This window comes from Algibacter agarivorans, from assembly GCF_039543245.1.
In the GTDB taxonomy this organism is placed as follows: Bacteria; Bacteroidota; Bacteroidia; order Flavobacteriales; family Flavobacteriaceae; genus Algibacter_G; species Algibacter_G agarivorans.
In genome coordinates this window covers 115343-173013 of sequence record NZ_BAABJJ010000001.1, presented here as the reverse complement: position 1 = coordinate 173013, position 57671 = coordinate 115343, and the positions used below count along the sequence as shown (strand labels likewise).

45 protein-coding genes, 1 pseudogene and 1 riboswitch (2 of these 47 running past the window's edge) are annotated in these 57671 nt (G+C 33.8%); of the genes and pseudogenes, 32 read left to right on the top strand and 14 right to left on the bottom strand.

The annotated features are described in order from the left end of the window. From ABD935_RS00815 to ABD935_RS00805, 3 genes are all read left to right on the top strand, one after another. Window positions 1-53, top strand: the 3' end of a protein-coding gene (locus tag ABD935_RS00815) for a hypothetical protein (protein ID WP_345189562.1). The gene continues 130 nt to the left of window position 1, outside the view; only the last 53 of its 183 coding nucleotides appear in the window; the start codon falls outside the window, past its left edge; the stop codon is at window positions 51-53. A 115-nt stretch (window positions 54-168) separates the two neighbouring features. Beyond that, the gene (locus ABD935_RS00810; protein WP_345189561.1) at window positions 169-987 is read left to right on the top strand and encodes a hypothetical protein; all 819 of its coding nucleotides are present in this window, start codon (window positions 169-171) and stop codon (window positions 985-987) included. A gap of 775 nt (window positions 988-1762) precedes the next feature. Continuing rightward, entirely contained in the window at window positions 1763-2146 is a 384-nt protein-coding gene (locus ABD935_RS00805) for a hypothetical protein (protein WP_345189560.1), read from the top strand. On the opposite strand, the gene ABD935_RS00800 is transcribed toward ABD935_RS00805, so the two are convergent. The 3 genes from ABD935_RS00800 to ABD935_RS00790 all read right to left on the bottom strand — a co-directional run bounded on the left by ABD935_RS00800 (window position 2119) and on the right by ABD935_RS00790 (window position 3885). Further along, window positions 2119-2508, bottom strand: coding sequence for a hypothetical protein (locus ABD935_RS00800; protein WP_345189559.1), 390 nt, complete (start codon window positions 2506-2508; stop codon window positions 2119-2121). The two genes, ABD935_RS00805 and ABD935_RS00800, sit on opposite strands and share 28 nt — an antisense overlap. Window positions 2509-2562: 54 nt before the next feature. Further along, window positions 2563-2652: riboswitch (SAM-I-IV-variant riboswitch) on the bottom strand. 52 nt (window positions 2653-2704) lie between these two features. Continuing rightward, window positions 2705-3613, bottom strand: coding sequence for a hypothetical protein (locus ABD935_RS00795; protein WP_345189558.1), 909 nt, complete (start codon window positions 3611-3613; stop codon window positions 2705-2707). 5 nt (window positions 3614-3618) lie between these two features. Then, complete coding sequence (locus ABD935_RS00790) at window positions 3619-3885, bottom strand: helix-turn-helix domain-containing protein (RefSeq protein ID WP_345189557.1); 267 nt, start codon at window positions 3883-3885, stop codon at window positions 3619-3621. A 469-nt stretch (window positions 3886-4354) separates the two neighbouring features. On the opposite strand from ABD935_RS00790, the gene ABD935_RS00785 reads away from it, so the two are divergent. The 11 genes from ABD935_RS00785 to ABD935_RS00735 all read left to right on the top strand — a co-directional run bounded on the left by ABD935_RS00785 (window position 4355) and on the right by ABD935_RS00735 (window position 14799). Continuing rightward, on the top strand, window positions 4355-4783 hold the full coding sequence (locus ABD935_RS00785; RefSeq protein ID WP_345189556.1) for a hypothetical protein: 429 nt from the start codon (window positions 4355-4357) through the stop codon (window positions 4781-4783). Window positions 4784-4786: 3 nt separating this feature from the next. Next, window positions 4787-5125: a hypothetical protein gene (locus ABD935_RS00780; protein ID WP_345189555.1), complete on the top strand. Its 339-nt coding sequence runs from the start codon at window positions 4787-4789 to the stop codon at window positions 5123-5125. A 7-nt stretch (window positions 5126-5132) separates the two neighbouring features. Next, entirely contained in the window at window positions 5133-6410 is a 1278-nt protein-coding gene (locus tag ABD935_RS00775; RefSeq protein ID WP_345189554.1) for a hypothetical protein, read from the top strand. Window positions 6411-6487: 77 nt separating this feature from the next. Beyond that, window positions 6488-8095, top strand: coding sequence for a type I restriction-modification system subunit M (locus ABD935_RS00770; protein WP_345189553.1), 1608 nt, complete (start codon window positions 6488-6490; stop codon window positions 8093-8095). Continuing rightward, complete coding sequence (locus ABD935_RS00765) at window positions 8092-9357, top strand: restriction endonuclease subunit S (RefSeq protein WP_345189552.1); 1266 nt, start codon at window positions 8092-8094, stop codon at window positions 9355-9357. The genes ABD935_RS00770 and ABD935_RS00765 overlap by 4 nt, the downstream gene beginning before the upstream one ends. After that, window positions 9354-9773 carry a hypothetical protein gene (locus tag ABD935_RS00760; RefSeq protein ID WP_345189551.1) on the top strand — a complete coding sequence of 140 codons (420 nt, stop codon included), beginning with the start codon at window positions 9354-9356 and terminating at the stop codon, window positions 9771-9773. The genes ABD935_RS00765 and ABD935_RS00760 overlap by 4 nt, the downstream gene beginning before the upstream one ends. Then, window positions 9770-12964, top strand: coding sequence for a type I restriction endonuclease subunit R (locus ABD935_RS00755; RefSeq protein ID WP_345189550.1), 3195 nt, complete (start codon window positions 9770-9772; stop codon window positions 12962-12964). Before ABD935_RS00760 ends, ABD935_RS00755 begins: the two co-directional genes overlap by 4 nt. A 189-nt stretch (window positions 12965-13153) precedes the next feature. Continuing rightward, window positions 13154-13300 carry a hypothetical protein gene (locus ABD935_RS00750; protein WP_345189549.1) on the top strand — a complete coding sequence of 49 codons (147 nt, stop codon included), beginning with the start codon at window positions 13154-13156 and terminating at the stop codon, window positions 13298-13300. Between the two features lie 100 nt (window positions 13301-13400). Beyond that, a complete protein-coding gene (locus ABD935_RS00745; RefSeq protein ID WP_345189548.1) occupies window positions 13401-13922 on the top strand; it encodes a hypothetical protein in 522 nt (173 codons plus the stop codon). A gap of 18 nt (window positions 13923-13940) precedes the next feature. After that, on the top strand, window positions 13941-14357 hold the full coding sequence (locus ABD935_RS00740) for a helix-turn-helix domain-containing protein (RefSeq protein ID WP_345189547.1): 417 nt from the start codon (window positions 13941-13943) through the stop codon (window positions 14355-14357). Continuing rightward, window positions 14347-14799 (top strand): hypothetical protein, encoded by a 453-nt coding sequence (locus tag ABD935_RS00735; protein ID WP_345189546.1) that lies wholly within the window; start codon window positions 14347-14349, stop codon window positions 14797-14799. The genes ABD935_RS00740 and ABD935_RS00735 overlap by 11 nt, the downstream gene beginning before the upstream one ends. A 9-nt stretch (window positions 14800-14808) precedes the next feature. Here the strand turns inward: ABD935_RS00735 and ABD935_RS00730 are convergent, their stop codons facing one another. After that, window positions 14809-16122: a site-specific integrase gene (locus tag ABD935_RS00730; RefSeq protein ID WP_345189545.1), complete on the bottom strand. Its 1314-nt coding sequence runs from the start codon at window positions 16120-16122 to the stop codon at window positions 14809-14811. A 520-nt stretch (window positions 16123-16642) separates the two neighbouring features. Here ABD935_RS00730 and ABD935_RS00725 point away from each other — a divergent pair. Together ABD935_RS00725 and ABD935_RS00720 are read left to right on the top strand one after the other, a co-directional pair. Then, window positions 16643-17062 (top strand): CBS domain-containing protein, encoded by a 420-nt coding sequence (locus ABD935_RS00725; protein WP_345189544.1) that lies wholly within the window; start codon window positions 16643-16645, stop codon window positions 17060-17062. 113 nt (window positions 17063-17175) lie between these two features. Next, entirely contained in the window at window positions 17176-17595 is a 420-nt protein-coding gene (locus ABD935_RS00720; protein ID WP_345189543.1) for a CBS domain-containing protein, read from the top strand. On the opposite strand, the gene rpe is transcribed toward ABD935_RS00720, so the two are convergent. Both rpe and ABD935_RS00710 read right to left on the bottom strand, forming a co-directional pair. Further along, on the bottom strand, window positions 17592-18254 hold the full coding sequence (gene rpe / locus ABD935_RS00715; protein ID WP_345189542.1) for a ribulose-phosphate 3-epimerase: 663 nt from the start codon (window positions 18252-18254) through the stop codon (window positions 17592-17594). The genes ABD935_RS00720 and rpe overlap by 4 nt on opposite strands. 53 nt (window positions 18255-18307) lie before the next feature. Beyond that, on the bottom strand, window positions 18308-18715 hold the full coding sequence (locus ABD935_RS00710; protein WP_345189541.1) for a BLUF domain-containing protein: 408 nt from the start codon (window positions 18713-18715) through the stop codon (window positions 18308-18310). Between the two features lie 433 nt (window positions 18716-19148). Between ABD935_RS00710 and ABD935_RS00705 the strand changes: the two genes are divergently transcribed. The 9 genes and pseudogenes from ABD935_RS00705 (at window position 19149) to fsa (ending at window position 31105) form a co-directional block, all read left to right on the top strand. Next, entirely contained in the window at window positions 19149-20474 is a 1326-nt protein-coding gene (locus ABD935_RS00705; protein ID WP_345189540.1) for a Gfo/Idh/MocA family protein, read from the top strand. A 382-nt stretch (window positions 20475-20856) separates the two neighbouring features. Further along, window positions 20857-21555: pseudogene (locus tag ABD935_RS00700) on the top strand (DUF2264 domain-containing protein). A 247-nt stretch (window positions 21556-21802) separates the two neighbouring features. After that, the gene (locus ABD935_RS00695) at window positions 21803-22714 is read left to right on the top strand and encodes a 3-keto-disaccharide hydrolase (RefSeq protein WP_345189539.1); all 912 of its coding nucleotides are present in this window, start codon (window positions 21803-21805) and stop codon (window positions 22712-22714) included. A gap of 149 nt (window positions 22715-22863) precedes the next feature. Continuing rightward, window positions 22864-23886 (top strand): GntR family transcriptional regulator, encoded by a 1023-nt coding sequence (locus ABD935_RS00690; protein ID WP_345189538.1) that lies wholly within the window; start codon window positions 22864-22866, stop codon window positions 23884-23886. Then, window positions 23886-25376, top strand: coding sequence for a xylulokinase (locus ABD935_RS00685; RefSeq protein ID WP_345189536.1), 1491 nt, complete (start codon window positions 23886-23888; stop codon window positions 25374-25376). The genes ABD935_RS00690 and ABD935_RS00685 overlap by 1 nt, the downstream gene beginning before the upstream one ends. Before the next feature lie 21 nt (window positions 25377-25397). Then, window positions 25398-26723, top strand: a complete 1326-nt coding sequence (xylA, locus tag ABD935_RS00680) for a xylose isomerase (protein ID WP_345189535.1) — start codon at window positions 25398-25400, stop codon at window positions 26721-26723. 73 nt (window positions 26724-26796) lie between these two features. After that, window positions 26797-28215, top strand: a complete 1419-nt coding sequence (gene xylE / locus ABD935_RS00675) for a D-xylose transporter XylE (protein ID WP_345189534.1) — start codon at window positions 26797-26799, stop codon at window positions 28213-28215. Window positions 28216-28385: 170 nt separating this feature from the next. Continuing rightward, window positions 28386-30431: a transketolase family protein gene (locus tag ABD935_RS00670; protein ID WP_345189532.1), complete on the top strand. Its 2046-nt coding sequence runs from the start codon at window positions 28386-28388 to the stop codon at window positions 30429-30431. A gap of 20 nt (window positions 30432-30451) precedes the next feature. Further along, window positions 30452-31105 (top strand): fructose-6-phosphate aldolase, encoded by a 654-nt coding sequence (gene fsa, locus ABD935_RS00665; RefSeq protein WP_345189531.1) that lies wholly within the window; start codon window positions 30452-30454, stop codon window positions 31103-31105. A gap of 1032 nt (window positions 31106-32137) precedes the next feature. Here fsa and ABD935_RS00660 read toward each other — a convergent pair. The 8 genes from ABD935_RS00660 to ABD935_RS00625 form a co-directional block, all read right to left on the bottom strand. After that, window positions 32138-33799, bottom strand: coding sequence for an alpha-amylase family glycosyl hydrolase (locus ABD935_RS00660; protein ID WP_345189530.1), 1662 nt, complete (start codon window positions 33797-33799; stop codon window positions 32138-32140). 4 nt (window positions 33800-33803) lie between these two features. After that, entirely contained in the window at window positions 33804-35687 is a 1884-nt protein-coding gene (locus ABD935_RS00655) for an alpha-amylase family protein (protein WP_345189529.1), read from the bottom strand. 262 nt (window positions 35688-35949) lie between these two features. Further along, the gene (locus tag ABD935_RS00650) at window positions 35950-37896 is read right to left on the bottom strand and encodes a glycoside hydrolase family 13 protein (RefSeq protein ID WP_345189528.1); all 1947 of its coding nucleotides are present in this window, start codon (window positions 37894-37896) and stop codon (window positions 35950-35952) included. A gap of 68 nt (window positions 37897-37964) precedes the next feature. Continuing rightward, complete coding sequence (locus ABD935_RS00645; protein ID WP_345189527.1) at window positions 37965-40082, bottom strand: glycoside hydrolase family 97 protein; 2118 nt, start codon at window positions 40080-40082, stop codon at window positions 37965-37967. 39 nt (window positions 40083-40121) lie between these two features. Continuing rightward, window positions 40122-42431, bottom strand: coding sequence for a glycoside hydrolase family 65 protein (locus ABD935_RS00640; RefSeq protein WP_345189526.1), 2310 nt, complete (start codon window positions 42429-42431; stop codon window positions 40122-40124). A 156-nt stretch (window positions 42432-42587) separates the two neighbouring features. Further along, a complete protein-coding gene (pgmB, locus tag ABD935_RS00635) occupies window positions 42588-43241 on the bottom strand; it encodes a beta-phosphoglucomutase (protein ID WP_345189525.1) in 654 nt (217 codons plus the stop codon). Between the two features lie 5 nt (window positions 43242-43246). Next, window positions 43247-44608, bottom strand: a complete 1362-nt coding sequence (locus ABD935_RS00630; protein WP_345189524.1) for an MFS transporter — start codon at window positions 44606-44608, stop codon at window positions 43247-43249. Between the two features lie 199 nt (window positions 44609-44807). Continuing rightward, complete coding sequence (locus ABD935_RS00625; protein WP_345189523.1) at window positions 44808-45881, bottom strand: LacI family DNA-binding transcriptional regulator; 1074 nt, start codon at window positions 45879-45881, stop codon at window positions 44808-44810. A 344-nt stretch (window positions 45882-46225) separates the two neighbouring features. Between ABD935_RS00625 and ABD935_RS00620 the strand changes: the two genes are divergently transcribed. The 7 genes from ABD935_RS00620 to ABD935_RS00590 all read left to right on the top strand — a co-directional run. Continuing rightward, a complete protein-coding gene (locus tag ABD935_RS00620) occupies window positions 46226-49273 on the top strand; it encodes a SusC/RagA family TonB-linked outer membrane protein (RefSeq protein ID WP_345189522.1) in 3048 nt (1015 codons plus the stop codon). Window positions 49274-49283: 10 nt separating this feature from the next. Beyond that, complete coding sequence (locus tag ABD935_RS00615) at window positions 49284-50729, top strand: RagB/SusD family nutrient uptake outer membrane protein (RefSeq protein ID WP_345189521.1); 1446 nt, start codon at window positions 49284-49286, stop codon at window positions 50727-50729. Window positions 50730-50742: 13 nt separating this feature from the next. After that, window positions 50743-51291 (top strand): hypothetical protein, encoded by a 549-nt coding sequence (locus ABD935_RS00610; RefSeq protein ID WP_345189520.1) that lies wholly within the window; start codon window positions 50743-50745, stop codon window positions 51289-51291. Between the two features lie 10 nt (window positions 51292-51301). Further along, window positions 51302-52093, top strand: coding sequence for a hypothetical protein (locus tag ABD935_RS00605; RefSeq protein ID WP_345189518.1), 792 nt, complete (start codon window positions 51302-51304; stop codon window positions 52091-52093). A 13-nt stretch (window positions 52094-52106) separates the two neighbouring features. Further along, a complete protein-coding gene (locus tag ABD935_RS00600; RefSeq protein WP_345189517.1) occupies window positions 52107-54071 on the top strand; it encodes a SusF/SusE family carbohydrate-binding protein in 1965 nt (654 codons plus the stop codon). A 69-nt stretch (window positions 54072-54140) separates the two neighbouring features. Next, window positions 54141-56930, top strand: a complete 2790-nt coding sequence (locus ABD935_RS00595; protein WP_345189515.1) for an alpha-amylase family glycosyl hydrolase — start codon at window positions 54141-54143, stop codon at window positions 56928-56930. A 375-nt stretch (window positions 56931-57305) separates the two neighbouring features. Beyond that, window positions 57306-57671 carry the 5' end (the start) of a protein-disulfide reductase DsbD family protein gene (locus ABD935_RS00590; RefSeq protein ID WP_345189514.1) on the top strand. The gene runs 1638 nt beyond the window's last position, so only the first 366 of its 2004 coding nucleotides appear in the window; its start codon is at window positions 57306-57308; the stop codon falls past the right edge of the window.

The following is a 57671-nucleotide window of genomic DNA, read 5'->3' as shown; positions in this document are numbered from 1 at the left end:
CTGGGCTAATTGTTATTATAGCTTTAATTTATTTTGCCACCAAATCTGATTAGAAGTGTTGCTGATTCATTGAGATAAATATTATACTCTGCTTAATTCCACTAGTATTCTGGTGCGAAATTTAAGCAAAGATTCACAGTCTATATAGAATTAAATAATAATTGCAATATGCTTAATAAAACCGATATTCAGACTAAAACCTCAACTGTTTTCCATGAACTTGAAAAGGAAATTGACAGCACCCAAAAAGAAGCCACCAAAGTTCTACGTATACACCATGGTAAGTTTAGGTTTCACATGAATGAAGGAACTATGGACAGCGAAGATTACCTTAAAAGTGAAAAGGCTTGGGATAATATAGACCAAAAGCTAAAAACGCTTAAACATATAAAGTTGATTCTGGAAAAATACAGAAACGTTTCTGGAGTTGTTGAAGAGTCGGAAGCACTGGATAAAGAATTGTTGAACTATTCGAATATAGCAACACAAAAAGAGCTTCATAATATTGCTGAATTATTTACAGATTACAGGACTCGATTCGCAATAGAAAATTCCGATGTTGATGAACTCATAAAGCTTAAAATCAAGTCAAAGACCAATTCTCAATTCATAAAAGAGACCTTCATAAAAGCATGCCAGAATTTGGATGCATCCATATTTGAACCTCTTATTGATGAAGACCAGTATTTTGAAGAACTGGATAAGTACAGGTTTCTACAATCTATGAAGACTCAATTCGATTATCTAAAAGGAGAAGGGATAAAAGAGGTGAAATTAGTTATGGGCAAATGCGAAATGTGTTTTATAGGAGCTAAAGTCCATGAGTTCTATGTTAAGCCTAATATTGGAAAGCCTGCTTTTTCATACAACATTCAAGAGGAAAATGGTGAAATTAAAGACATATTCAGATGTAATTTAAGCAGTGGGTATGGAAGAGCAGCACGAGAAGATAGAGACCCAGACATTACCTATATTAATTATGATTAAAGCATAGCATAAACTATTAGTTTACCCCATTATGTAATATTTAATGCTCCTTTGTCTCAAAACTATAATAATGTGAAGCGGTTCTTTTTGTATACCTCAATATTAATGCTGCCGTTTTTAATAATGGTTATAGTCAATGAATCAGTAAGACCAAGTCTCCAGGATAAGCCGTATCAGTTAAATGGTGTTAAAGCCATGAATTCAAGTAAGGTGCAAAAGGATAAATGCTCCTGGTACTGTTATATTGAGACAACTAGCCATTGCAAAGTTAATCATGTCAAATATGCCAAGCCCTTTTTTAAATACATAGACCCTGTGTATTTTGGTATGATAAAATCATTGCATTCGGGTAATAATTACCAGTTTATGAATGTCGTATTCTTAGTGTTTCTAATTCCTTTATTGATGTTCTATTTATTGGTAAAGTCAATAGGAATGGGCTATAGAATTAAAGCTTTAAAACCATAGCCATGAATGATATAGTGAATGAAATATTTGTATACTGTGGAGATTTTATAATAAATTTAGCTAATCTATTAGGGATGTCCTACTACGAGGTAAATGCAGTCATTTTTTGTGTTCTATATCCAGTTTTGGTATTAATATTTTTGATAATTTATATTAAAAAAAGAATGGAGCTAAAACAAGCCATTAAAGGAAAAATGTAATACCTACATAATGAGCATAAAATTGGGCTTTTTGATGGTGTGAAAACGGGCTTTTTTTTGGGTTTGAGGTAAGGGTCTTCGCCAGGGACATATAAATAAAATATTAAATGAACATAAATAAAGTAACTGTTCCAACTTTAAAGGCGGAAATAACTATAGGACTTAATAAGGGGTATTCTGAAGAGTTTTGGAGTGTAATTGAGCTTAAAAATAAATTAGCAGCAGCGCAACAAAAGCTAAAACAAAGAGACGGTATTTTATTAAGTACTAAGGTTACTTTAAGCTTTATTAATTACCCTAAATTTCCAATTGAAAAAGAGTCGTTTAAAAATGGAGTAAGTTTTATTGCAAAAGAACTTATGAATGAGCTTTCACAAAACAGAATTGTAGTTGTTTTTAATGATGAAACCATCATGTTAGAGGACTTACCTGAAATAGATGGTTCCATTAATATTGAATCATTTTATCTCATTCTATTTTTGAATATATAAGGAGTGTGTTTGTAATTTCGTAATCTGTCATAAATACTAGTTTGGGTTGATTTTAGGTTTAATCCCTTTCGCTTTTTTGCTCTTTTGTCTTTTCTGATTTTTTTAATCTCCGCTTCAGTTTTATTAATCTTATGATTTTCTGGATTGATTTCATCTAATCTTTCTAAGATGAAATGAGCTAAGAGATTAAAATGACTATCAGTTAACTTTTTAATTGTTCTAGGGTTGGTGTTTCTTTTCTCAAAAAAATTAAATAGTTCGTTTGGTGAAATTTGTAATGCTTTAGCCATTTTTGTGAGGTTAAAGTTGAGTGTTTCTTTTCTGAAGTTTATAAGAATTTCATTTTGATTATTGTTTTCCATAACTGATTTATTAGTTTTTGTAGAATTAAAATCACACCAGGAACACGAATAGGGGAAGAGTCATTTTTTTGACGAAGTCCGCATTCTAAACCACCTTTGCTTTTGTGCTAGGTTGGTACGCTAAAAGCGTTCCTGATGCAATAAGATTATAGTTTACTTAATTGTAGTATGTCTTATAATTGACATTTTAATATAATTACTCATTTTGTAATGATTTTATATTCATAAGAAGGTAATATTTCTTAATGATATCATCTCTTAAAACAGAATGGATTTTATTCTGGTTATACTTCTTAATTAGTTTTATAAAATCTCTGAGGGTTTCTTTTTTTTCTTCACTTTTAATATTGCTCCAATGATTCGGATTGATGCAATTTTTGAACAAAAATATTTGGTCTTCTCTAACGCCCTCTGGTGCTTTAAGTGAATCAACAATCATTATTTTATTGAAGTGATTTAAAAACGCACTGAACAAGCTCTTAAAAGCATAATTGCCCAATTGATTGAGGTTAATTATGCCCATTTTATGTAAGTATCTAGAGCCTGTAATTTTCAGCTCTACTCTCAATAGGTTTTTATCAATAACTAAGTATTGCTTTCCCTTATCATAGAGCTTTAAACTATAATCTGTTTTTTCAAATTCTTTATAACTTCCCTTCCCTCTATAGTTAAGTTTTCTATTATGGTCTTTGAGGTCATACATGAGTATGTGTTTATTAATTAAAATCTTAGGGTCTTTGTTGACTGTAATATTAAAGCCGAATTCTAAATTGGTAATTATAGTTTCCTCTTTATTTATTTGAAGCGTGTCACAAAGATTGTTTATAGCAAACTCACATTGTTTAAAACTAAAATCGCTATGGTTTTGGTTTCCAGCTCCTGTTATTAGATTATAGTATTTATGTATACTGCCCTTAACGATTGCTTGATTCTGAGTAATCCTTATTTCTAGATTCTCCAATTTTCCAACTTTGGGGTAATCACTAGCTTCTCCTGTAAATCTATCGAATGGTGATTTTAAGCTTATGAGGTCATTATTTTCAATACCACTTTCAAACCTTAATTTGTCAGCGTCTGTTATTCTGAATTTTATATTATCTATCATAATTTTTACTCTTTTAAATTGGTAATAATTTCCGATTTCTTATAGTACACTCTTCTACCAAGGTATCGAGATGTTAATACACCTGCCTTTGTCCAATTGTTTAGAGTGGGCAAGCTTATTTTAAGCATTTCAGCTGTTTCTTGTCTGGTTAAAAGTGCTTCTGGTTCTTGTTTGTCTGTTTGCTTTGAACTCTCTATTATTTCGCTAATTTTTGAGCAAAGCTGTCCTATAAGCTCGTCTGAAGACAAGCCTTCAAAAAGTATTCTTTTCATTTTATATGTATTTAATAATTCAACTTTTGTTCAGGATTTTATATGCCTGAATCTTTTGGGATAAGTTGAATGCGCACTCAAATCTTATACTCTAAAGATAAAACAATAAAACGCTCAAAAAACACGTCTTAAAGTACTGAAATTGAATTAGTTAATGTGAATTTGGATTAGCTAATGTAAAACGTAATTATCACATAATCAATATGTTAATAAAATGAGTTTTTTGTCTTAGTTAATATGAAAATGAGTTTAACTTAATTTTAACATTGCATGCTATAAAAATGACCTGTTTTGGGTGTTTTTTAGGTTAAAAAAAAGTGCTTTTTTAGCCTAATTCTTCTGGTTTTCAGTTTTGGGTCACAAAAACTTGTAAATATTGGACGATATTTTTATTTTATTTTACGCTTTCCCATGTTTAATTTCTGACACCTTTTTGTATATTGGCTGCACTTAAGGTTAATTTTCAAATATGGCATCAAATATTTTTACAACAATAAAAAAAATAATCAATCGAGTAGTTGATGTTGTTCTTCAAGGAAACCTTGATAGAGTTAGAATTTTAGGTGAATTTAATAGGGTTTTTGAATACGCATTTTTAACTTCTGAAATTAACAGAAAATGTAGTGTAACCACCTCTCCTGGGAAGCCTGGATTTGGTCATGCTTTAAGTACTATTTATCCTAGAAGTGGATTTAAAATAACCATATTGAATGATGATTATTTAACTGATACTGATTTGTTTGAAATATCTGGGTATGTTCTGGAGAGTCCTAGTTTTGTAAGAAAGCTTATGGCTGTTGGTTATGATACTCTAATTGTAAAGGGGGAAAATTCAACAGTAGGTCTTCAAATACCATTAAGAAAGTTTGGTAATATAGATGACTACATGATACAATAGTCAATGATAAAAAAAATTATATTAACTACAGCCTTGTTAATGGTACTTGTGCCAATTTCAGTTATACTGATTAGAAAAAGGACTAAAAGAGCTAAATTAAGACGAAAAATTCTAAATGATGGGGATGATTATAAATCCTCTGCTAAAAACATCGTTGATAGTATTAGTAAAAGTAAGACTTTATATAAAGAGTTAATTACTGCTGTCCATCCTGATAAATTTCAAGACACTGGAAAAAGGAAGAAAGCTACAGATTTGGCTTCAAGAATAACTAAGTCCAAAAAAAATTACAACGACCTGGTTCAATTAAAAGGTGAAGTTTCGGAGTTTTTAAATAACTAAGTTTAGCATGAAATATAATAACTCTAAATTTTATATTCTCAATGCGGTTTTATTTTTAGCTATTCTAATTTCAATCTCATTAACCCCTCCAGATTACTCTATTGGGTTAAGAAAGTTTCTGCAACATGAAGACTCCAGGAATATAGATGAAATTCTAAACTCATATTCCTATCCTGTAAAGACTTATTGGAATCAAAAAAACGTAAGTAGGTATGATTTAGAAAAATCATATAAAAAGGCTTGGGAGAAAGTTGAATATTCACGAAATTATTTATTAGAGACAAAGAGGTTAAATAACTTTAATTTTATTTTAACAACCCAGTTTGTTTATAAATTGAAGAATGAAAGTTATACATCAACTGTACGTTCAAAACTTAATGTTAAATTAAACAATGACGGCAAAATTGTTAGCATTGATAATATTGAATTACTTAAGTCATCTGGTACAGATTTACTTAAGAATATAGAAAATCAAGAAAATCAAGAAAATGAAGAAGAACAAATCTTTAATGCTTTAGTAAGAACCTATAGATATACTTTGGTATTTGGGTTTTTTATAATCGTTTTGAATGTCTGGTGGTTTATTTCGTATCGGGATTTTGAAACAAAACGAATAGAACAAGGATTAATAGACCAAGAAAAGGAGAGATTAGCAAAGATTGAAGAAGAAAAACAATGGTTAATTAAAGCAATAGGTATTGAAAAGATTTATGAAGAAAAGGAAGAAAGCATAAAAGCATTAATCGAAAGATTAAAATCCTTGAATTTTAAAGAAAATGTTAGTTCTATATATAAAGAAAGTGAATCCAAGCGGTTGATAGAATTAATAAGAAAAAAATATTTTGATGAGCAAAAGAAGAGATTCGATAAAATTGAGAAAGATAGAATTGCAAAACTTGAGAAAGACAGACTTGAAGCAATAGAAAGAGAAAGACTTGCAAAAATAGAAGAAGAACATCAGAAGGAAAAAAGAAGGCTTTTAAAAATTCAAAGAGAAAAGGAACGTAAAAAACTAGAAAAAACTCGAAAAGAGAAAGAGAAGCGAGAGAAAGAAAGACTAGAAAAAGAAAGGCTAGAAGCAGAGAAACTATCCAAGATTAAACGAGAACACGAGGAAGAAAAGAGAAGGGTGTTGGGAAATAAAGGGGGTGTCATCAAGAAATCTTCTTCATCGGATTTAAGCCAATACTTGGGAAATATTGATGAAGATATATTAAATCATGAGAAAAATCAAAATAACAAAAATGGTGATTTAGGAGAGTATCTAACAGATTTTAAAAAATAAAAAAAGGGAGTCACTTAGACACCATGTATTAAACTGATTTAGTTTAAATTTATACAATAAATTACAACCTACAATAAATGACAGGAGAACAACTCAAAGCTTTAGAAGGCAGATTATGGAAAGCAGCAGATGACCTAAGAGCTAATAGTAAACTTACCGCCACCGAATACAGTTTCCCAGTTTTGGGAATCATTTTTTTAAGACACGCACATAACCGCTTTGTTATTGCTAAGGAAGAAATAGAGAAAACGCTCCCCGTGCATCCTACAAGAGGAGTAAGGACTATGACTAAAAATGACTTTTTAGATGCTAAAGCCATCTTCTTACCTGAAGATTCCAGGTGGGATACTATTGTAGATTTACCAGACAGTAGCGATTTAGGAGAATACCTAAATGAAGCCATGCGTAATATTGAAGCGGAGTATGAAGACTTGCTTGGGGTTTTGCCAAAGAGTTACAATCTTTTTGAAAAAGAACTTCTGCAACGCCTCATTAGAATATTTAACGACGAAGCATTAGACCATATGCCTGGAGATGCCTTCGGGCAGATATACGAATACTTCCTGAACAAGTTCGCCATGAGTGGTGCCCAAGAAGGAGGGGAGTTTTTCACGCCTCCATCTTTGGTTAAAACCATTGTAAATATTATTGAGCCAGACCATGGTACGGTGTTCGACCCTGCTGTGGGTAGCGCAGGTATGTTTGTACAAACAGCTCATTTTATTGAAGAAGAAGGATTTGAAGCTGCTAATAAGGTCACTTTTTATGGGCAGGAGAAAACGGATACCAATACCAAGTTGGCTAAAATGAATATGGCAGTACATGGGCTAGATGCAACCATAGTGCAAGGCAATACCTTTTATGAAGATAAACATGAGTTGGTTGGTAAATGCGATTTTGTAATGGCAAATCCACCGTTTAATGTCGATGGTGTAGATAAAAGCAAAGAGAGCGTAAAAAATGATGCCCGATTACCTTTTGGATTACCCAATAACGACAATGCCAATTATTTATGGATACAATACTTCTATAGCTATTTAAATGAAACTGGTCGAGCAGGTTTTGTTATGGCATCCTCTGCATCTGATGCAGGACATAGCGAAAAACTCATCCGTAAAGACATAGTAGATACAGGAGCAGTAGATGTAATGGTGTCAATAGGAACTAAGTTCTTTTATAGTTTGTCATTACCATGTACATTATGGTTTTTTGATAGAGCCAAGGAGAAAGATACTTTAAAAGCAGACAAGACTTTAATGTTAGATTTGCGAAATGTGTACAGAAAAGTGAGTGCTGCCATACACGATTTTACCGAAGAGCACTTACAAAACATACACGCTATTGTGAGCTTGTATAGAGGTGATAATACACTCTACAATAGTTTAGTTGACAACTATAAAGCCAATGGTAGTGAAGCCGAATTAGAATGGCTTATAAGTCGTTTTCCTGACGGGGAATATGTAGATGTATTAGGGCTATGTAAAGTAGTGAATAGGGCTGAAATTGAAGCCAATGATTATTGCTTAACACCTGGGCGTTACGTGGGTGTTGAAGACCAAATAGACCTCGATTTTGATTATGAAACCGAAATGGGCATTATTAAAGAAGAGCTAAAAGAGTTGAATGCGAACGCCAATGTGTTAGCTGCCCAAATACAATCCAATTTAGAAGAATTAGGCTTATGAGTTGGGTAGAAACTAAATTAGGTGAATGTATTGAGTTTTCAAATGGATATGCTTTTAAAAGTAAATTCTTTACTGAAAATGAAAATGATATCCCTCTAATTAAAGGAGAAAATTTAGGTAAGGGCGAGGTGTTATGGGAGAAATCTAAGTACTGGAAAGTTGAGAACCTTAATGGGCTGGAAAGATTTCTATTAAATGCGGGAGATATTGTTTTGGCGATGGATAGACCTTATGTTGGTGGTAGCTTGAAATATGCTATGATAAAAACTTCCGACCCAAAATCCCTACAAGTTCAAAGAATTGGAAGATTAGTAGCAAAACAGAGCGTTATCAATGAGAAGTTTTTAAGGTGTGTAATCTCATCAGATAGTTTTAAAAATTACGTCAAAAACATTCAGGGGGGTGTCGGTGTCCCTCATATTAGCCCATCTCAAATAAAAAATTATGAATTTGAAATTCCTCCTCTCTCAACCCAAAAACGCTTAGCCGATATTTTAAGTGTCTATGATGATTTAATAGAAAACAACCTAAAACGTATCACTCTATTAGAACAAGCAGCTCAAAACATTTACAAAGAGTGGTTTGTAAAACTGCGTTTCCCTGGTCATGAAAACACGCCTATAAATGAGGAAACTGGGCTTCCTGTGGGGTGGAGTATGAAAAGATTGGATGAAATATATGAGTTCAAAAATGGATTTGCTTTCTATACAAAAGGATATTCAGAAGAAGAAACGCCTTATGTTGTGGTAGATTTAGGAAATATTAGTGAAAGTGGAGATTTTGTATTATCAGGTAAGGAAAAATATATTAGTGAGAGTTTATATCAAGAAAAAGAAGGATACTACTTAAAAAAATATGATATTGTTGTAGCTATGACTGATATGACAGCAAGGTTAGGCATATTAGCAAAAGTTGGAATAATTGACGAGAATGATAAATATGTTCTTAATCAAAGAGTTGGGCGACTTAGGTCTAAAGTTGAATATATTGATTATTGTTATATCAACGCCTCTTTATCTGATGAACGATTTATTAGTGAAATGCATCAAAGAAGTAAAGGAGCTGTTCAAAAATATTTCAACACCAAAGATATAGTACAGTATATGGTAACTACACCAACAAAGTCTATTGTTGAACAATTCAATTTAATTTATAGACCAATAATTGAAAATAGAATTGTATTAAAATTTCAAAACCAAAAACTAAAAGCAGCAAGAAGTATCTTATTGCCCCGTTTAATGAATAGAACTATAGAACTATGATGGAGTCCTTAAAATATAACACATCATTTGAGAAAATAGAGATTTCAGAATTACCCGAAAATTTGAATATTGAAGGAACTCAAATAAACAGATGTACAGATAATGCTAGATTAATTGTTGCTAATAATCCTGAAAGAGATATTAAATACATTGAAGGGTTTATGATGATTTTACAAGATAACAGATATCGTGCAGTTGCTCATGCTTGGAACACTTTAGATGGGAGTCATTTCGATGTGTCGAGTAAGCTGTTTTCCGAAAAGCATCCTGATGTTAGTGCAGAATGGGTTGGTTATTTTCCTTGTGGAGAAGTTGGTTTTAAATGCATTCCAAAACAAATAAGAAATATAACCCCGTTCACAGAACAATTTGCACCCATTGTGAAATTTATGAATAAACATTATCCTGTAAAATGATTAAAGACTATTCAGAAGACCAATTGATAGAACAACCTTGTATGGATATTTTCCAGGAATTAACTTGGGAAGTAGCTAATGTGTATGAAGGGGAAACATTTGGAGAACATGGAACTCTGGGCAGAGATAGCGAAGCAGATGTTATTTTAAGAACTCGGTTTTATTCAGCCATAAAAGCACTTAACCCAAACCTGCCCCAACAAGCTTATGATTTAGCGTATGAAACTATTAATAGTGATGAAGCAGCCAAAGGTCTGGTAGAAATTAACTTTGATAAATACAACTTTTTAAAAGATGGTATTTCTGTAACGTATAAGGACGCTAAAGGAGAGATTGTCCGCAATAAAAAAATTAAGGTCTTCGATTTTGAAACTCCTGAAAACAATAACTTCATAGCGGTACAACAATTATGGATGGAGGGTAAATCTAAACGAAAAAAACGTCCTGATGTTGTTGGTTTTGTTAATGGGTTGCCGTTGGTGTTCATTGAGCTAAAAGGTATCAATGTAAAGCTTAGGGCAGCTTATGAAAAGAATTTAAAAGACTATAAAAATACTATTCCTAAAATATTTCATTGCAATGCTTTCGTAATTATAAGTAATGGTATAGAAAGCAAAGTAGGTTCTATCAGTTCTAAATATGAGCATTTTAATGATTGGAAGCGTATTTCAGAAGAAGATGAAGGCGTTGTAAGCTTAGATATTATCATTAAAGGCACCTGTGAAAAGAGCAGATTGTTAGACCTTTTTGAGAATTTCATCCTGTTTGATACTTCTATAGGTTCAATTACTAAGCTAGTAGCACGTAACCATCAATTTATAGGAGTAAATAAGGCTATTAACCATTTCCAGGAAACAAGACAAAAGGCTAAAGATGGGATTATCTCCATAAAAGATGCACAAAAACTGGGTGTCTTTTGGCACAGTCAAGGCAGTGGGAAATCATATTCCATGGTGTTTTTGTGTCAGAAGATATTAAGAGTGTTAGGTGGTGGTTATACCTTTCTACTGGTTACAGATAGGAATGAGCTAGATAAGCAGATATACGGCACATTTGCAGGGGTTGGAGCGGTGAAAGATAAAACAGCCAGGGCAACGAGTGGAACACATTTAAAAGAGTTACTACAAACAGATAGACGCTTCCTTTTTTCTATAATACATAAGTTTAACTTTGATGAGCAGATAACCGATAGAGATAATATCATTGTTTTGTCGGATGAGGCACATAGGACGAATGGAGGTTCTTTAGCTATGAATTTAAGGAAGGCATTGCCTAATGCTTCCTTCATCGGGTTTACAGGAACACCTCTTTTTAAGGATGATGAATTAACAAAGCGGATATTTGGGGATTATGTGTCTAAATATGATTTTAAACGTTCCATTGAAGATGGTGCAACGGTTCCCTTGTATTATGAAAACCGAGGAGAGAAACTAAAGCTTGATAATCCGCAAATAAACCAAGAGATACGAGAGGCTATTGAGGCACAAGACCTGGATAGTAACCAGGAAGATAAGCTTAAAAGATTGTTCGCCAGAGAATACCCAATTCTTACATCAGAAAAACGATTACGGGCTATAGCTAAAGATATAGTTGAGCATTTTAATACAAGAGGTTACAAAGGTAAAGCCATGTTAGTTGCTTTAGATAAAGTGACTGCCGTTAAGATGTATGATTATATTACTGAAGCCTGGAGTGAATATTTAGAGCAGCAGCAAGAGGAGATACAAAAAATACAGGATGAGCAGGAGCAAATAAATAGGCAGCAGCAGTGGAACTGGTCTAAAGAAACTGAGATTGCTGTGGTGGTAAGTCATGAGCAAAACGAAATAGAGAAATTTGAAGCCTGGGGATTGGATATTGAGCCGCACCGATTGAAATTGAATACTTCAGACCTGGAGAAAGACTTTAAAGATGAAGACCATCCGTTTAGATTTGCCATAGTTTGTGCCATGTGGATAACAGGATTTGATGTTAAGAGTTTGTCTACTATGTATATTGATAAGCCTTTGAAGTCGCATACATTAATGCAAACTATTGCTAGAGCAAATAGGGTGCATAAGGATAAGAATAACGGGCTTATTGTAGACTATATAGAGACGTATAAAGCCCTGTTGGAAGCTTTGGCAATATATGGGGATAGTGATAATAAAGGTGGTTCTGAAGGAGCTGAGGATGCGCCAGTGAAACCCCTAGAGGAATTAGTTGCGGAGCTTGAAGAAGCCGTAAAGACAACAGAATTATTCTTGAAGGATGAGTGTAAGTTCAAATTATCTAAAATAGTGGAGGCGAAGGATAATCTCCACAGAATAAAGCACATGCAAGAAGGGTATAATGCCATTTGTGTGACTGATGAAGCCAAAGCCAAATTTGGAGTTCTAGCTAGAGAGTTATTTAAGAAGTATAAAGCCTTAATGCCAGATAAAGCTATTTATGAGTTCCAGGAGAAACGGGATGCTATAAATGCTTTGTACACCATGATAAATGCCAAAATAGAAGAGGCAGATGTGACTCATATTGTGAAGCAAGTTCAGGATGTGGTAAACAAATCCATTGAAAGCTTGAATTTGGAGTTGGAGAAGATTGAAGGCTATGGGCAAAAAATTGATATTAGTAGTCTTGACTTTAAGAAGATTGAAGAAGAGTTTTTGAAAGTAAAGGGAAATCAGAATATAGCGGTTCAGTCTTTAAAGGATAAAGTAAGTAAGAAGCTTAGTCGGTTACTCGACCAGAACCCACTACGGATTGATTTTTATGAGCGGTACCAGGAGATAATTGATGATTATAATCGGGGTAAAGAATACAGGTCAATAAAAGAGATATTCGATGAGTTAGTAGTGCTTTTAGGAGATTTATCTGAAGAAGGTCAACGAGCCCAAAAAGAAGGTCTTGAAGAAGATGAGCTGATGGTGTTTGATATGCTTATTGCAGATAAAAAAATATCCGACAAGGAGAAGGCAAAAGTAAAAGATGCAGCCAGGAAACTATTGGAACGATTAAAGGACAATGAGTTTAAGGTTGATAAATGGGCAGAGAAAACCCAAACAGCATCGGCAGTAAGAAAGGTAATTGAAGATTATCTTTATGTAGAATTGCCTTCGCCATCTTATGATGATGATTTCTCTATTAAAGCGGAGTTATTGTTTCATGAATTTAAAACTCGATATGCTAAGTTTGGGGGAGAGGCGGCTTAAATGCAATCAGTTTTAATAGGGATGTTTGGTAGTGAACAGTATTTACATTCGTCTTAATATTAAGCTATGAATAAAGAAAGTAAGTATGCAGAAATAATTGTAGAAAGTTATATCCCTGAAGTAAACAGGAGGTTTCATGGTGAGATACATATAAAACCAGTTGCAGGTCAAGAGCCGTAAACAGAAGATATGCACGTAAGATGCTCAAAAGAATTATCTACATATTACCTTGTAGGAACCAAGTTTAGAATAAAAGCAAAAATCACTTCAAAGGAAGGTGGTAAATTATTCGCTCATAGCCATTACACATGGTCTTATGAGGTGCTAAAAGACTGAATTGTCATTGAAATTTGTTAATAATTGTTGATAACATTTAAAATTACTAAATCATAAAATTCACTTAAAAGTGTATTTTTGTTTGCAAATTAACTTATAAGTGAATATATTTGAACTGAAAATATGGGATGATGAATCTGAAAAATGTACATTTTATACTGTGCAGGCTGATGGTTCTTTAGAAAATGAAACCGATATTTTCTTTGATAAATACGACAAAACACCAGAGTTAAAAGAACAAACGCAGGAATTATTATCCTTTGTGTTAAATGCAATAGGAGACAATCATGGAGCAATCGATGAGATTTTTAACAGACACGAAAACGAAGTTGATGGTTTGCCTACGCAAGGTCAACTTCAACTTGGAGAGTTTGATTACTACTTTCCAAACTTCCCTCTTAGACTATATGCCCTCAAGGTCACGGAAAACATCGTTATTTTATTTGGCGGAGGAATAAAAGATGGTTCTACCAATCAGAACAGTAGCCTACACTTTAAATGGATAGAAGCATGCAATTATGCAAAACGTATTATAGAAGGATTAAATGATGGCTCAATCATAGTCAATCATAGAACCAGAACATTAACATCTTTTGATGGGACTGATGAAATTATATTATAAACAGAATTACTACTAAACATGAGAAGCAAAATCGCAAAACGTATTCTTGCAGAAACACCTGAAGAAACAAAGATATTTGTAAATCTTTACGCAGACATCGTAGTACGAGTTAATCAAATTATGAAAGCAAAAGGATTAACTCAAAAGGAACTGGCTAAAAGGATAGATAAAAGACCTTCAGAAATTAATAGATGGTTAAAGGGGGAGCACAATTTCACTCTTAAATCGATATCAAAGTTACAAGCGGAATTAGACTGTCCGATAGTAGTTATACCGAAAGGCGGTGGGTTTCTTAACTTCGATGGACATGGGGTGAAAAAAGGTTTCTCTGTCGTGCATCCGCATAAATCAGGTGTTAGTAAATTAGAATTTAAAGAGGCTAATGTTATTAAGAGAACTCAACCCCAATTTCAACCTTTAGCAAATGTCGGATAGAAAACTCATTCCAGAAAAAATAGAAATATTTGATTTTAAAATCATTAAAGGTCAAATAGAAAGCCCTTTTGAATTCGATAATTCTTTAGTAAAAGGACATGACTTTAACTTGAGTTTTGAAACTGCTATGAATATTGAGGAAAAAATGGTCAAGGCTGATTTTATAGTTTCTATAAAAACACAATCTGAGAAAAATAGTACTGAAGAGGCGCAAGGGAATTTTCACTTTGTTTTTATATTTCACGTTGAGAATATGGAAGATTTAGTTGAGAAAAATGGTAAGAATAATCCAGACGATTTTAAAGTCGATGGAGCTTTAGGGAATGCACTTGCCTCTATTACATATTCCACTTCCAGAGGGATTTTAATGACACGTTTTCAGGGTACTTCGCTTGAGAACTTTATCCTGCCAGTAATAAATCCAAATGATTTGCTTGAGTAGTTTTTAAAACTAATTAAAAAACTTATGTTCCCCAATTTTTATAGCTTTTTGCAAATCATTAACTTTAATATAATTGTAGAAGACCTTCTCGGTTGAGTGTCCACTAATTGCCATTATGTCTATTGTAGGCATTTCAGAAAGGTAAGCATTGGAACAAAAACTGCGTCTACCACAATGATTTGTGATAAGTTCATATTTAAATTTAGTATCACTTGTTTTAACTCCTCCAATGGTACGCTCTATAGTTTCTTTCGAATTTATTTCTGCCAAAAAACCTATTCTTTTAAGAGCATAATTTATGTGCTGCTCTGGCATGCTATCTGGTGGATTTCCATCTCTTTTATCCAGAATGCTTTTTACCATGGAATTAATAGGTATGGTGACAGGTTTTTGCATTTTCTCTGTAATGATTTTGATGTATTGTTTTCCATCAATTTTGATGATGTTCTTAGGCTTTAATCTATTGAAGTCGCTTACACGTAAACCAGTATTTGCTGAAATTAAGAATAGGTCTCTGGCTAAGTCTAGCTTTTTTGCTGTAAGATAGAGTGGTTTTTTTCCAACTTTATAGGTCTCAGCATTACTTAAATCAAGGTTGAAAATTTTGTTGAGTTCTTCTTGGTTTAGGTAAATGTTGTTGACTTCTTCGCTAGGCTTTTTAAAATATTTTCTTTTATGCTCCAGGGTATTATGGTACCCTAGTTCTATTCCTGCGTTTAGTATGGTTTTGAGTATCTTTATTTGTGTTCCTATATAATTAGTAGAGTAGTCATTTTCATGGAGCCATTTAAAAAATTTATTATAGAACTTAATATTGATGGTGTCATAGTTTACCCGATATACATCATCATTAAATCGCTTTAATAAGTTGTATGCATTATTATATGTTTTTGCTGTACCTGCTTTTAACGGTTTACCTGTAGACATAAGAGGCTTAACTTTGTAGTCTTCAATAAACTTGATAAAGAAGGGGAGTAAATCTAATTGCTGCTGTTCTTCGTTTGCTTTTTTCTTATCAAAGAAGATGTCGCATAGTTCAGTTAGCATCTCATTATTGACTTTTGCTCGTTCATCCAGAGATAGTCCGAAATAAAAATCAACTATATGGTCTTCTAGCTTGTCTAATTTTTTATTAACAGGATTCCAGTCTAGTTCCTCAATTACTTGCTTAATCCGCATTTTACCAGAATCCCAATTCTTTACATTTTGAATTCTATATCCAGTTGAATATCTAAACCGTTTTTTAGTGCCGTAACTAAAGTGTAGTTGAATGGTCGCACTTTTGTCGCTTGCTTTTCTTAATTTAAACTTGGCTTCAGGCATAGTGATTACATTAGACTACAAAGATACTTAATAAAGTGACACGTTTGGATACTTTGTGTCACTAATTGTGTCACTTTTTGTTTTACTAACGGTTGTTTTTTATAAAGGTAGAATATGGAGTGTGTGAAGTAATGTTACTATTATTAGGCTTTAAATGGTGTTCTGAGATAAAATGAGATAAAACAAGGAGTTGTTTAAATAAAAGATTTGACATCCCTTCGCAGTCACAAGAATTACATTTAATTCATTACCCCATGGTTTTAGTAACTGTGGGGTTTTTGTTTTCAGTTGAATTCGTTAAAATTCGTCTAATATCGGATCATTCCACTATTATTTTTACAAAAAAGGTAAAAACAACTGAAAGACATTAAAGTTTTGCATCAACAAATCAAAAAGGAGCAAACAAGTACTTAATTTCCATTTTTAAGTGTTAATGATTGATCTTGCTATGACTTTTATCATGCTTTTTTAGTTTTTAGTTTAATAATTTTATTGGTAATTAAACTAAAGATTAAATGTTATGATACGAAAAGCACCGATTTCAATGATAATGACCGAAAATGTCATCACATTAAAAAAGAATGATAATCTTGAAAAAGCAGAACACCTATTTAAAAAACATCATATTAGGCATATTCCAGTAGTTTCGGGTAATGTTGTAGTGGGTATGTTGAGTTATTCCGATTTGTTAAGGCTAAGTTTTGCTGATGTAACTGATAATAAAGATGAAAATGTTGATGCACTTGTCTATAATATGTTTACTATTAAACAAGTCATGAAAAATAATATTGTTACTGTTTCCTCCTCTAACTCTATAAAAGAAGTAGCAGAAATTTTAGCAACAAGGGAATTTCATGCTTTGCCTGTGGTTGATAATAATATATTAGTTGGTATCGTAACCACTACAGATCTTATAAAATATTTATTAAAGCAGTTTTAGTACATTTTTTAATCTTAAAGAATCAGTATTCAAATATTTGCATTAGGGGATTTATTTCATAAAATATTTTCTTATTCTGAACTAATTTTACTTTAGAATTTAAATCGAAAGCTATGAGACCGCAAACACCAGTTTCAACTATAATGTCCAAAAATATTATAGCACTAACACTATCAGATGATTTAGAAAGAGCAGAAGTCCTTTTTAACAGGCATAAAATAAAGCATATACCAGTAGTTTCTGGCGAAGTTATTATAGGTATGTTGAGTTATACAGATTTAATGCGAATTAGTTTTGCTGAAAGTGCAGATGAAGAAAATGATTCTGTTGATTCAGTGGTTTATAATATGTTTACCATAGAACAGGTTATGGTTAAAAATGTGGTTACTGTAAATAGTGAAACAACTATAAAAGAAGTTGCACAAATTTTAGCAGAACGAGAATTTCATGCCTTACCAGTTGTAGATGACGGGGTTTTAGTTGGTATCGTTACAACAACAGATTTGTTAAACTATTTTATAAAACAGTTTTAAGAATTAGCATACCGTTTTAAATCAATTATTGTTTTGTGAGGGTCATTACTTTTAAAAACATGACTTCCAGCTACTAAAACATCAGCTCCGGCTTCTACCAGTTTTTTAGCGTTTTTATCGGTAACACCTCCATCAATTTCAATTTTTGTAGAAGCACCTTTACGGATAATTAAATCTTTTAGCTGCTTTACTTTGTTATATGTGTTTTCGATAAAACTTTGTCCGCCAAAACCAGGGTTAACACTCATTAGGCAAACTAGATCAATATTATTAATAGTGTCTTCTAAAACATTAATATTGGTATGTGGATTTAAGGCAACACCTGCTTTCATGCCTTCATTCTTAATGGCCTGAAGCGTACGATGTAAATGTGTACAGGCTTCATAATGAACAGTGAGTATATTACTTCCTAAATCGGCAAACGTTTTAATATATCTATCAGGGTCAATAATCATTAAATGTACATCAATAGTCTTTTTAGCATGTTTTGCTATAGCTTGTAAAACAGGCATTCCAAACGAAATATTTGGAACAAAAACGCCATCCATAATATCAATATGAAACCAGTCTGCTTCACTTTTATTAATCATTTCTATATCACGTTGAAGGTTAGCAAAATCTGCTGCTAGAATTGAAGGGGCGATTAATTTGGAACTCATATTGATTTGTTGTTTTTATTTGTCGCAAAAATAATGGTTTTGCTCAAGTTTTATTATTTGCTCTCAATAAAGTTTTCAACCATTGTTATAACTTTATTGGCTAATTCGTTTTCTGCACCTCGTAACCAATTTAAATAGTCATGAAGATTGTTTAAACCACGTTCATTATCAATAATGGTAAATCCAAAGTTATAGTCTTCAAAAATGCGTTCGTCGATTGAAGTGTTTATAACTTTAAAAATATTTTTGTGTCTAGAATCGGATTTAATTCTATTAAAAGTTTCATCAACTTTTATTTCTTCACCTTCAAGAACTTGCAAGAAGTTTTGGTTTTTGTAAATAAGTATTCCCGTTATATTGTGTTTAAGATTATTCGCTTTGGCTTTTAGGTACATTGCTTTTAATTTATCTAAGCATTCATGTTCTAAAGAATCACTTATATAACAAATAGTTTTAATCATATTAAATAATGGTTGGTTTTGGTTAGGTTGTGCTAAATTAATTAAAAGAACCCATTTAAACTTTTATAATCTCCTAAAAAAAATCGGCCTTTTATACCCGTTTTTTGGTCTTTTTTTTGTTCCTTAATCCCGATAGCTATCGGAACTATGCAACTCAAAAAAGGAGATCAATATTTATATTCGTCTTGCATGAAAAATTATAAACAATTAGCCTTATCATAAAGGTGTCAAATCGAAAGCTTATTACAAGCAGGTTTAAGTCAAACTGTAATAACTTCAAAATATAAATAGAGGCAGACATGGGTCTCAAGCCATTGTTTATAAAAATAAAGTTTATATTGTAGCAGGAAGCGGGAATAGAGGAGGTAAACCAGAATTGTCGTCTTTAGAGGTATTTAAATTTACCAAAAAGTAATTTAAACTAAGCAATATTATGAAAAAAGAAGGTGCTAAATCGACTAAAGTTCAAGAACAAAATTCACAAGTAGTATCCCGAAGAAAGTTTATTGTAAATACCTCCTTGGCTTTTGGGGCAATTGCAATAATCCCCAGACATGTTATGGGCAAAGGTTTCATTGCTCCTAGCGATAGAATAAATCTAGGTGTTATTGGTTTAGGAAAGCAGGGTAATATATTGTCTAACAAATTTCTTTTAAATACTGAAGTACAAATTGTTGCTGGAAGTGATGTTTGGGATTCTAAAAGAGATTTTTTCAAAAATAATGTCGAGCAGTTATATGCTAAACACAGAAATGTTGAAAGTTACAAAGGTGTCAGTACTTATTTAGATTACAAAGAACTCGTCAATAGAACTGATATTGATGCAGTTATTGTTGCTACCCCAGATCATTGGCATGCATTACAATCTATAGATGCTATGAAGGCTGGTAAAGATGTTTTTTGTGAAAAGCCTTTAACAAATACCATAGCAGATGGAAGGGCAATTGCAGACACCGTTAAAAGAACAAAATCTGTATTTCAAACGGGCAGCATGCAACGTTCTTGGGCTAAGTTTATAACCGCTAAAGATATTGTAAGTTCGGGTAAATTAGGAGAAATAAAAAAGGTATTGGTAAGCGTGGGCGATCCTGCAAGACCTTATGATTTACCTGCTGAACCATTACCCGAAGGGATAGATTGGAACAGATGGTGTGGTCCAGCGCCTTTATTAGGCTACAACGATAAAATTGCACCAAAAATAGTCAAAACGTATCCAGATTGGAGAGATTACAAAGAAATTGGAGGAGGGATTTTAGCTGATTGGGGAGCGCATATGTTTGATATTGTGCAATGGTGTTTGAATATGGATCATTCCGGGCCTGTGAAATTTATACCGCCATCCAACCCAAATGCAAAGCGCGGGTTACAGATGTTTTATGAAAACGGCATTGAGATGGTGCATGAAGATTTTGGAAGAGGCTGGGGGGTTAGGTTTATTGGTTCTGAAGGTACTATGGATGTGAGCCGTAGCTACTTAGAGACCGCTCCAGAAACAATCTTGCTTTCCAATGTAAATGTTGGTAAAGAGGGTATAATGAAAGCACAAGGCAATCATTATCAAAATTGGCTAGATGGCATTAAAACCAGAACCCAACCTATATGCGATGCAGAGATTGGACATAGAACAGCTTCAGTCTGTAATGTGGCGAATATAGCTTATGAGTTAGGGGAAACACTTAACTGGAATCCTGAAAAGGAAAAATTCAAGGGGAATAGACAGGCCAACAAAATGCGCCAGCGAAAGCATAGAAAATTTTAATTAATACAATATAATTTATGAAATTAAAATTTTAATCCCACTTTATGTTTTTTTATGTTATGTAAACCAAGGACATTCCCAAACAAATAACGGAGATCGTCAATTTTATATGGATGCGATGTTAAAAAATTCACATCCTGTTTTAAAGGCATTAAGCAAAAATGAACTAAAAAAAACGATGCCAGTTGAAGTATCTACAAAGGCGGTATACGATAGGTCGAAATTTACTTAACTGGAAGCTTTTGGTAGAACCCTATCGGGGATTGCTCCATGGTTAGAACTGGGTCCAGATGATTAGAAAGAAGGCAAACTAAGATAAAAACACATTCAATTAACGCTAAAATCTTAAAAAAATGCCACAAAACCTAATGCGGCAGATTATATGAATTTTAGTGAAGGAAGCCAACCTCTTGTTGATGCTACTTTTTTAGCACAAGGATTATTAAGAGCGCCAAATCAATTATAGGGAAGGTTAGATGATGAAACTCAACAACATGTTCTAATCGCTTTGAAGAAAACCAGAAAATTATCGCCTGGTTATAACAACTGGCTATTATTTACTGCAATGGTAGAAGCTGCCATTTTAAAGTTTGAAGGTGAAGCAGATATGGTTCGTATTCAATATGCTTTGAATAAGCATAAAGAGTGGTGTTTAGGTGATGGTATGTATGGAGATGGTCCAAATTTTCATTGGGATTATTACAATGTTTTTGTAATTCATCCTATGCTTTTGGGTATATGGAATGTATTGATTTCTAAAAAAGAAACGCTTAAAAGCTGGCGTTATAAAGATGTAACATCAGAATACAATCAAGCTTTAAATAAAGCAAAAAGTTACGCTGGTATTCAAGAAAAATTAATTTCTCCTGAAGGAACCTATCCACCAATTGGACGTTCTTTAACGTATAGATTTGGTGCATTTCAGGCATTATCTCAAATGGCAATGTTTGAAAAATTACCTTCACAAATTGAACCTAGTCAGGTGCGTTCTGCTTTAAAGGCAGTAATCAAAAAACATTTAGAAACCAAAAACATGTTTGATGAAAATGGCTGGTTGACTATTGGTTTTTATGGACATTAACAAAACATGGCAGAACGTTATATTTCTACAGGAAGTTTGTGTTTGTGTTCAGAGATTTTTTAGTATTGGGTTTAGCTCCTGAGAATCCGTTCTGGTCTGATGCACCAAAAAATTGGAGCCAGAAGAAAATTTGGTTTAATGGCAATAATTAGTTGTTTAATTAAATCAGGACAGTGCAGTATGGCTGTTGCCATTTTAATAGTTAAACTTGTTCAATAAACCAGATAATAAAATCAAACCATTTTAAATGAATTTTAAGCAATTAGTGTTTTTAGTATTAGCATGTTCTATGCTAATGACAGTTTCAGCTCAGGTGGAAAATATAACTAGTAATGAGATTTCTAAAAAATGGACAAACTTATTTGAAGGAGACCCTCAAGAGAATTGGGAGGTTTTTATAGGTGCACCGCATGCAACAGTTAAAGGCTTAGATAATATCGACCCCAAAAGTGATGGAAAAAAATCTAAACCTCTAGGGTTAAATAACGATCCAAAACATGTTTTTGCTTTTGAAACTATTGATGGTGAGCAAGTACTTCATATTTCGGGTGAAATATACGGAGCCTTAACCTCAAAACAAGCATTTGGAAATTATCATTTAAAACTTCAATTTAAATGGGGGGAAAAGGTTTGGGAACCTAGATTATTAAGGGAAAGGGATAGTGGTATTTTATACCATTGTGTTGGTGAACATGGTTCGTTTTGGAATGTCTGGATGACCTCACAGGAATTTCAAGTACAGGAAGGTGATATGGGCGATTATTATGGGTTAGCAGGAACGCTTATTGATATTCCTTCAGTTAAAAAAGAAGGGGGAAAAGAGTTTGATTATTTAAAAGGTGGTGCACTAAATCCATATTCTAGTTTACAACGTTTACCGCCAAATCATTGTAATAAAGGTTTTGATAATGAAAATCCACATGGAGAATGGAACACACTAGAACTTATTTGTCATGAAGGAACAAGTTTGCATATTGTAAATGGTAAAGTGGTGATGGCACTGTTTAATTCAAAATATAAGAATTCTGAAGGTCAAATTGTCCCGCTTCAAAAAGGGCGTATTCAGATTCAATCTGAAGCAGCTGAAGCTTTTTATAAGAATATTGAAATTAGATCGATTCGTAAAATACCCAATAAGTACAAGAAGTATACAAAGTAGATATGTTGATTTGTCTAATCAGCATCGTTTTTAATAAATTATTGTTATTTGAATTAAATTAATAGTAATTAAAAAAAAACTACTATCTAGATATTTTTTTGAAACCAGTAAAAAAGAAAATTAAGTTTAATAAAATATTTTTACTACATTTGCATACCAGAACAGAACAGAACAGATATATGATTGATGATTTTAAGATACAAACTAATAGTGAAGTGCCAAAGTACCAGCAATTGGTAAACGCCATAAATGACGAACTTGCTAACAATAGTTTATCTAGTGGTGATGCCTTACCTTCTGTTAATCAAATGTGTAATAAGTATCAACTTTCTAGAGATACTGTTTTTAAAGCGTATTCTATTTTAAAAGAGCAATGCGTTATTGAATCTGTTCCAAACAAGGGCTATTACATTGCAAATGAAACGCGTAAAGTGCTACTTGTTCTAGATACTTTCAAAGCTTATAAAGAAGTATTATATCATTCATTTGTAAATAATCTTCCAGATAATGTGATTGCCGATGTGCAATTTCATCATTACAATATCGAAAATTTCAAAACTATTTTAAATAATAGTAAGGGGAAGTATTTCAAGTATGTAGTAATGAGTTTTGATAATAAGGAAGTCAGTAATGTGCTTGCAGATATTCCAGATAGTAAATTACTGTTAATCGATTGGAATATAAATTCCAAAGCCGATAATAATTTTGTGTTCCAAGACTTCGGAAAAGCATTTTATGATTGTTTAAAAGAGGCAACACTTGCTTTTAAGAAATATGAAAAACTAGTTTTCTTATACCCATCATTTACAAATCATTCTTTTGAAACGGTATCTTATTTTAAAAGCTATTGCGAAAATGAACACATTGATTTTGAAATTATTACTAACCCAAATGATTTTGATGTCAATAAAAATGAAGCCTACATAAGCGTAAGTGATAGAATGCTAGGAAAGTTTCTGGAGCAGTGTCGTGCCAAGAATTTAGAGCCAGGAAACGATGTTGGCTTTTTGTCTTATAACGAAACCCCCATGAAACAATTTATATACAAGGGGATTTCTGTTATTTCAACAGATTTTAATCAAATGGGAGCTAAAGCGGCAGAGTTTATCAATATGGATAAACAAATTCAATCTTACATACCAACACAATTAATATTAAGAGACTCATTATAATGAATTATTATTTAGGATTAGACATAGGGAGTTCTTCCATAAAAGTGGCTTTAGTTGAAATAGAAACTGGAAAAAGCTTGGGCGTTGTGCAAGAGCCAAAGGAAGAAATGGGCATGTTTGCCAAAAAGAATGGTTGGGCAGAACAAAAGCCAGAAGATTGGTGGACACACAGTTGTAACGCCATAAAGCGTCTGAAAAAACAGTATAATATCTCAAGAACACAAATAAAAGGTATTGGTATAGCCTACCAAATGCACGGATTGGTGCTTGTTGATAAAGAAGGAAACCCTTTAAGGAAAAGTATCATTTGGTGCGATAGTCGTGCGGTAGAAATAGGAAATAAAGCATTTGATGCTATTGGAGAAGAAGCCTGTGCAACAAACCTTTTAAACTCTCCGGCAAATTTTACAGCTTCAAAATTAAAATGGGTAAAGGACAATGAACCCGATATTTACAAAAGTATATATAAATTCATGCTACCGGGCGATTATATGGCCTACAAGTTTTCAAATGTTATAAATACGACTATTTCTGGCTTATCCGAAGGCATTTTTTGGAATTTCAAAAAAGATTCAGTAGCTGATTTTCTGTTAGAGCATTACGGGATAGATAAAGCCTTGGTTCCTGATATAGTGGAAACCTTTGGAGTACAATGCGCAGTAGATGAAAAAGGAGAGGAAGATAGTGGCATTGCCACAGGAACACCAATTTATTATAGGGCAGGGGATCAACCCAATAACGCCCTGTCATTAAACGTATTTAACCCAGGAGAAGTAGCGGCTACAGGAGGTACATCAGGAGTTGTTTACGCGGTAACTAATAGTCTTTCTGTAAAAGAAAGTGCCAGGGTCAACAATTTTGCTCATGTCAATTATAAAAAAGGAACAGACCCTAGAATAGGTAAACTGTTGTGTATTAATGGAGCAGGTATTCAATACCGGTGGCTGTTAAATAATCTAGACGTGAGTTCTTATGAAGATATGAATATTTTGGCATCAGAAATTCCAGTGGGGTCTGATGGTGTAAGTTTAATACCCTTTGGGAACGGTGCAGAGCGTATGCTAAACAACAAAGAAATAGGCACTAGAATTGCTAATTTAAATTTAAACAATCACCATAAAGGACATATATGTAGAGCAGCGTTGGAAGGCATTGCTTTTTCATTTGTTTATGGTATAGAATTGTTGAAATCTGATGGTATTAAGGCTAAAGTGATAAGAGCAGGGAACGATAATCTGTTCCGTTCAGAAATTTTCGCAAATACGGTCGCTACACTAATAGGGCAAGAAATAGAAATTTACAATACCACAGGCGCTATAGGTGCGGCACGTGCGGCAGATTTACATAAAGGTGACTTTGAGAATTTTGGCAAATCAATAATGGATAATGACCACGTGATGACTTTTATGCCATTCAAAGATAAGGAGCCTTATTTAAAAGCGTATCAAAGTTGGAAAAACGAATTAGAACTCATATTAAATAAAGAATAATTATAATTAACAAAAAATAACATGGCAGTTATAGGAAACAAAGAGTATTTTAAAGGAATCGGAGATATTAAATTTGAAGGATCAGAATCAGACAATCCATTTGCATTTAAATATTACAATCCAGATCAAGTTGTCGCAGGAAAAACAATGCGCGATCATTTTAAATTTTCAATAGCATATTGGCATACTTTCTGCGGACAAGGAGGCGATCCATTTGGACCAGGTACACAAAATTTTGCTTGGGACCAATCATCGGATGCTATTCAGGCAGCTAAAGATAAAGCGGATGCCGCTTTTGAATTCATTACAAAAATGGGGTTCGGATACTATTGTTTTCACGATTTTGATTTAATTCAAGAAGGCAAAACGTTTTCAGAATCAGAAAGCAGATTGGGAACTATTACAGATTATTTAAAAGAAAAACAAGCTGCTTCTGGAGCTAAATTATTATGGGGAACAGCTAATTGTTTTTCAAACCCACGATATATGAATGGCGCTTCAACCAATCCAGACTTTAATGTAGTTGCTAGGGCAGGAGGACAAATAAAACTGGCCTTGGATGCTACTATAGCACTAGATGGTGAGAACTATGTGTTTTGGGGTGGACGTGAAGGCTATATGTCTTTACTAAATACGGATATGGGTAGAGAGCTGGATCATATGGGGCAGTTTTTAACCATGTGTAGAGATTACGCAAGATCACAAGGCTTTAAAGGAAACTTCTTTATAGAACCAAAACCTATGGAGCCATCCAAACATCAATATGATTTTGATACGGCAACAGCTATTGGTTTCTTAAAGGAATACGGCTTGGATAAAGATTTTAAAATCAACATAGAAGTAAACCATGCTACCTTAGCGCAACATACATTTCAACATGAAATCGAAACAGCTGCAAAAGCTGGTATGTTAGGAAGTTTAGATGCCAATAGAGGCGATTATCAAAACGGATGGGATACAGATCAGTTTCCAAACAATATTCAAGAAACTACTGAAGCGATGTTAGTATTCCTAAAAGCAGGAGGACTACAAGGTGGAGGTGTTAATTTTGATGCAAAAATTAGAAGAAATTCAACTGATATGGATGATGTGTTCCATGCGCATATTGGTGGTGCTGATACGTTTGCAAGAGCCTTATTGATTGCAGATAAAATAATCACATCTTCTCCTTACGATAAACTGAGAAAAGAACGCTATAGCTCATTCGATTCTGGTAAAGGTAAAGATTTTGAAAACGGTAAACTAGATTTAAAGGATTTGTATAAAATAGCTCAAGAAAATGGTGAGCTACAATTGCAAAGTGGTAAACAAGAGCTGTTTGAGAACATTATAAACCAATACATATAAACAGAAAACCTTTCAGTCCCGAAACTTCGGGACTGAAAGGTTTTAATAATCATCAACTAACTAAAACCAAATTATGGCAACATCAAAAAATTCAGGATATTTAATTAAATTAACTTTAGTAGCCACTTTAGGAGGCTTATTATTTGGTTACGATACAGGCGTAATCTCAGGAACAGTAGGTTCTCTTGATAGTTTCTTTGTTATGCCAAAAGGCTTGTCAGAAACTGCGGCGAGTGCTTTTAAAGGTTTTTTAGTATCCAGTGCTTTAATTGGATGTATTATAGGTGGTGCTTTTGGAGGAATAATTAGTAAAAAATTAGGAAGGAAAAAGGGGTTGGTACTTGCTGCAATGTTATTTTTAATTTCAGCTTTAGGTTCTGCCATGCCAGAAATGTTTATTGCACCTATTGGTGAGTTGGATCATACGTTTTCTACAATTTTTATTTTTTACAGAATTCTTGGTGGTATAGGTGTTGGATTAGCATCTATGTTATCACCGCTTTATATCGCCGAAATTGCTCCTGCTGAGAGTAGGGGAAAATTAGTGTCTTTTAATCAATTGGCTATAGTTGGTGGTTTTATGGTTGTATATTTTGTTAACTACTTTATCTCCAGAAGTGGAGGTTCAGACGAATGGTTAAATGCTGTTGGTTGGAGATGGATGTTTGCATCAGAAGTTATTCCAGCAGGATTATTCTTGGGACTGCTGTTTTTTGTGCCTGATACGCCGCGTTCTTTAATGCTTAAGGACAAACCAGAGCAAGCTTTGGATGTTCTAACTAAAGTAAACGGAAAAGAACGTGCTCTTGTCATATTGGAGGAAATAAAGGGCTCGATGGTTCAACATTCTGGAAAGCTTTTGTCTTTTGGCTGGTTGGTCATTATTATTGGAATCACATTATCTGTTTTTCAGCAATTTGTAGGGATTAATGTCGTGCTTTACTATGCGCCAGAAATCTTTAAATCAATAGACCCAAATACAGATGGTGCTCTGTTGTTAACTATTATTGTAGGAATCGTAAACTTTTTGTTTACCATTATCGCTGTGAGAACCGTAGATAAATTTGGTAGAAAACCATTAATGATCATTGGAGCTTTAGGTATGTGTATAGCAATGCTTTCATTAGGTTTTGTGTTTTTCTCTGGAGCTACAGGTTATTTGGCATTAGCATGTATGATACTATATGTGGCGAGTTTCGCGATGAGTTGGGGACCAGTTACTTGGGTGTTGTTATCGGAAATATTTCCTAACAAAATTCGAGGACGTGCCATGGCTATAGCTGTTGCTGCACAATGGGTGTCTAATTATTTGGTGTCATTAACCTTCCCAATGATGGATGATAATTCATATCTAACGGAACAATTCAATCATGGTTTTGCATATTGGGTTTACGGCATTATGTCATTATTAGCTATGTGGTTTGTTTGGAAATATGTTCCTGAAACCAAAGGGAAAACTTTAGAAGAAATGGAAGGCCTTTGGGAGAAGTAGGTAATGTAATATTATTAATTACAAACTATTATTAGGCTCTAAATCAGAATGAAAATTTTAATAATTACAATCACTATTTTATTGGTTTTGAATGTTTTACTCGTGTTTTTTAGCGTCAATAAAGACTCTTGACAGATTAATAATTAAGTGTTAAAATAATAATTGAAACAATGAACAATAAAATAGATCAGCAAGCAGCAGATAATATACGAGCATTAGCTGTTGCCATGGTAGAAAAGGCAAATTCGGGTCACCCAGGTGGGCCTATGGGAGGTGCAGACTTTATGCATATTCTGTACTCAGAGTTTTTTAATTATGACCCATCAGATATGACATGGGCATTTAGAGATCGTTTCTTTATGGATGCGGGTCATTTATCTACCTTATTGTATGGGCAATATTACCTATTAGGGAACTATGCCAAAGAAGATGTTGCCAATTTCAGACAATGGGGTTCGATTACTCCAGGTCATCCAGAAGTGGATGTGAAAAGAGGCATTGAAAATACATCAGGTCCACTAGGACAAGGTCATACAATGGGTGTTGGAGCGGCGATAGCAGCTAAGTTTTTACAAGCAAGGTTTGGAGATTGGATGAACCATAAAGTTTATGGTTTTATTTCAGATGGTGGAGTTCAAGAGGAAATCTCACAAGGAGCAGGAAGGATTGCAGGGCATTTAGGGTTGAGTAACTTTATTATGTTTTATGATTCCAATGATATCCAATTATCTACTTCTACAGATGAAGTAACAAGTGAAGATACCGCCATGAAGTATAAAGCATGGGGGTGGAACGTCGTTACCATTGATGCTCATAACCATGATGACATTAGAAAAGCATTAACTGATGCTAATGACGAAACTGAAAAACCAACGCTAATAATTGGTAAAACTATTATGGGCAAAGGTTGTGTTGCTGCAGATGGCAGTATGTTTGAAGGGTACTGTGAATTACATGGTCAACCCATTGGAGCAACTGGAGCAGATTACGAAAAGACCTTATTGAATTTAGGAGCTGATGTAAATAACCCGTTTGATATTTATGATAATGTCAGTGTTTTTTACAAAGATTTATTAGCAAGAAAAACAGTCCAAGCAGCTGAAAAAAAATCAGAAATTAACACGTGGAGAAAAGCTAATGAAGCATTAGCAGAGAAATTAGACTTTTTCTTATCAGGAGAACTACCAGAATTAGATTTTGAATCTATTGAACATAAAGCAGGCTTAGCGTCAAGAGCGGCCTCATCAGGAGTTTTAGCATATTTAGCTGACCATGTAGAAAACATGATTGTGTCTTCTGCAGATTTATCTAATAGCGATAAAACCGATGGTTTTTTAAAGAAATCATCAGCCTTACAAAAAGGAGATTTTAGTGGTTCATTTTTGCAAGCAGGTGTTGCAGAGTTAACTATGGCATGTATAGCAAATGGTATAGCTTTACATGGTGGTGTTATACCTGTAGTTGCGACATTCTTTGTGTTTTCAGATTATATGAAGCCTGCCATTCGTTTAAGTGGTATTCAAGAATTAGGAGTAAAATATGTTTGGACACACGATGCTTTTAGAGTAGGAGAGGATGGCCCAACACATCAGCCTGTTGAGCAGGAAGCACAACTTAGATTATTAGAAAAGCTTAAAAACCACAGCGGAAAACCTAGTTTCTTGGCATTACGTCCAGCAGATTCGGCCGAAACAAGTGTTGCTTGGAAAATGGCTTTAGAAAATAAAGACACGCCTACCGGGTTAATTTTATCTAGACAAGGTATTACAGACTTACCAGCAATAGGTTCTTCAAGATATGCTGAAGCATTGGCATCTGAAAAAGGTGGTTATTTGGTTAAGGAAGTGGATAGTCCTGATGTCGTGTTAATCGCAAATGGTTCAGAAGTAGCTACCTTGGTAGCGGCAGCAGAACTATTAGAATCTAAAAATGGATTGAAAGTAAGTATTGCTTCAATAATTTCTGAAGGATTATTTAGATTACAATCCAAATCTTATCAAGAAAGTGTTATTCCTAAAAACACACCTTTATTTGGTTTAACAGCTGGTTTACCGGTAAACTTAGAAGGTCTTGTTGGAGATAACGGAAAAGTGTTCGGATTAGATCATTTTGGTTATTCTGCACCAGCAAACGTACTTGACGATAAATTTGGTTTTACAGGCGAAAAAGTAAGCCAAAACGTATTAGAATATTTAAATGAAACCGTTTCAATTTAACAATAAATAAATATTAGAAGATGAAATTTTTTATAGATACAGCAAACCTTAATGATATTGCAGAAGCACAGGCTTTGGGCGTTTTAGATGGCGTAACAACAAATCCGTCGCTAATGGCGAAAGAAGGTATAAGCGGTAAGGCAAACATTTTAAAACATTACCAAGACATTTGCAATATTGTAGATGGTGATGTTTCCGCTGAAGTTATTGCAACCGATTTTGATAATATGGTTAAGGAAGGCGAGGAGTTAGCAGCATTGCATTCGCAAATCGTAGTAAAATTACCAATGATTGCAGATGGTGTAAAAGCTTGTAAATATTTTTCAGATAAAGGCATTAAAACCAATGTTACTTTGGTCTTTTCACCAGGACAAGCCTTATTGGCAGCCAAAGCAGGAGCTACTTATATGTCTCCGTTTTTAGGACGTTTGGATGATATTTCTACAGATGGATTACATCTTATAGCAGAGATTAGACAGATTTATGACAACTATGGTTTTGAAACACAAATACTATCTGCCTCTGTACGTAATACAATGCATGTTATTAACTGTGCAAAGATTGGAAGTGATGTCATGACAGGGCCATTGTCTTCAATTACAGGATTATTAAAGCATCCTTTAACAGATAGCGGTTTAGCTAAGTTTTTAGAAGATTATAAGAAAGGGAATTAGTGGTTAGGGTTGATTTAAATTCAAATTATTTTAGAGGGTACTTTTACTATGTTTCTATTATTGAGTGAACATTATTTAATGGTTTTATTAAAGTATTAATCTTAATAATACTTATATAATACCAATTATAACTTAAAAGAAGCTTAATAAAACGTCCTTTTTTCCTTTCTTTTTCATTAAAAAAAGAAACCGTAACTAAGGCTATGATTTATTTTTTATAAATCAAATAAAGAAAAAAATAATCATTTTATTTTAATCTCATTTTAAATCATAATTGGTATAATTTGTGTCTTTATAATATCAAAAACAAGCAAATTTTGGTTTTAAATAGTTCTTTTAACTTTAGTGAGCAATTCGGTGAACCTAATACAGTTAACAGCTTTAAATTTACTGAATTTCAAAGGAATGCGGTATTTTAATTAATCCTGACACCCCGACTAACCTAGAAAATGGAAATATCAAAACACTGTTAATCGTATGATTTACAGTGTTTTTTTTGTTTTATATGAAATCATTTGATATCATATAAAAAATGTCATTCTCACACAACTTTTGTGAACGATCTATAAAACCAACGGATTGTGAGAATACAATCCGTTTTTTATAGCATTAACTTTCTTGCTTTTGCAAAAAAAACATATAAAAATGTTCACGATTTTCTTAAGAAATTGAACCATTTTAAACCTGAAATTTTTACTGGTGGTATTGATATTAACTTTGGGTCTAAACTCTCAAAGTTGGACCAACAAGCATCTTTAAAAAAGCATTGATATGTTTTTACTTATATAGAAACCCGATAAAACGTGAAATCTTGTAAGGCATCAAAATATAAAAGGGCGCACAAATAGATACAAGGATAAAGTAACTCGTTTAAAACTTCTAAATATAATGAAGCAAAATCTATTAATATTATAAGATTAGGGTTTCAATCGGTTATGGTGTATTATCTCTGGCAGCACCTCGTAAAGCTACAATAATTAAGTTTTTATATAGATAACAATCCTGTCCAAAATTTATTTAGGACAGGATTAATTATGAATTTATTGACTTCTCTAAAAGTGCCATGTTATAATTGGATTCCAATATAACTTTACCATTTGTAACACGAACACTTTTGTTTGAATAGACATCTAGAAGTATTTCGCCATCTTTAAATATTCTAGAAACATCTAAAATTTTTTCCCCAATAGGTAAGTCTAACCCAATAACCACTATGTCCCTGAAATCATCTTTTGAAAAGCTTCTATAAAACACGTAAGGTTTTTGGCTTATCATTTGATGAATTCCAGCGCCAACTGCTGGATGATTTGCTCTAAATTGACCTAGTTTTTGCCAGTGTTCTAAAATAGCCTTTGTGTTAGGCGTGTTTTGAATAGCGTTCCAGTTCATGAAAGAGCGCAATGTGGCATCACCTTGAGTGTCTTCTATTATCAACGAGCGTGCAGATTCATCACCATAGTATACTTGAGATGTGCCTGGGCATAGTAATAGTTTAGTAGCCGTTTCAAAAGGTTTTTCTCTAGTGGCATCAAAAGGTTGTCCATCATCATGAGAACTTAAATAGTTTAAAACACCATAGCCTTTTAAATCCCCGTTTAGAATATTCGAGTACTTTGTAAACAAATCTTCCATAGTCATTTGATTGGCATTCCATTTGAGCTCAAAATTTATTAAACTTTGAAAAGCATTATCAAAATAATTTACTTTTTTATCTCCAAAATCGAATGCTTTGGTAGCAGAAATTCCGTAGTTGTAGACCTCACCCACTAAATAGAAGTTGTTGTCATCTAAAACCCTTTCAGGATTGTTTTTTTTGAATTGAGTAAAAGCGTAATCGCATGCTGCCTTAAACTCTTGCCAAACATCTTCTTCGACATGTTTAACGGTATCAACACGATAGCCATCAATTCCAAATTCTGTAATATAATCGGTTAGCCATTTCATGATGTAAAAACGAGGTGCTCTTGGATGTCCTGTTCTATTGAAAAATGTATTTAATTCTGCGATTTCTTGTTCGTATCTGTCTTCTGTTTTCCATTTCTCAACTAGTTGCGGTGGTAATTCAACTGCGTTATTACTTTCAGTTTTAATATCTGGAAGATTTTTAACCAAGGTACAGGTTATCGTGTTATCATAAGATTGATAATCGCATTGAGGTTCCGTACGTACCCATTCATTTGGCCATACAGAATCCTTACCGGTTACTGGTCCTGTATGATTGATTACGGCATCCAGTAAAATACGAATGCCATATTTGTGAGCAGTTTTAACCAATTCATGTAAATCCTTTTTAGTCCCAAAGTTTGGGTCTATAGCGGTCCAGTCACTTGCCCAATAGCCATGAAAACCATAGCTTAAACCATTGCCTTCATTTGTGCCTCCGTGAATTTGCTCAACTATAGGCGTCATCCAAATGGCGTTGATTCCTAAATTAGTGAAGTAGCCTTCGTTTATTTTTTGTGTAATACCTTTGATGTCTCCACCTTCAAACCCCCGAAATTTTCCTGTTTCTAAATTTCTATCAAAATTAACATCATTTGAAGTATCACCATTATTAAATCTATCGGTTAGCAAGAAATACACATTTGCGCCCTCCCAAACAAAGGGTGTTTGTGATTTTTCTTGAGGACTGTCCTTTTTGTTTTCGCAATTAAATAAAACTAAAAACGATATTAAAACTAATATATACTTCATGTTTCTATTGAATTTTTAAGATGAAAGATTCCAATTTATCTAGCTTTATTTTTACAGTTCCAATACCTTTTTCAACTTTTAAAGTTGAATTGAATTGATTATATAATTGGTCTTTAGTTTCATAAGTCTCGTCATCCAATTTCCAATTTTCGATAACATGCTCAGGAATTTTCAATTCAAATTCATAATTATTTGTATCATCAAAATTTGAAACAATAATAAGTTGTTCATCATCACTCCATCTTACATAGGATAATATTTTGTCATCATAATCAATAGTGTTTTTTTGATTGAATAGATGAATATCTTGATAGTTTCCAGCTAAAGCAGAACTGTTAATGGTAAAGTTTAGTAGCCTTTTATAAAAATCTCTTAAATCCTTTTCTTCATTCGTCAATTGTCCTCCATCAAATAGCTTATTATTCACCCACCTTTGATGGGCAGGAACACCGACATAATCAAAAATAGAGGTTCTGGAAGGGGAACCAAATCCAGCGTTTTCAGAACCGTCTTCGCCGACTTCTTGTCCAAAATAAATCATGGTTGGTGCTGTTGTTGAAGTTGTTGAAACTACCATTGCAGGTTTACCTTTTTCAGCATGTCCAGCAAAATCTGGACTAGATAAACGTTGCTCGTCATGGTTTTCAAGAAAATGTAACATGTGGTGTTCAATGTCTTTTAATTGGTCAAGAATTGGTGGTATATTATCCGTTTTGCCTTTCCCTTGTATGATGTTTTTAATGGTGTCATACAACTGCACTTTATCATATAGATAATCCATTTTTCCTTTATTAATATAATCTCTATACAAAGTTGGATTATATACTTCAGCCATTAAAAAAGCATTTGGATTTTTTGTTTTAATATGTGAATTCATATAACTCCAAAATTCAACAGGTACCATTTCGGCCATATCGTAGCGGAAACCATCTACACCTAACTCAAGCCAATACAAACCAATATCCTTAAATTGCTCCCATGAATTTGGTACGGTTTTATCTTTCCAATAATTAAAATGAACTTGATGATTTTCATATTCAAACCCTTTGGGCATGTCATCAAAATCCTTTTTTCCTTCGGGTGAAATACCATAATTTATTTTTACGGTTTCATACCAATCACTGAAATTTGGTTGACTTAAACGTGAACCGTTTCCAGTCCACTTTGCTGGATTTTCTTTGAATTTGCTATCTTCCAATAGATGCTTTTTCAATCCTAACGGAGAATAACCATTTTCCCAAACAGGTACTTTAAAGGTTTCATTCGGATTGTAATAAAAGTTATTATTCACATGGTAAGTAACCGATGTATTATCGTCTTCACCAAAATGTTTTATGCCTTCTGGCTTTGAAATACTGTTATAATTTCGCGCCACGTGGTTAGGGACTATATCAATAATAACTTTCAACCCAACGTTGTGTGTGCGTTTTATGAGTGCTTGAAATTCCTCCAATCTATTTTCAACATTTATCGCCAAATCAGGGTTTACATTATAATAGTCCTTAACAGCATAAGGTGAACCTGCGCGCCCTTTTACCACGTCTGGGTCATCATTTGAAATCCCAAACTTGGTGTAATCTCTTATAACGCCGTGATGAGGCACTCCGGTGTACCAAATATGTGTGACTCCTAAATCTTTAATTTCTTTTAATGCTTTCTCTGTAAAATCATTGAATTTACCAACACCATTTTCTTCTATCGTTCCCCAAGGTTTATTGGTTGTATTTGTGTTTCCAAACAAACGGGTAAACACCTGATAAACAACCTCTTTGTTTTTTTTAACCTTAGTGGCTTTTTTTGCCGCTTTTGTATCCTGTTTACAACTTAATCCTAGGATTATTAATCCTAACAACATTAATCCTATAAATGTGTATTGTAATAATTTCATTTTTTATCATTATTTATTTTAAATTACCATTTAATAGCTTCCTCGAATTCAGATTTCCTAAATGACTCGCTATGTGTTACATTTTAACGATCTTGTTATGAATATGATTTTCTGAAAAATACGTGTAAATTTTCTTTTGCTGTTACCGTGTTGTTTTCGCTTATCCACACATGGTATACAAATAAAAAAAATCACGACTATGAAAAATCAATTTTAGATTTTTTATTATAAGATTGAAATCATAACTATGTCTGAAGCTGATTTATTTCAATTTTGTAGTTAAAATCACGTTTCCTTTTTCTTTTAGAGTCATATTGTCTCCCCAGAAAAATTGATGACCACTAATGATGTTTTTAACAGCCCTTCCTTTTAGTCCAATTTCCGAAAATCTACCTAATTCAAGTAGCATACTACTTTGATTTTTGTTTATAACATGAATAACGGTTTCATCTTCAAGAACTCTGAAAAGCACGTAAATACCGTTTTGTGGTGCAAAATGAATTGTTTTGCCCTCATGAATGGCTTTACTGTTTTTTCTGTAATTCAGTATTTTTTTAAGATATAGTTGCATATCTTTTTGAGCTTCGGTTAACCCTTCGCCTGTAAATGCATTGATTTTATCACCATCCCAACCTCCAGGAAAATCCGAACGGATAAAACCGTGGTCGCCAGGTTTATCAAAATCATTCATCAAAATCTCTGTTCCGTAGTAAATTTGAGGAATACGTGGCAATGCCAATAGGTAGCTCAATGCCATTTTAGTGTTTACTATATCTCCATTTAATTGCGTGAAAATGCGACTCATATCATGATTATCTGGAAAAACCATAATGTCTTTTGGAGTTGGATAATGAAAATCGTTTGCTAAACCTTCATATATTTTTACTAAGCCTTCATCCCATGTTTCATCTTCATTAAACGCTTGTACAATTTTTTCTTGCATTGCAAAATCCATAGGAGACTTTAAATTTGAATGGTATCCATCTCTGTTATTTGCTCCTCTTTGCCAATAGCCTATGAGCAATGGATTGGAAGTCCATTCCTCGCCAACAATACTGAAATTAGGATATTCATGCATAATGTCGCCAGCCCAACGACTCATAAAATCTTTGTCTGGATAAGGATATGTGTCTTGACGGATGCCACCTAACTCAGCCGTTTCTATCCACCATATACTATTCTGAACGGTATAATTTGCCATAAAAGGATTTTTTTGGTTTAAATCTGGCATTGCCGAAACAAACCAACCTTGGCTCATAGCATTTTTATCAATTTCAGAAGCATAAATATCTTGATTGGTGGTTCGTCTATGGCTTGTAATAATGGTTTTTTTGTAATTATTGTCAACCGTCCCTTCATAACTACTTTGATGGTTTACCCAATCTTTAAATGGTAAATCTCTCATCCACCAATGTTCTACCCCACAGTGATTCGCCACTTGATCCATGACAAGCTTCATGCCTTTTTCAGCTGATTTAGATGCTAATTCCTTGTATGCTTCTAAAGTTCCAAAACGCGGGTCTATTTCATAAAAATCTGTCATGGCATATCCATGATAGGAGCCTTGTGGCATATCATTGGTTAATAATGGGCAAGGCCAAATAGCAGTAAAACCTAAATCTGAAATGTAATCTAAATGGTTCGTTATGCCTTTAATATCGCCACCATGCCGCGCATAATCATCGCTTCTGTCAATCGTCTTTTCTAATAAATTTTCATTAATATCATTTGAAGTATTTCCATTCGCAAAACGATCGGGCGTAATTAAATAAATAACATCACTACTGTTAAAGCCTATATAGTCTTCTGATGGTTTTTTTCTAGACTTAAACTCGTAAGTATGCATTAAATCCGCTTTATTATCTTGTTTAAAAGTAATATTGAATTTGCCCGCTTTTGTATCTGGAGCAATATGCAAATCGATAAACAAATAATTTGGGCTATCCGCTTTATGAACTTCTTTTAAAGTAACCCCCTGGTATGAAACCTCGGGAGTAGCTTCAGAAATATTTGGATGTTTTACCAAAATCTGCAACTCGGTATTTTTTAAGCCCACCCACCAATTTGGCGGTTCAACACGATTAATGTCGTTATGTTCTTCCATTAAGTTATTATTTTTAGGCGCTACAGATTGTGCTTCCTTTTTATCATTACAAGACATCGTTAAAGACAATAAGCTAAAAATAAATATACTACTTAACTTTTTCATTTTAGTTTATTTTAATTGATTAATAATTCTTTTTTGTTTTAAACGAAACCTTATGGATATAATCTTTTTTATTTAACCTCTTTAATACTGACAGCATAACCACCTCCAGGAACAGATAATTGAGAAAATTTTGATTTGCTCGTTACTTTCTTTGTTTTAATGCTATAAGCTTGTGGATTGGTTTTATAATGTGCGTGCTTAGCATCTGCGTAAATAGTGGCTATATACTTTTTTCCTTTGTCAAGGAAATCAAATTTGATGTTTGAGGTTCTAGGTTCATTTCCATTTATGTTACCAATAAACCAGTTATTACTTCCTTTTTCTTTACGAGCTACTGTGATGTAATATCCAGGTTCTGCTTCCAAATAAAGACTTTCGTCCCAATCAATCGCCACATCTTTTATAAATTGAAAGGCATCCATAAATTGCTCATAATGTTGTGGTAAATCTGCTGCCATTTGCAGTGGACTATACATGGTAACATACAGCGCTAATTGATTTGCAATAGTGCTATTTACATGAGAATTATTATTTGGACTGAATTTGCTGATTTGCATTTCAAAAATCCCAGGGGTATAATCCATTGGGCCACCAATTAATCTTGTAAATGGCAACACAGTAACATGATTTGGCTTAGAACCACCAAAAGCCTGATACTCTGTGCCTCTTGCTGATTCATTACCAATTAAATTGGGGTAGGTTCTGCAAATCCCAGTTGGTCTTACAGCCTCATGGGCGTTTACCATAATTTTATAATCTGCTGCTTTTTCAATAGCATATTGATAATGATTTACTATCCATTGATTATAATGATTTTCACCACGAGGTAAAATGCCACCAACATAACCGCTTTTAACAGAATTATAGCCATTATCTTTCATAAATTGATAGGCGGTATCCATATGGCGTTCATAATTACGAACAGAACCTGATGTTTCATGATGCATCATCATTTCAACACCTTTGGATTTAGCGTAAGCATGAATGGCTTCAACATCAAAATCTGGATATGGTGTTACAAAATCGAACACATAATCTTTAGAATGTCCAAACCAATCTTCCCAACCTTGATTCCAGCCTTCAACCAAAACTGCATCAAATCCGTGTTCTGAAGCAAAATCTATATGCCGTTTTACATTGGCATTATTTGCTGCATGCGTACCGTTTGGTTTTAATTTAGAATAATCCGTAATACCCAATTGCACCGCAGCTAACTCATCGGTATAATCCCAAGAGCTTTTTCCTGTTATCATTTCCCACCAAACACCTATATACTTTACAGGTTTTATCCATGAGGTGTCTTCAATTTTACATGGGTCATTTAAGTTTAATGTTATTTTGGACCCCAAAATATCCCGAGCATCATCACTTACCATAATGGTTCTCCAAGGTGTATTACAAGGTGCTTGCATATAACCTTTATCGCCGTTAGCATCTGGGGTTAGCCACGATTCAAAAACCATATTTTTATCATCTAGATTAAGATGCATACACGAATAATTAATTAAGGCTGCTTCATGTAAATTAATATATAAACCAGCATCCGTTTTCATCATTAATGAGGTTTGCACGCCTGTTGGAGAATATGATTTTTGCGATAAATTTGCGGTTACGGCGGCTTCTGAATAGCCTCTTATTTCTGATAATTTAGATTCGGTATAATCATATTCTTGGGTATCGTAATCTCCTGGAATCCAAAATGCGGTATGGTCTCCAGTCATAGCAAATTGTGATTTCTCTTCTTTAATTATGAAATAGACCAGATTTTCTTGTGAAGGAAATTCATAACGAAAACCTAAACCTTCATTGAATAACCTAAAACGGATATTGACAATTCTATTAGTTTCATTTTGTTTTAGGCTAACTGCTAATTCATTATAATGATTTCGAATTTCTTTTTCCTCGCCCCAAACAGGTGTCCAAGTATTGTCAAAGGTTGAGTTCTCAGTATTTTGAATTTCAAAATCATTCAGTAACGATTTTTTATCATCCTTTAATTCTAAACCTAAATGACTTGGCTTTATAACGGCTTTGTTTTTATAGGATAATTCATAATTTGGTGTGCCATCATTGTCTAGAGAAAAACTCATAGTTAATTCACCATTAGGTGATTTCAATTCTTGTGAATTAACAAGATTGAAAAATGATAATAACACTGTAAAACATAATAAATATAGAAATTTCATGGTTTTAATTTTAGTATTATAATGGTTTGAAAATCTTAATTAGCTTACAGCATGTAGCCCTTTGCTTTTTAGTAATAATGGTTTATCGTTCACAAGAATTTCAAGATTATCACCACAAAGTATTTCGAAATCCGTTTGCTTTTGAGAGATGTCAACTTTTAAAATATGGTTTCTAAAATTCACTTTAAATGAATAACCTTCCCATTGTTTTGGGATTTTTGGTGTGAATGATAGGGTGTCATCTTTAATTCTCATGCCACCAAAACCTTCAACAATACTCATCCATGTTCCTGCCATAGATGTGATGTGCAGGCCTTCATGGACTTCGTTATTGTAATCATCTAAATCTAATCTTGAGGTGCGTAAATAGAAGGTATACGCTTGTTCCATTCTATCTAATTTGGCAGCTTGAATGCTATGAACACAAGGTGATAATGAGCTTTCGTGCACTGTAAATGGTTCATAAAAATCAAAATGACGCTCTAATGCTTCATCAGAAAACTGGTCTTCAAAAAAGTAGAATCCTTGTAGAACATCGGCTTGTTTGATATATGGTGAGCGCAGGATTCTATCCCAACTCCATTTTTGATTTATAGGTCTTTCTGATTTGGGTAAATCTTCAACTGAAATTAATTCTTTATCTAAAAAACCATCTTGCTGTAAATACACTTGATGTTTTTCTGAATACGGGAAATACATATTATCTGCAATGGCTTTCCAAAGTGCTAATTCTTTTTTAGACAATGTCACTTTTTTTGCTATTCTTGAAAAGTCTGAAGCATATTCTGTTTCAATTTTTTCAATTTGCTCTAGTGTATAATCAATACACCATTTTGCCAAATAGTTAGTGTACCAGTTGTTATTTACGTTATTTTCATATTCATTAGGCCCAGTTACACCAAGGATTACGTATTGGTTTTTATCCGATGAAAATGTGGCGCGTTGTTGCCAAAAACGTGAGATTCCAATTAAAACTTCTAGTCCTTTCTCTGGGATATAGCTATAATCTCCTGTATAGCGGTAATAATTATATATTGCGAAGGCTATAGCACCATTTCTATGGATTTCTTCAAAGGTAATCTCCCATTCATTATGGCATTCTTCCCCATTCATAGTGACCATTGGGTATAAAGCTGCTCCATTTTTAAAGCCTAATTTTTCAGCATTTTCAATAGCTTTTTCTAAATGATTATAACGGTATTCTAATAATGACCGGGCTACATTTTGGTCTTTGGTAGCCATGTAAAAAGGAATGCAATAGGCTTCTGTATCCCAATAGGTGCTGCCTCCATATTTTTCGCCAGTAAATCCTTTAGGCCCTATGTTTAGGCTGGAATCTTTACCTAAATAGGTTTGGTTTAATTGGAAAATATTAAACCGAATACCTTGTTGAGCTTTTATATCGCCTTTAATAGTGATATCGGCCATGTCCCAAATTTTAGACCACGCTTGTTTTTGGTCTTCAAGCAATTGATTGAAACCTTTTTTTGTTGCCGTTTTTAAAACCTGCTTTGCAACTTTGACTAATTTAGATTTATCATGATTTCTGTCTACGGTATAACCTCCAAACTTTTGAATACTATATGTATCACCTTTTTTTACAGGGTATGCATAACTAAATGACACATGATTTGAATCGGCTATTATATTATGATTAACCAAAATTGGTTTATCTGAAATGAAAACTTTTGATTCCATGAATGTACACGTATGGAAATCGGTTTTCATCGTTTTAGCTTCGATAAAACCTTGATGATTCAAATGACTTACATCTGTTGTATCCCAAAACTTATCATCCCAATTGGAATCTTCATTTGTAATACCTGAATCTAAATAAGGTTGAAAAATAATTTCAGCATCTTTATTCAGTGGTTTTATTTTATATTGAATCGCTCCAACTTCATCTAAATCTAAGCTTAAAAATCGTTTCACAGATACTTCAACCTGTACATCATTTGGTAAGGTTGCTTTAAATTGTCTAGACAACCAGCCTTCTGCCATGTTGAGTTCTCGTTTAAAACTATCAACAGATTTACAGGTGTACAAATCCAATGGCTCGCCATTAACTATTACGTTAATTCCAATCCAATTTGGTGCATTTAATACTTTTGCAAAATATTCAGGATAGCCATTTTTCCACCAGCCAACTCTGGTTTTGTCAGGATAATATACTCCTGCAATGTAGCTTCCTTGAAATGTGTTGCCGGAATACTGTTCTTCAAAATTGGCACGTTGCCCCATGGCGCCATTACCTAAGCTAAATAAGCTTTCAGAAGATTTTACATGTTCTGCATCAAAACCTTCTTCTATGATGGACCAATTATTTGGTTTAATATAATCTTGATTCATTATTTCAGTTTTCTTTGTCATTCCCTTGAAGAAGGGAATCTATTTATTTCCTTTTGTCATTTCCTTGAATCCCAATAGCTATCGGGACGGGAGGGAGTCTGTTTTAATTTTGTTTACATGATGAGATTCCTGTCTTCGAAGGAATGATAAATTCATTTAATTAATTAATTCCTTGATAAAACTTGAATTAACTTCAGTTAAATCATTAAAGTTATAATCGGCTTTATGAAGTGTTTGTTTATCTCCAATGCCGATAGATATCATATTTGCCGTATTAGCAGCTTTTACGCCTGCAATAGCATCTTCAAAAACAATACATTGTTCAGGTTTTAGATTTAGCTTTTTAGCGCCAATTAAAAACACTTCTGGGTCTGGTTTTGCTTTAGAGACACTGTTTCCATCAACAATTCCTGAAAACCTTTCAAATAAATTAACTTGCTTTAAAATTAATGGTGCATTCTTACTTGCAGAACCCAATACGTAATGAATTCCCAAACTATCTAAAGTATCTAGCAGCTCTTTTGCTCCTGGGAGAATTTCTTCAGGTCCCATTTTGGTGATGTACTTGAGGTATTCTTCGTTTTTACTCACTAGAAACTCTTGTTTTTTTTCTTCGGAAAGCTCAACCTTTCCGATATCTAAAAGAATTTCTAAGGACCTAACACGACTAACGCCTTTTAAAAGCTCGTTATGCGCTTCGGTAAACTCAAATCCTAAATGATTCGCTAGGTTTTTCCATGCTAAAAAATGATATTTTGCAGTGTCGACGATAACGCCGTCTAAATCGAATATGACTCCTATTTTGTTCATGTTATTTATGATTGAATTACATCGTCAACATCTTTAACTTTATACACTAAAGATGCTGCAATTAAAAAACTAACACCACTCATCATTAGAGCAAATATGGCATGATTGCCGTAAGCATACTTTACAAGTGGGCCACCAATTAAGGCATTAATTATTTGAGGAATTACTATGAAGAAATTAAATATCCCCATATAAACTCCCATTTTCTTTGGTGAAATAGATCCTGCTAAAATAGCATAAGGCATTGCTAAAATACTTGCCCAGGCAATTCCCACACCTATCATAGAAACAATAAGCCAGTTTTTATCTGGCATGATGTAGATAGATAATAGACCTAGGCCACCAATAATAAGGGATATGGAATGTGTTTTTTTGCGCCCAATATTTTTAGCTATATAAGGTAATGCAAAGGCATAAAACGCAGAAACTAGGTTGTAAACACCAAAAAGAATTCCTATCCAATCTCCTGCATCTTGATAGGCGGAACTACTGCTGTCGGTATGTGGTAAACCGTAAATGTGTTGCGCAATTGCAGGTGTTGCAAATACCCACATGCCAAAAAGACCAAACCATGAAAAGAATTGTACCCAGCTTAACTGACGCATGGTTGTTGGCATTTTTTTGAAGTCCTCAAAAATATCCATCAAGCTAGATTTTTCTTCTTCACCATCTATAATTATAGTGTCAGAATGTGCTTGTTCATCTTCAAAACCCTCTAATTCCTCAGGGGAGTATTCCTTAGTTGTTAAAACGGTTACCAAAATTGAAATAATTAAAATGATGGCACCAATAATGAAAGATAGAATCAAATTAAATGGTACAGTGCCTTCGGTAGTTTCGTTAGATACCCCAAACCAATTAGTCAATGCATAAGGTAGCCATGACCCAATAACTGCCCCAAAACCAATTAAAGCGGTTTGTACACTAAATCCTAAAGTACGTTGGTCTGTTCTTAAATTATCACCAACTAACGCGCGGAAGGGCTCCATAGCAATATTGAAAGAGGCATCCATAATCATAAGCATGCCTGCTCCAACCCAAAGTGCTGGTAAAAAAGCTATAAAAATATCTGCTTGTGGCATGAGGACTAAACCTATGGATGCTAGAATGGCACCAACTAAAAAGTAAGGTTTTCGTCTGCCAAATCGTCCCCAAGTTTTATCACTATAATGCCCAATGATGGGTTGAACAATTAAGCCCATTAAAGGCGCAATTATCCAAAACCATGATAGTTCGTGAACATCGGCTCCGAAAATTTGAAGTATCCTACTTGCGTTGGCATTTTGAAGGGCGAACCCCATTTGTATCCCCAGAAATCCGAAACTCATGTTCCAAATTTGCCAGAAGCTTAATCTGCGCTTTTCCATTAAATAGTATGTTTAAATGAATACTATTTGATAAGCGGTTTTATATCAATTAAAATATAAAAAATCAATAATTCTAATCGATACTACTTATCAAAACTTATTATGAGAAGTGAAAATATAAGTTTTGATTTCGAATCAAAGATATAAAAGAATTTTGTTTTTCCTAATAAAAATATTTTGCCAATAATTTTACACGAAACTATTTAGTGGATTCTCTTTCAATAATTTCGGTCTCAATGACCATCTTTATAAAGTCACGTTTTTTCTCGTTGTTTGTGAAGTATTGTTCGGTTTCAGCGTCTTCAGCTTCTAATCTATCAATCAATAAATTTGCAGATTGTTCCCCTATTTTTTGACCATGTTGGCTCACTGTTGTTAAACTAGGAGTGGCATGTTTTGAAAGTACACCATCTGTAAACCCTATAAATTGCATGTCATCAGGAATTTTAAATCCGAGTTTTCTAGCAACTTTCATAGCAGATACCGCATAGAGCTCATTTACGGCAAATACGCCATCAATATTTGGATTTGATTTAAAAAAATGGGCTATTTCGGTTTCTAAAACCTCAAGATTATTTTCAACATCTAAACTATCGTCAATCTTTAATATCAAGTTGGAATCTGCAACAATACCACTGTTTTGTAGGGCTTCTAAATATCCTTGAGTTCTTAGTCTGCCTACACTAACATAGTCCATGGTGGTTATTAAGGCTATATTTTTGCACTCGTTTTCGACTAATTTCTTAACCGCTTTAACTGCGCCGTTAAAGTCATCAACAATTACTTTATCACAATCCACTTCATTTACTACCCTATCAAACATGACTATGGGCATCCCTTGGTTAATAGTGGCGTTAAAGTGATGGTAATCTTGCTTGAGTAATGTTTCTTTAGAAATGGATAGAATAAACCCGTCAATGCTACCATTGGCAAGCATTTCCATGTTAATGATTTCTTTGGTAAACGACTCATTAGACAGTCCAACGATGACATTATATCCCCGACGATTTGCAACGCGTTCAATGCCTCGAATTACCGTTGAAAAAAAATGATGAACGATTTCAGGGATTAAAATCCCGATAGTTTTAGTTTTTCTATTCTTTAAACTAAGAGCAATATTGTTGGGCTTGTAGTGGTAAAGTTTGGCAAAGGCCTGTATTTTTTGCGTGGTGTCTTCACTGATTTCTTTGCTATTGCTTAATGCTTTGGAAACCGTTGAGATAGAGACATCCAGTTCTTTTGCAATTTGCTTTAATGTTATCTTTCTTTTCATCTTTTTTTTAATCTTAAGGTTCTTTATGGGGCAGATGTAATTAGTTATTAAACATCTTCAATAATTTTAATAATTTTTACAAGTCATTTTCATAATCTATAAATGCCCTCTAAAGTAACAATTATTATATTGTTTTAGTAAAGATATCCGATTATTTAAAGTAGGGTTTAAAATGAGTATTTCTCATTATTACAGGTAAAAACTTAAAAGTTGTCAACACGAAAACGTTTTCGTTAAATATTTCGTAATATAAAATTGCTTCTTAACAATTTCTTTACATAGTTTTGATGCGAGAAGTGAAAATATAATTAAACTTAAATGACACATTAATTAAACTAATTTGTATGAAGACAATTATTAATAGTTTACTGTTTTTTCTGTTTTTTGCACCGACATTCATGTTTGGGCAAACAACTGTAAAAGGAACGGTAACAGAGCAATCCACATCCATACCACTTCCTGGAGTAAATGTCGTTATAAAGGGCACTGCAACAGGAACTGCAACGGATTTTGATGGGAATTATCAAATTGACGTGAAAAAGGGAGATGTCATTGTATTCTCTTACGTTGGATATCAACTTAAAGAAATAACTTATAATGGTCAGGCTACATTAAATGTGCAGATGGATGAAGACGCTGCCCAACTGGATGAAATCGTGATTATTGGTTACGGTGTTCAGAAGAAAAGTAAAATTCTTGGAAGTGCTGTGCGTGTAAATGGTGAAGACTTAAAGGATAATCCTGTATCTTCTATTGATGCGGCGTTGCAAGGAAAAGCAGCTGGGGTTCAGGTAATCCAGGGTTCTGGGTTAGCAGGTTCTTCAAATGTGGTTAGAGTTAGAGGTATTTCCTCAATCTCGGCTGGTGGTGATCCTTTATATGTTATTGATGGTATCCCTATTACACAGGATTATTTTTTACAAGGCGATTCTAACGGACAAAACAATAACCCATTAGCGTCATTAAACCAAAATGACATTGAGAGTATTGAAGTTTTAAAAGATGCTGCCGCTGCCGGAATTTATGGTTCTAGAGGTGCTAATGGTGTTATTTTAATTAAAACCAAAAGAGGTAAAGAAGGTTTGAAATTTTCTTATACAGGAAGCGTTTCAACTTCTGACCCAACGTACAAACCAAAAGTATTGAATAATAAGCAATTGTTACAAGTGTATCAAGAAGCTTGGGAAAATGATGGCAATACAGGTTTAGTGCCTTTGCCTAGGAATATTTCTTGGGAAGATGCCCTAAACACCAATACTGATTGGATAGATTTGGTCACTAAAACCGGGTTTTCTAACAGACATAGTTTTTCTGTAAATTATGGAACTGAAAAACTAAAAACTTATGCAAACTTGTCTTATGATGATACAGAATCCTTTATTAAAAATGATGAATATAAAAGGTTAAGTGGGCGTTTCAATTTAGATTATCAAATACTCAAAAATTTAAAAATTGGTTTAAATACTTCATTAACAAAAGGGGTTTACGATAAGGTAAACATTAACGATACGTGGAGAAATGCACAAAGCTTTACGTTACCCTTTTATTCACCTTATCAAGACAATGGGGACATAGATAACACGTTTGGGAATCCATTAGTGGAATTGGAATATAGAGATAGACGGTCTGAAGAAATGCGGACTATAAATTCTATTGCTGTTGATTTTCAACCTATAGACAATCTTTATTTAAGAGCCACAGGGTCTTTGGATTATATGGATTTTAGAGATTATTACTGGCAATCTATTGAGGTAGACAGAATTGCTGGCAAACCAGAAGAAGAACAAAACACCTATGCTTCTGCAAACCCATTTTTTGTAACTAATTACAATACGAATTTTACGGCTTCATACCTTTGGGATCTTAATGATAAACATGCTTTTAACTTTTTACTAGGTACAGAATACCAACGTAGTGAGCGATTGTTATATAAATTTGGAGATCCACAAGGGCACATAAATAGTCCTGTGCCACTTTATGAATCGGATGCGCCTGATTATTCTAGAGAAAGCACTGGTAAAACAGCTTATTCTTTTGCTTCTTATTTTGGACGTATTAATTATTCATATAATGATGCGCTTGATTTAATGGCGCTTGCAAGACTTGATGGTTCATCTCGTTTTGGGGAAAATAACAGATATGGGTTTTTTCCAACAGTCTCTGCGGCCTATAATTTTTCTCAGCATGGTTTTGTAGCGAATAGTGATGCTATAAGTTTATTGAAAATTAAAACATCCTATGGTATAACGGGTAACTCCGAAATAGGAAATGATTCAAGATTTGGTGCTTATAGTATTCCAAATTCAGGGACTAATTATTTAGGTAATGAATATAAATCTATTATTAGACTGGACAACCCAGATTTAAAATGGGAAACGGCTCAAACGGTAGATTTCGGAATTGAATTAAACTTGTTTAATAACCGTATTGAAACTGAGTTATCTGGATATTACAAAAAATCTAAAGATGTATTATTGGATTTATTTCAAATTCCATCTTCAGGATTTGGAGAAAGTCTATGGATAAATGCTGCTGAAATTGAAAACAAGGGTATTGAATTTAATTTTACCTCTAAAAATGTAGTCAATGATAATTTTTCTTGGACAACGACTTTTAATATAGCACATAACGCCAATAAGTTAATTAGCTTAGGAGGTGTAAGTCCAGATTTATTAGAAGGTGGATTTAATGATACCCGTGTTATAGAAGGACAGCCTATTGGAACCAACTATTTAGTTCGTTTTGCTAGAGTGGATTCTACAGATGGTTTGCCAATTTTCTTGGATAAAGCAGGAAATGAAACCAAAACTTTCGATCTTGCCAATAGGGTTTCAGCAGGTTCTGTTATTCCAGATGCAACAGGCGGATTTGGTAATAAGTTTAAGTATAAAAACTGGGGCTTGGATACCGACTTTGTATTTACCATTGGAGGTAATATTTACGACAGTTATGCAAAAAGAGCTTTAGGAACATTTATTGACGGAAATAATTCATCAAACGTGAGAACGGATATATATGACAGATGGAGAAATCCAGGTGATGTTACTGAACAACCAAGGCTTTTTCATGATCATAACGAAGTAAGTGGACTTTCCAGTGTATGGCAATATAATCATACTGGTTTTTTATATGATGCTTCTTATTTGAGGTTAAGAAATGTATCGCTTAATTATACATTACCAACCGAGTTTTTAAATGGCACTGGCATAAGCTCATTAAAATTAGCTTTAACAGGTTCTAATTTATTTACTTGGACCAAATTCCCTGGTGGTGATCCTGAAATTGCGAGAGATTTCCAATTTCAAAGAGATAGAAACTTATCGCCGAATGTGTCGTACTTAAGTATTCCACAGTCAAGATCATTCACATTTAATATTAATGCAACTTTTTAAAATGGAAACGATGAAAATTAATATAAAATTATTATTAGGATTGTTTTTCTCTATATCCATGTTTGTTTCATGTGATTTAGAAGAACTTCCTGAAAATGTCGATATAGTTGGTCCAACAAACTTGGCCGATTTAGAAGCGCTATTAAACGCAGGTTACAATGAATTGGGTTGGCCCTTAGGCGGAAATGCTCAACTTTATGCTGAAATTAATGGTGATAATATTGATGGGTCTAATGGAATTAATTCTGATGAAACCGAAATTTATAACAGAAGTACATCATTCTTTAATAATACGATTAGAGATAATATGTACCGAGGGTTTTATAGAATTGTACTAGACGCTAATGTGGTGTTAGGGCATATTGAAAATAATCTCGAAGCTTTGGGGTTATCTGCTACAGATTCAAGAGTGCAAGAAATAAAAGGTGAAGCACTGCTTTTACGGGCGATGGCGCATTTTGAAATTTCAAGATTCATGTCGCACTCACCTGGGTATAGCGCAGATAATTCACATTTGGGAATACAGTACATTACTTCGGTCGATAATGCGATTGGACAAAACAGAGGTACTGTGGCTCAGAATTATGAAAACCTTGTTAGTGATTTAAAGGAGGCAGAAAGTTTATTGAACACCACAAACTCCAAAGATCCAAATTATGCCAGTAAGGCGGCAGCACAAGCGTATTTAGCAAAAGTATTTTTTCAAGCCGGATTTGGACCCGATATTGACACAGCGGGATCAAATTATGAACAAGCTTTTAATTATGCGAATAGTACATTAACAAATACATCGGCTGTTTTTGATGTTAATTTATATCAAGGTGGTGATACAGGAACTGAAAGATTTGCTGGAAACTTGGTTGATAATAACAATACTGAGACACCAAATGTTGAAACCATTTTCGGAATCGTATCCGAATCTACAGCAAATAGCAAAGGTGGAACTTTTGGCAGATATAGAACAGATTTAGCGGTTTCTAATAGCACCATCAGAATCATGCAAGATTTATACAACGCCATTCCGTCAACAGACAAAAGAAAAGCATTGCTTGAAGAAACAGATGGCGAATATTTCTTAAATAAATTTAACAAAGGAATTTTACACGTACCGTTGGCACATTATACAGAATTACTTTTAATCAGAGCCGAGGCTGCTGCAGAAACTAGCGGCCTTTCTCAAGCTGAAACTGATGTTAATTTAATTTTAGATAGAGCTGGACTTTCTACAGTTAGTGGTCTTTCAAAAGAACAATTAATTACGCTTATTAGAAATCAAAGACGCGTAGAATTACTTGGAGAAGGAAATAGAATTAACGACTTAAAAAGAATTGGAGTTAGCGAAAGCTCACTTACCATAAGAAACGCCCCTTGGAATTGTAATGGTATTGTATTTCAATTTCCAGCAACTGAAGTGTTTACAGGATTTATTCAAAACCCAACAGGTGGTTGTAACTAAAAAAAAGAAAACGATGAAAAAAATAATTAAATACAGCTTTTTTATAAGTCTAGTGGTGATGTTCTCGCAATGTTCACCCGACAATGAAGGCGAATACGGCGATGCTGTAAACAGAAGCGAGCAAATTATAGGAACTTGGGCTATAGAAAAAGTAAGTCAAATAGATTTAGACGCTGAAAAGAAAAGCTTTCCTGAATTTGCGACCAAAGTAGATATTACGAATGCTATTGCTAGTATGCCGTTTTCAGATTTCACTTTGAAAATTGATAATGGGGCTTTAACAACAAGTATTGGAAATTCTCCAATGGCGTATGTAATATCTGAAGGTACAGGATCTTGGTCTTGGATAACCAATGACGCGATTAACCTAGTTAACAAAGAATTAGGAATTAATGCATCATCTGGCATAGAAACTCAAATTAATGGTGAAAATGTCATTTTTTACATGAGAACATTCTCTGGAATTTCTGGAGATGCACCTAAATTATCTTTGAATTACGAAAGGTTCGATTCCGATAACAGTCCTGTTACCAGATACGAATATATATTAGCTAAACAATAAAAACTGAATTATGAAAAATATATTTTTTAGTATTTTCTTTTTATCCATACTCACTGTTCAAGCTCAGGACCCGGTAGTTACAGGAAGCCCTGCAAGTTACACGGTTATTGATGAAAACATTGAAATCATTTTTAATGTAGCAGGTGCAAAGGATAAGGACGGAAATTCATTAGAAGGCCAAGATTTATATCTCTGGAGTTTTTCTAGTGCTGGCGATGCCAAAACGAATGGTTCATGGACCAATATAAAACCAGCAGCTAGATTAACCAAAGTGAGCGATACGGAATACCGTTTAAAATTCCCTATCACTGATGGCGGCAACACCTATAAAACCTTAGCGGAATTATATGGAGCAGAGGCAGCACCAGGATCTATAACATCTATTGGGTATTTGTTAAGAGATCAAACTCCAACATTTCAAACAGGTGATTTATCAATCCCTTTTTCGCCATTTAAGTTTATTCCAGATGAGGTGAGAACATTTCCATCGGTAGCTACAACTAAAGATGTAGTAACACTTCGCTTTAATAAAGACTTTACGGGTTTAAGTAACCCAGCAATGACAGGTGCGCAAAATATAAGTGTACATATTGAACCAACAGTAGACCCATTATTAGCCATTGAAATGCCAACTACTTTTAGTGGACTATATTATCAAGGGTCTATAATACCGGCGGCTAGTTTTCCCAGTTTGTATAACTCAGGAAATTTAGTGGAGCTGCAGTATTATTTTTATGATACCGATAATCCAACAATAAAATCTGCGATAGGAACCATTCGTTTAAGAGCAGCTAGTAATTAAAATTATATATATTATGAAAAATATACTTTACAAAATATCAATAATTCTATTAGCGCTTTTTGTATCCTGTACAGAAGACGTAGAATTTAGCTCCGATACTGAAGCTTTAAATGGTTTTAGTATTGTTGAAAGTGCCATTTCGAGCTATGTGTTAAATTCCGGGACACCAGAAAACACCATAGAATTGAATTGGAAGAAGGCTATACCGGGAGTTTCAAAAACGCCAACCTATAAGGTTCTTTTCTTTAAGACTGGGGATGAAACTCCAGAGTTTGTGAGTTTTCTATCGAATAATGATGGTGTAGAAAACAAATTAACTTTGACTTTTGAAACCCTTGATGGAGCATTGAGCACTGCAGGTTATGCTGCTGGCGAAACGGCTGAATTACTATGGCAAGTCGTTGCGAGTAATGGTGATGTTGAAGTTACAACAAGTAAAAACACCGTTGAAATCGTTCGATTCTCTGCAAATGGTGTTAAAAACTTCAATTTATTGTTGCCTGACAATAATAATATTATAAAGACAGATATTTATGGAGATCCAGATGGAGAGGTTACTTTTTCTTGGGAAGAAGCTACAACAACTACCGGAAGTGGAACTATTGAATATACCTTGTTATTTGATGAATTAGGAGGGGATTTTTCAGAGCCTTTGAAAGCGTTTGATGTGCCTTCAGGAACTTTTTTTACTATGACGAATACTCAAATAGGTCAAGAATTTGCGGATAATGCTAATGTTATATGGACCGTTAACGCTAAAATTAGTGATGATGTTTCAGAATTGAAAGCAGAAAAAAAATATTTGAACTGGGATGTTTTTGTTATTAATGAATTGTACCTAGTAGGAAGCCATGTTGGTTGGGATAACACGAAAGCAAATGCGTTTACCAGCAATGGAAATGGTGGCTTTGAATTACGAATAGACCTATCTGCCAATGATGAATTTAAGTTTCTGCCTACTTTAGGAACTTATGATGGTGATTGGGGCGAGGATCCAAGTAACCCAGGTAAAATAGTTCAAGATGGCGAGCAAAACCTGAAAGTTACTAATGCAGGTACTTATGTGATTGCTGTCGATTTCCCTACACTTTCAGTAACCGTAAAAGAATTTGCAGCACCAGACAACTTATATATGGTAGGCTCTATTAATGGTTGGAATAATACAACAGCTGTTCCATTTTATAATGATGGTAATGGCGTTTTCTCTCTTACTTATGATTTTGACGCTAATGCTGAGTTTAAGTTCTTACCAACTTTAGGAACTTATGATGGTGATTGGGGCGAAGATCGTGCGAATGCTGGAGGCTTAATTCAAGACGGCGAGCAAAATATAAAAATTACAGATGCTGGTAAATATGTTGTAATTGTCGATTTCAATAACTTAACTGTTAATGCATCAGCAATTAACAATCTATATTCAGTAGGGTCTCATAATGGATGGAACAATGCAGATGCTTCACAACAATTCAATACAACAGGCAATGGCGTGTTTGTACGCGTACAAACCTTTGACGCAGGATCAGAATTTAAACTTCTACCTGTTTCTGGCGATTGGGGTGGTGATTGGGGTGAAAACCCAGACAATGCTGGTAAGTTAGTACAAGATGGCGAAAGTAATATTCCAGTTGCTACGGCCGGAACTTACATGATTACTATAGATTTTAACACACTATCGTTCACTGTAACAGAAATACCAGATAATTTATATTTAGTGGGTTCTCCTAATGGCTGGGATAATGGAACAGCTCCTCAATTTACAAAATTGTCGGAAGGTGTATTCGAAATTAGTCAAATATTAGTGGCATCTGATGAATTTAAATTCTTGCCTGTTCAAGGTTCTTGGGATAACGATTGGGGGCAAAGTTCTGCATACCCTGGCATGTTAGTAAGAGATGGAGAGAACAATATAGCGGCTCCAGGAGATGGTACTTATATAATTACTGTTGACTTTAATGAAGGAACGGTGATTGTTCAATAAGAAGTTTTTTTAGAATGATTAAAAGAGGCTGTACAATTTTTACAGCCTTTTTTTCCAAAATACAATACGATGAAAAAAATTATATATTTATTTAGTTTCTTTTCCTTTTTTCTTTTATCGGCACAAGAGCAACAAGCAAGCATAAGTATTGATAAAGCAGAGTTTTCAGTAAACGATGTGGTAACTATTACAGTATCCAATATCGATCCGACCTTATGGAATGCAGGGCAACCAAATAATATTTACATCTGGGCATGGTATTTTGATTTAAATGGTTCTCAAGCTGGTGATTCTCCAACTAATGGTTCATGGAACGATTCCAATGCATTGCAAAAACTTACCAATAATGGAAATGGCACCTATGGGTTCACATTTACACCAAGTGCTTTATTTGGAACAACCGACATTTCAAAGATTAGCTTTTTACTAAAAGCAGATGATGGTGCATCAACAGGCAGTGGTGAGAAAAAAACACAAAACAACTTCTTAAGCCTTGCTATAAATGAACTGACTTTAACGGCGCCTAGCGATTATCTTACAGTTGTTGATTCTGGAACATTAATCAATTTTTCAGCGACTTCCACTTTAACATCAGATTTCACTTTAAAAGCAAATGGAACGCCTGTAAATACTGCAAACGGAACCAAAAATTACAATTTTGATTATACATTAACTTCAGATGTCGATTTTGTACTTGAAGCAAATGATGGCAGCAGAACGATTTCTGAATCTTTTAGAGCAAGACTCACGCCAACTAACCCAGTGCCTTCGGGCATGTTAGACGGTGTTAACTTAGATTCTAATGATAATACGAAAGCAACTTTAGTGTTATATGCGCCAAATAAATCTACAGTCCATGTTATAGGTAATTTTAACAACTGGCAGGAAAATGCAAGTTTCAAAATGAACAAAGATACTGCTAGAGATAAATTTTGGATCGAATTAACCGGATTAACACCAAATACAAACCATATGTATCAATATTTGGTTGATTCCACGATTAAAGTTGCAGATCCATATTCAACGACTATTTTAGATGAGTTCAACGATTCATCTATAAATGCAACCACATATCCTAACTTGCCATCTTATCCTACGGGTTCTACAAATCACGCTGTAACTTTATTAAGGACAGGAGATCCTGATTATTCTTGGCAAACAACTAATTTTCAACCACCAGCAAAAACAGATTTAGTTATTTATGAATTACTTATCCGAGATTTTGATGAGTTACACAGTTTTGATGCTATAAAGGCACGTTTGGATTACATTCAAGATTTGGGTGCAAATGCTATTGAATTCATGCCTGTTAATGAGTTTGATGGAAATAAAAGTTGGGGATACAATCCTTCTTTTCACATGGCGCTAGACAAATATTATGGAACACCAACGGCTTTTAAGCAATTTATTGATGAATGCCATAACCGAGGTATAGCAGTTATATTAGATGTTGTTTACAATCACGCAACGGGTCAAAACCCTTTTTATCGCCTTTGGAATACAGATAATGGTGGTTATGGAGGACAGGCTTCTGTCGATAATCCATTTTTCAATCAAACAGCAACGCACTCTTATAGTGTTTTTAATGATTTTAATCATCAATCTGAAGCGACTAAAAGTTATGTTGAAAGGACTGTAAAATACTGGATTGAAGAATATAAAATTGACGGTTTTAGATGGGATTTAACAAAAGGATTTACACAGCTTTGTACATCTTCAGATGAAAATTGTACAAATGAATTTAAAAAGGATAGGGTAGATGTGCTAAAAGAATATGCCGATTATCAATGGGCAATGGATTCTGATTTTTACATCATTTTTGAACATTTAGGAGGTATCGATGAAGAAAAGCAATGGGCAGATTATCGTGCAAATGAAGGTAAAGGCATCATGCTTTGGAATAACATAAACGGTTCTTACAATGAGGCCACCATGGGATACCATGTTAATAACCAATCTAATTTTTCAAATGTATCTTATTCAGTAAAGGGATTTGATGGACCTTCCGCTGTTTCTTATATGGAAAGCCATGATGAACAGCGTTTAATGTATAAGAATCTTCAGTTTGGTAATTCAAACGGTGGTTATTCAGTTAAAACAGCAAATACGGCTTTAGCGAGAATGCAAACGGCAGGGGCTTTTTTCTTTACAGTTCCAGGTCCAAAAATGATTTGGCAGTTTGGAGAATTAGGTTACGAAGTCGATATAGATTTTAATGGCAGAACTGGCGAAAAACCAATCCGTTGGGAGTATGTTACAAACCCAGATAGAAAGGCAATATATGATGTATGGGCAAGGTTGATTCATTTAAAACTTACCCAGCCTATTTTTAATACAACCAATTTTTCTATGGATTTAGGAGGAACGAATGGACTTAAAAGCATCCATTTAACTTTAGATTCTGCAACTGGAAATGACATTAAATATATTACGGTATTAGGTAATTTTGGAGTGACACAACAATCCATTACTACTAATTTTCAAGAGGGTGGAACCTGGTACGATTTAATGGACGAAACAGGAAACACAACCATAAACGGATCTACAACATCTTTAAGTTTGGCATCTGGTGAATTTAAAGTGTTTGGAAATAACCCTTCAACATTATCAGTTAACAGCTTTGAAAACGATTTAAACATACAAGTCTATCCAAATCCTGCTTCAACATCGTTTCAAGTAAATACATCTTTGGAAAAGGTTTCAATCTATAATATAACAGGAAAACTTGTTAATTCCTATAAAGGGAACTTTAAAAAAGGACATGCTTTTAATATTTCAAATTTACCTAAAGGCGTGTATATTCTAAAAGCAGAAAATGATAAAAAAGAAAAGGACACTATTAAACTCGTAAAGTTATAAGATGAGTTTATTAATTAGAATCAATTTTCTGAAATTCTTGTATAAAAAAGTTAGATATTTTTAAACAATTATGCTAATAAGTGTAGGGCTTCTGAGAAATCAGAGGCCTTTTTTTTGTTTAAGGTCACCATATATTTGCAATAAAAAAATAGTAAAAGGGTTGTAATATGAATAATCTTGATAATTTCGTAAACAGAATAAATATGAATGATATCAAGGCATTTACACTAAATTTGAAGAACAATGTAAAATTATGTTAAACCTTTAAAATATGTCTTTACCTTTCATTAAACGCTGTAAGTTTGTTTCATGAAGTAAGTCTAAGAAAAAGCTATGCAGGAATGGATTGCAAACAACGGTATTATAAAAAAGAACATGAAAAACTTAATATTATTTATAGCCTTATGTATTGGCTTTAATGCTTTTTCCCAAATATTTGAGCCTGTAAAGTGGGAAACGTCTGTTGAAAAAGTTTCAGATTCCGAATATAAATTAGTTACTAAAGCTTCTATTGATGCTGGGTGGCATTTGTATTCTCAAAATGTTCCAGAAGATGGGCCAATACCAACTACATTCACTTTTGATAATGCGGATGGTGGTATAGAAATGTTAGGTAGTACTATCGAAGATGAAGGACATACTGTAGATGATCCCGTTTTTGAAATGGAGATTACCTATTTTGAAAATCATGCAACTTTCAAACAAAAAATAAAACTTTTGGAAAGTAAATCTACAGTGAAT

Bases quoted from the DNA above. Each gene is read 5' to 3' on its own strand.
- ABD935_RS00810 (WP_345189561.1), top strand. From the start codon at position 169: ATGCTTAATAAAACCGATATTCAGACTAAAACCTCAACTGTTTTCCAT.
- ABD935_RS00805 (WP_345189560.1), top strand. From the start codon at position 1,763: ATGAACATAAATAAAGTAACTGTTCCAACTTTAAAGGCGGAAATAACT.
- ABD935_RS00800 (WP_345189559.1), bottom strand. From the start codon at position 2,508: ATGGAAAACAATAATCAAAATGAAATTCTTATAAACTTCAGAAAAGAA.
- ABD935_RS00795 (WP_345189558.1), bottom strand. From the start codon at position 3,613: ATGATAGATAATATAAAATTCAGAATAACAGACGCTGACAAATTAAGG.
- ABD935_RS00790 (WP_345189557.1), bottom strand. From the start codon at position 3,885: ATGAAAAGAATACTTTTTGAAGGCTTGTCTTCAGACGAGCTTATAGGA.
- ABD935_RS00785 (WP_345189556.1), top strand. From the start codon at position 4,355: ATGGCATCAAATATTTTTACAACAATAAAAAAAATAATCAATCGAGTA.
- ABD935_RS00780 (WP_345189555.1), top strand. From the start codon at position 4,787: ATGATAAAAAAAATTATATTAACTACAGCCTTGTTAATGGTACTTGTG.
- ABD935_RS00775 (WP_345189554.1), top strand. From the start codon at position 5,133: ATGAAATATAATAACTCTAAATTTTATATTCTCAATGCGGTTTTATTT.
- ABD935_RS00770 (WP_345189553.1), top strand. From the start codon at position 6,488: ATGACAGGAGAACAACTCAAAGCTTTAGAAGGCAGATTATGGAAAGCA.
- ABD935_RS00765 (WP_345189552.1), top strand. From the start codon at position 8,092: ATGAGTTGGGTAGAAACTAAATTAGGTGAATGTATTGAGTTTTCAAAT.
- ABD935_RS00760 (WP_345189551.1), top strand. From the start codon at position 9,354: ATGATGGAGTCCTTAAAATATAACACATCATTTGAGAAAATAGAGATT.
- ABD935_RS00755 (WP_345189550.1), top strand. From the start codon at position 9,770: ATGATTAAAGACTATTCAGAAGACCAATTGATAGAACAACCTTGTATG.
- ABD935_RS00750 (WP_345189549.1), top strand. From the start codon at position 13,154: ATGCACGTAAGATGCTCAAAAGAATTATCTACATATTACCTTGTAGGA.
- ABD935_RS00740 (WP_345189547.1), top strand. From the start codon at position 13,941: ATGAGAAGCAAAATCGCAAAACGTATTCTTGCAGAAACACCTGAAGAA.
- ABD935_RS00735 (WP_345189546.1), top strand. From the start codon at position 14,347: ATGTCGGATAGAAAACTCATTCCAGAAAAAATAGAAATATTTGATTTT.
- ABD935_RS00730 (WP_345189545.1), bottom strand. From the start codon at position 16,122: ATGCCTGAAGCCAAGTTTAAATTAAGAAAAGCAAGCGACAAAAGTGCG.
- ABD935_RS00725 (WP_345189544.1), top strand. From the start codon at position 16,643: ATGATACGAAAAGCACCGATTTCAATGATAATGACCGAAAATGTCATC.
- ABD935_RS00720 (WP_345189543.1), top strand. From the start codon at position 17,176: ATGAGACCGCAAACACCAGTTTCAACTATAATGTCCAAAAATATTATA.
- rpe (WP_345189542.1), bottom strand. From the start codon at position 18,254: ATGAGTTCCAAATTAATCGCCCCTTCAATTCTAGCAGCAGATTTTGCT.
- ABD935_RS00710 (WP_345189541.1), bottom strand. From the start codon at position 18,715: ATGATTAAAACTATTTGTTATATAAGTGATTCTTTAGAACATGAATGC.
- ABD935_RS00705 (WP_345189540.1), top strand. From the start codon at position 19,149: ATGAAAAAAGAAGGTGCTAAATCGACTAAAGTTCAAGAACAAAATTCA.
- ABD935_RS00695 (WP_345189539.1), top strand. From the start codon at position 21,803: ATGAATTTTAAGCAATTAGTGTTTTTAGTATTAGCATGTTCTATGCTA.
- ABD935_RS00685 (WP_345189536.1), top strand. From the start codon at position 23,886: ATGAATTATTATTTAGGATTAGACATAGGGAGTTCTTCCATAAAAGTG.
- xylA (WP_345189535.1), top strand. From the start codon at position 25,398: ATGGCAGTTATAGGAAACAAAGAGTATTTTAAAGGAATCGGAGATATT.
- xylE (WP_345189534.1), top strand. From the start codon at position 26,797: ATGGCAACATCAAAAAATTCAGGATATTTAATTAAATTAACTTTAGTA.
- ABD935_RS00670 (WP_345189532.1), top strand. From the start codon at position 28,386: ATGAACAATAAAATAGATCAGCAAGCAGCAGATAATATACGAGCATTA.
- fsa (WP_345189531.1), top strand. From the start codon at position 30,452: ATGAAATTTTTTATAGATACAGCAAACCTTAATGATATTGCAGAAGCA.
- ABD935_RS00660 (WP_345189530.1), bottom strand. From the start codon at position 33,799: ATGAAGTATATATTAGTTTTAATATCGTTTTTAGTTTTATTTAATTGC.
- ABD935_RS00655 (WP_345189529.1), bottom strand. From the start codon at position 35,687: ATGAAATTATTACAATACACATTTATAGGATTAATGTTGTTAGGATTA.
- ABD935_RS00650 (WP_345189528.1), bottom strand. From the start codon at position 37,896: ATGAAAAAGTTAAGTAGTATATTTATTTTTAGCTTATTGTCTTTAACG.
- ABD935_RS00645 (WP_345189527.1), bottom strand. From the start codon at position 40,082: ATGAAATTTCTATATTTATTATGTTTTACAGTGTTATTATCATTTTTC.
- ABD935_RS00640 (WP_345189526.1), bottom strand. From the start codon at position 42,431: ATGAATCAAGATTATATTAAACCAAATAATTGGTCCATCATAGAAGAA.
- pgmB (WP_345189525.1), bottom strand. From the start codon at position 43,241: ATGAACAAAATAGGAGTCATATTCGATTTAGACGGCGTTATCGTCGAC.
- ABD935_RS00630 (WP_345189524.1), bottom strand. From the start codon at position 44,608: ATGGAAAAGCGCAGATTAAGCTTCTGGCAAATTTGGAACATGAGTTTC.
- ABD935_RS00625 (WP_345189523.1), bottom strand. From the start codon at position 45,881: ATGAAAAGAAAGATAACATTAAAGCAAATTGCAAAAGAACTGGATGTC.
- ABD935_RS00620 (WP_345189522.1), top strand. From the start codon at position 46,226: ATGAAGACAATTATTAATAGTTTACTGTTTTTTCTGTTTTTTGCACCG.
- ABD935_RS00615 (WP_345189521.1), top strand. From the start codon at position 49,284: ATGAAAATTAATATAAAATTATTATTAGGATTGTTTTTCTCTATATCC.
- ABD935_RS00610 (WP_345189520.1), top strand. From the start codon at position 50,743: ATGAAAAAAATAATTAAATACAGCTTTTTTATAAGTCTAGTGGTGATG.
- ABD935_RS00605 (WP_345189518.1), top strand. From the start codon at position 51,302: ATGAAAAATATATTTTTTAGTATTTTCTTTTTATCCATACTCACTGTT.
- ABD935_RS00600 (WP_345189517.1), top strand. From the start codon at position 52,107: ATGAAAAATATACTTTACAAAATATCAATAATTCTATTAGCGCTTTTT.
- ABD935_RS00595 (WP_345189515.1), top strand. From the start codon at position 54,141: ATGAAAAAAATTATATATTTATTTAGTTTCTTTTCCTTTTTTCTTTTA.